We start from the raw sequence: 57671 nt of genomic DNA, 5'->3' as shown, positions 1-57671 counted from the left end.
AGAGCGACTTCGCCTTCGTGTGCCGCCTCCTCGAGGAGGAGGGCATATCGTACCATTTTGAGAACGGCGAGGGCACGTGCCTCCTCGTGCTCGCAGACAAGGACGCCGGGCGCGCGCGTCTCGACCCCTTCGCGCCGCTCGGGCCCGGGATCGCCGGTCGCTCCGTCGCTGCAATGAAGCTCGGCGCCCGCCTGCGGCCGCGCAAGGTGTCGCTCGTCGACTACAACTGGAAGCAACCCGCGCTCGACATGGCCGTCGTCGAGCCGGCGCGGCCGGTCGGCGCGGACCTCGTCGATCACGAGTATCCGGGCCGCTACACCGAGACGCCCGCCATGGGCAAGCCGCTCGCCGCAGCGAAGCTCGACAGGCTGGAGGTGGAGGCGAGCTACGCGGTCGGCGAAGGGACCTGTCGCGCGCTCTCCGCGGGCAGCATCTTCGCGCTGGAGCACCCGCAGCCGCGCTACGAGGGCGAGTATCTGGCCACGAAGCTCGAGGTGCGCGGCGAGCAGCTCGGGGTATTGCCTCCGAATGCTGCTGCGGGCCTGCCGAGCACGGGCGCGCCGTACGCCGTGACGATGGAGTGCGCGCGTCGCGGGAAGAATGGATCGGTGGGAGAGTCGCGGTATCGCCCGGCGCGGGTGACGCCGAAGCCGAGGATCCAGGGCTCGCAGACGGCGTTCATCACCGCGGAGCCCGGCGCGAGAGGCGCGGAGATCCACGTGGGAGGCCCTCCGGGCACAGAGATCGGCTGCGTGCGCGTGAAGTTCCACTGGGACCAAGACACCGCGCGCCACGGCAAGGAGCCGACGTCGTGCTGGGTGCGCGTGAACCAGGTGTTCGCGGGCGTCGGGGAGGGCGCCGTGTTCCATCCGCGCGTGGGTGTCGAGGTGATCGTCGACTACGAGGAGGGGGATCCGGATCGTCCGATCGTCGTGGGGCGCGTCTACAACGGGAAGAACCGGCCGCCGGGCGGGGCGCCGACGGTGAGCACGTTCAAGACGATGTCGAGCCCGGCGTCGGGCGCCTTCAACGAGCTCACGTTCGATGATACGGCGGGCAACGAGCAGATCAAGATGCACACGCCGTACAATTGGAACTCGGATGCGGGGAACGACCGATCGGAGAAGGTCGGAAACAACAGCGCGTCGAGCGTCGGGGTGGATCGGAACGAGAGCACGGGGGCCAACCGGAGCACGATGGTCGGCTCGAACAACTCGGAGATCGTGGGAGAGAACGATGCGATCACGATCGGGGCCGACCAGAACGTCACGATCGGGGCCCACCAGCGCACGAACGTCGGCGTCGATCAGGGTATCGAGGTCGGCGGCAGTCAGAACATCACGATCGGCGCGCATCAGACCATCGATGTGGGTGCCAGCCAGAAGACCACCGTGGGCGCGGAGCAGACCCTCGCTGTGCAGGGGAACCGTACGGTGACCGTGAGCGGTAACCGCGGCGAGACGGTGCAAGGGAACCGCACGGAGAGGGTGGCCGGCAACGGAGAGCAGACCATCGAGGGGAACAAGACGGTCGGCGTCCTCGGCGCGAGCGACGAGACCGTCAACGGAGCTCGCGTCGTCACCGTGCACGGCACGATGGCGCATACCGTGGACGGGGACGTGACCCTCACGGCCAACGCGGCGCTGACGCAGACCGTCGCCGCGAACTTCACGGTGGGCGTGAGCGGCGACGGGAAGATCGACGCGTCTGGCAAGCTCGATCTGCTCGCCGGCGCGGACGGGGTGCTGCAGGGCGCGAACATCTCGGTGAACGCCCAGGGGGAGATCGTGCTCTCGGCGGGCGGATCCTCGATCAAGATCAGCGGGGCAGGGGTCGAGATCAACGGAGCCACGATCAAGGCGGCGGGCGGCTCGGTGGATATCACCGGCGGCATCGTGAAGATCAACTGAGGCGGCGTCGATGGATCCGGTCACGCGTGCACACGAAGCCTTTCTCCGGGAAGCGAAGGCCCTGTTCGGAGCAGGAAAGAAGCGCGTCCTGCGCCTCGTGGGCGATCACGAGGATCGCTCCGACATGTTGAAATCGCTGCGAGTCTGGGAGATGGAGCGCGAGAACAGGCGCCCATTTTTCCTCTACGAGGAGCCGTTCATCGACAAGGCGGGCTACTTCGAGGGGTTATGCAAGAGGCTCGGTGACGACTACGAGCTCCTGCGCAAGCAGGCCGCGCAGGACGGCGTCGAGCTCTCACCCTTCACGCCGCAGGACCCGCAGCGGGTGGCGGGCATGCCGCCGCTGGAGCGTGCGGTGGTGCACGTGGAGCGGGCCGGGGCGCTCCTCGGTGAGCGCCTCGACGGCGTGCTGCTCGGGCTCCTTCCGCGCCAGGTCCGGGACGCGGCCGCCTGGCGTCAGAGCGTCGCGGCGCTCGCCAGAGCGCCTTGGTCGACGCGCGTGCTGCTCTCGTTCTTCGATCCGCCCGGGGGGCCGCTCGAGTCCGTCCTCGGCGCGGAGGGGGCACGGTTCTCGGTGAATCGCGACGAGCTCTTCGATTACTTGAGGCAGCTCGCCACGAACAAGAGCGCGGGGCCAGCCGGCCCTCCGCCACCTGTGCCCACGGAGGCGCAGCGGGAGGAGTACGAGCGGCGGACCGGGCAGAAGCTCATGTCACCGGATGAGGGCCGGGCGCTGAGAACCGTCTTGATGGACGCCGCGCAGCACATGAGCAGGGGCCGCCACGCGGAAGCGGCCGAGGCCTACCGCAGCGCTCGGCACATCTGTCAGGCGCACGGGATGCTCCTCGAGGAAGCGACGATCCTGGTCGCCCTGGCCGGGCTCGCGCTCGCGGTGAGGGCCCCGGATCAGGCGCTCGAATGCTACCGACGCGCAGTCGCGATCGGGCGGGAAAAGGAGAGCTTCCAGCTCGTTGCGCAGGCGTGGCTGGGCACGGGGGCGGTCTTCATGATGCAGAAGGAGTACGTGCGCGCGGCGCAGGCCTACGAGGCGGCGGGCGACGCGGCGAGGACGGCGGGCGTGCCGACGCTGCGGATCGAGGCGCTGCGGCTGGCGGGCACCTGCCATGTGCTGCGGGGGGCCCGGGACGATGCGGTGCCGGTCTGGCAGAAGGCGGTCGCGGAGGGCGCGGCGCTCGACCCGCAGATACGCAGGATGACGACGTTCCGCGAGGTCGCGGGAGAGCTCGCGGCGTGGCTCGAGCGCAACGGGCTGCTTCCCCAGGCAGAGCACGTGCGCTCGTTGATCGAAGAGACGGCCAAGGGGGGTTGACGCATGTCGCAAGCAGCCAAGTGGCTTGACCCGGTGCTCGGCATCGACATCCATCTGGTGCTCGTCCCGGCGCCTCCGGCGCCGGTGCCGGTGCCGATCCCGCTGCCGCACCCGTTTATCGGCATCGTGTTCGATCCGCTGGGCGCGCTCCTCGGCGCGGCGCTGGGCCTCGCGCTCGGTGGCGGCGGGCCGGTGCTGCTCTATCGCGTCCTGCCGGCCGGGAACACGGGGACCGAGGTGAAGGCGATCCCGCACTTCCCAATGCCGCCGGGGATCTCCTTCGCGCCGATCGACATCCCGGGCAACGAGGGCGTGATCGTCACGGGCAGCAAGACGGTGACCTTCGCGGGCTCGTCGGAGGGGCGCCTTCTGTCGATCGTGATGAGCTGCAGCTTCCCGATCAATCTACCGACGTCGATCTGCCTGGCGATCCCTCTGGGCGGGCCGGTGCTGATCGGGGGGCCGGACTCGTTCGATATCCTGGCCGCGCTGACGCAGGCGATCAGGACGAAGTGGTTCTCCAACTTCCTGATCACGAAGCTGAAGGCCGGACCGCGGCTGTCGAAGCTGATCTGCTTCCTGACAGGGCACCCGGTCGACGTCATGACGGGGGAGGTGCTGACGGACGCGGTGGACTTCGAACTGCCCGGGCCCATCCCCCTCAAGTTTGAGCGAAGCTACTACAGCAGGAGCCGGCGCGACGCTCCGCTCGGGCCGGGGTGGCACCACCCGCTGGATGCATCCGTGGATGAGCAGGGCGATGAGATCCTGGTGACCCTGCCGGACGGGCGAGAGCGTGCTCACCCGAGGCTCGCGGCCGGGGAGTCTCTCTGGGATCCCATCGACCGATATTCGCTCGAGCGGACTGAATGCGGGTACCGCCTCACCACGTGGGAGGGGCTGAGCTACCACTTCGAGCCGGTGAGGCGGGCGGTGCGGTCGCACCCGCTCGTCCGGATCTCGGACAGGTGCGAGAACCAGCTGGTCCTGCGGTACGAGGGCGGCCTGCTGGCGGCGGCCGTGGACAGCGCCGGGCGCGAGTTGCGGTTCTCGAGTACGCCCGAGGGGCGGCTCGCAGGGATCCGGTTCGACGCGATGGGGCTCGACCTCGTGCGGTTCGCATACGACGCGGAGGGGCGGCTCGCGGCGGCGATCGATCCGAAGGGGCATGCGCTCCGGTATGAATATCGGGGCGGGGTTCTCGTGAAGGAGACGAACAGGAACGAGCTCAGCTTCCACTTCGAGTACGACTGGTACCATCCGGACGGTTGGTGCGTCAGGACATGGGGCGACGGCGGGATTTACGACCACAAGATCACGTACGACAAACTCCGGAATGTGACGCTGGTCGATGACTCGCGCGGGGGACGCACGCATTACTTCGGGAATCCTGCGGGGCTCGTCGACCGGGAGATCGATCCCACGGGCAGGGAGAAGCGATACGAGTGGGACAGGTTTTACAGGAAGACCGCGGAGACAGACGGGCTGGGGAACAGGACGGAGTGGGAGTACGACGAGCGCGGGAACAAGGTGGTAGAGCGGGATGCGCTGGGGTACGAGGTGCGCTACCAGTACAACAAGCTCGACCTGTCGGTCGTGCTGATCGATCAGGCAGGGAACACCTGGAGACGTGAGTATGACGAGAGGGGCAAGCCGACGCGGGTCACCGATCCTCTGGGCGACTCGCACCGCTACTGGCATGATAGACGCGGGCTTTTGATCGCCGTGTCCGACCCGGGGGGTCGACGGTTCTCGTTCGGCCGCGACGCGGCAGGGAACATCGTGGAGGTGCTGGACTGGGAGGGCCACAGCTCGCGCTATGCGTACGATCCCTTGGGACGGCTCATCGAGCGGCGCAGCTCGTTCGGAGCGCAGACGACGCTGGAATGGGACGAACGAGGCCGCCTGCGCTGCATCGCGACCCCGGACGGATCGATCCAGCGGCTGGCCTACGATGCCGAGGGAAACGTCGTTCAGTTGACGGATGCACTCGGCCACAAGACAATGTACCGCTACGGCGGGCTCAATAAACGCGTCGAGCAGGTCGATCCGAACGGGCAGAAAATCCGGTATATATATGACACTGAAGAAAACCTGATTGGCGTGGTCAACCAGCTCGGCGAGCACTACCACATCGACGTCGACCTCGGCGGCCGAGTCGTGCGTGAGCGCGGCTTCGACGGCCGGACAACGGAGCTACGCTACGATCTGGCCGGACGTTGCGCCGAGGTCACCGACGGCAAGCGCAAGCGCACCCGGATCGAGCGTGACGCCTTGGGGCGTATCGTGCGGGAGGCTCGCGACGGCGAGACGGTCATCTACGAATACGATCCTAACGGGCGCATGGTTCGGGCGAAGAATAGCGCTTGTGATCTTCGCCTTCGGCGCGACGTGATGGGCCGGGTGGTCGAGGAGCGGGCGGGGGATCTCTGGGTGGAGAGCCGGTACGATTCGGCGGGCCAGCGCGTCGGGCGGCGGACCAGCCTGGGACACGAGACAGCGTACTCGTTCGATGGAAACGGCGCGCTCCTCGAGGTGACGCTGAGCTCGATCGATACGGCGCAGCTTGGCTCTGGAGGTGCAAGGCCCACGCTTTGGCGTGCCACGCTGGCGCGCGACAGCGACTGTCAGGAGCGCGAGCGCAGGCTGCCCGGCGGAGTTCTGGTGCAATGGGAACGCGACACGATGAGGCGTCCTCGGCGCACCCGCGCCTGGAGCGGCGATACACTGGTGCTCGACACAAGTTACCTCTGGCGAAACGGTGATAGACTGTCAGGGCTCGTCGACGCTCAGCGCGGCTCGACGAGCTTTCACCATGACGACCTAAATCACCTAGTGGCCGAGGTGGGCCCTGACGGCTCGGAGATCCATCGCTCGACGGACGCAGCGGGGAACGTCTACCGCAGCGGTGACCGCATCGATCGGGTATACGGCCCAGGCGGCGTCCTGCAGGCGACGGAGGATGGTAGCCGGTATGTGCACGATACCGACGGGCAGCTGCTGGAGAAGATCTTGCCGGACGGCAGGCACTGGCGGTACGCGTGGGATGGCGCTGGCCAGCTCCGAGAGGTCGTCCGTCCTGACGGGCGTCGCGTCTCGTTTGCTTACGATGCGCTCGGTCGGCGGATCCGGAAGACGGGCGATGGACGAACGATCACGTACGTGTGGGACCGTAACGATTTGGTCCACGAGGTGCCATCCGAGGATGCCGGGGAGACGGTGACCTGGGTCTTCGACCCGGGAACGTTCGCTCCGGTGGCGAAGGTGGAAGGGGATCGTCGCTATGGCGTGGTGACCGACCGCCTCGGCGTACCAGTGGCGCTCTTCGACGAAATGGGCGAGCTCGCCTGGAAGGCGCAGCTGGATTTATACGGCGCGCCCCGAATCGACGTCATGAAGACGCGCTGCCAATGGCGCTGGCCAGGGCAGTACGAGGACGAGGAGACAGGTCTACATTACAGCCGGTTCCGATACTACGACCCGGAGCTTGGCCGATATATCTCCCAAGACCCGATCCGCATCAAAGGGGGCCTCTCGCTGTACGGCTACGTCCCCGATCCGTTCACTCAGGTGGATCCGTTCGGTCTCGCCTGCAAGGTGCATCCTCCCCAGCCCGACTGGCTCTCGAAGGGAGTGCACGTCGAGGCAAGTAACGGGGTAGAGATCCTCTTGCGAGGAGTCAATGGCACTCTTGCTTTCGACGTGTTCGGCAAACCGGCGAAAAACGCGGCCAAAGCCGCCCTCCGGGAGGTCATGGACTTCGTGAGCAGCGCGAAAGGAGCTCAGGCGGTCGTCGACGAGGCGACCAAGGGACTCACGCACTTCAAGGACAACCCTGGGCTAGTGGCGAGGATCCAGGCCGTGCTGGACTGCTTCTGATGGACCCGACCACGGGCCGACATGGCGATGCCAGGCTCCTGCTCGCGAAGAGAGCCTCCGGGACGTTCGTGTTCATCCGCCGGTATGTCGACCCGAGCGGGGCTCCCTTCTACGAGATCGAGGAGGCGCGCGGCTATCTGTCGATGAATCCCGAAATCGTGCCGCAGGAAGGGATTCCGGAGCAATTCGCCTCGCTGGACGAAGCGTTCAGCTTCACCGCGAGCCGATGGGGGTTGCCTACCGAGGCGTTCGTCGACCCCCGCCAGGAGCACACCGTGGAGGTGGACTTCGAGGTGGTGCTGCGGAGTGGACGCCTCGACCCGCTATACCCACGCATGCCGCGCGACGAGGTGACGGAGCGGCTCGGACCGCCCGACGCGGTCACGGTGCTGGCGGAAGATCGTGTCTGCTGGCTCTACGGATCGGTCCAGCTTCATTTCGACCTCGAGGGCTTGCTGCTCCTCGAGATCGACGGGGGGGTGGCGGATTTCACCGGGCTCCGGTTCACTCGATGGTTCCTCGATCCCGCGAGCACACGTGGCGATCTGGAGCAGGAGCTGGTGCGGCGGAACATCCCGCACCGCACCGTTCATCTTTACGGCTCCGAGGTCATCGAGATCGGGTCGACGGAGCCGCCAAGGTTTCATGTCGATTTCGATGAGGAGAATGTCATCCACGCGCTCTACTGGAACATCGACGCCTGAGCCTCGCAATCCAGCCGCGTCGCAGCGCTCACGTTCTCCTCGCGCCGCGCAGCGCGCCGGCCGCTCTGTCTGCCATCCTCATGTCCGTGGCCGCTCTCTTCGTCCACAGCCGCACGATCGGCATCAGCGCCTCCCTCTGAATGCGCAGCTCGTCCAGCGCCGCCCGCGCCTTCCCCCGCTCGATCCCCACCACGATCCGCGCATACTCCTCCAGCATGATCTCCCCGCGGAACCCCTCCACCCTCGCCACATACGCCGCGTCATACGCCCCGCGCAGCACCTGCCGCCCCTTTGCCCTCTCCTCCTTGATAGCCTCGTTCCAGCGCGCCTCGTTGGCGCGCCAGATCCGCTCATCAAGCCCGTGCAGCTCGAGCACCTTCGCGCGCGCCACGCTCCCTTCAGCGATCTCCGCCGCGATCGTCGCGCATTGCTCGACCGTCAGCTCGACGTTCGCCGGCGCCGGCTCCTGCTGTGCCGCCGGAAGCTCGCCCTCGGCCGGCGGTCTGCCCGCCTCGGGTGGCGTCTCCTCGAGGACCGCCGTCGGCGCCCGCGCCGGCGACCCGATCGACCCCGGCTTCTCGACGACCGGCGTCACATGGACCGGAGACCGCTCACCCTCGGGCCAGGGCGCGATCCGCGGCAGCATCGCCGGCGGCGGGATGCCAAGGGGCGCGTACGCGCTCGGCCCCCGAGCCGCAGCCGCTGCTGCGTCAGGCGCCGGGATCGACTCTGGGTCCGGCTCCACGAGCGCCTGGATCTCACGCTGGAACGGCATCACGGGCGTCAGCCCCGTCGCGGTCTCGATATGCCAGTTTACGACGGTCCCGGTGCCCGGTTCGTCGCCGTCGCCCCGTTGCCGCGGCAGCGTCGTGGGCGCCTCCTCAGCGTCATGCGCCCCGTCGCTCGCCCCGCCTTGCAGGAACGGCAGCGCCGGCCTGGCTGCTGCGTCTGCCTGGAGCCAGACCGTCCCCGTGCCGTCCTCGTGGTCCTCGCCCGGTGACGCGCTCGGACGCTCACGAGGAGGCACCTCTGCCGTCGCGCCCTGCGCGCCCGCGATCTCCACCCCCTGCGCCGTCACCGCGACGACGCCCTGCTCGGCCGGGTGCGACAGCACCACCACGCCGCGCCACACCAGCATCGCGAGGCCTCGGTCGGCATCGATGGTCAGTGTGTCGCAACGCAGCCGCACGTCCTGCGGCGCAGCGTTCTCCCGCTGCACCGAGGCGCTCGGGGAGACCCGCGCGAGCCGCGTCTCGATCCGCGTATGACGCGGGTGCAGGTGCTCGAGCACGATCCATTCATCGCCCGTCAGCTCCGTTATCTGCTGATCCACCGGCGCATCGTTGAAGAACGCACCATCCACGTCCTCGGGCAACGGCCTCGAGTTCCACGCGTGGTGATCCCATGTCGGCGCGTGCCGCCTGAGCATCTCCGTCCGCGCGGGCCACGTCCGCGCGATTGGCCCGAGGCCCAGGGCGGCCCACCCTCGGTCCGCGCGCACCTCGATCGCCTTGTCCAGCGTCCCCACCGCGATGCGCGCCACGAGCGTCGCCGGCTGCGAGCCTCGCGGTGGCCGCGCGTGCCCGAGCACCAGCACGTCGGCGCGCCGCTTGAACGGGGCCAGATCGCTCGCCGCGCACAGGCTCCGCCCGGGATCGTCGTCTCGGTGGATGTCGCTCTCCCACGGTGCCTCCTGCTCCACGGCGAGCGGCGATGATCCTGGACGGAGCTCGAAGGTCGCCTTGCAGACCACCGTGAGCGCGTGTGCGCCAGGGCGCGGCTGCCACAGCAAGCTGGACACGCGAAGCGGACAACAGGAGGTGACATTCATGGAGAACCCACGGTATCAGGGGTCGACGGCGTAGGATGATGCGTCTCGACACGCCATGAGCCCCGCGCATGGGACTCGCCCACTGCGCAGGGCTGCGAGTGGGGGGTAGGAAATCCAAACGCAATCCGAAAGTCGAGCTCCTCGTAGCGGCCGTCCCACCGTACAGTCACGCTGCACGCGCTGGTCGACATAGAAAACCTTGCGCGATCCACATCCTCCTGAAAAAGTGACTCTGTATCAACAACTTATTGGATGCATCGAAGGGGCCGCGCTCACTCCATGGCCTGCGGGAGCTCGTCCAAAGGAACACCGCCGGGGATCACCGCCCGAAATGGCGCTTCGGCTCCTCCCCCGACTTCCGCAGCATCACGATCTTCCCCGTCGGCGTCCCCACGGTCTTCACGAAGGCGGCCCGCTGTCGCCCGAGGACCCAGCTCGCCTCGGCGAGCTCCTCCTCGGCGCGCTGCCCCTTCACCAGCAGCACCATCCCGTTGGGCCGCACGAAAGGCACGGTCAGGGGGATCAGCATGACCAGGCGCCCCACCGCGCGCGCCGTCACCGCGTCGAACGCGCCGCGGAGATCCCCCTTGCCGAGCTGCTCGGCGCGCTCGGCGCGCACCGACACGTTGGTGAGCCCGAGGCCCGCGGCCACCGCGACGAGGAACGAAGCCTTCTTCTGCGTCGCCTCCACCAGGGTCACCTCCAGATCGGGCCGAGCGATGGCGAGCGGAAGGCCGGGGAGGCCCCCGCCGGAGCCGATGTCGGCGATCCGCGCCCCCGCGCTCAGCTCCTCCAGGAGGGGCACGAGCGTGAGCGAATCGAGGATGTGCTTCTCCCAGACCTCGACCGGATCCGTGATCGCGGTGAGGTTCATCAGCTCGTTCATCGCGAGCAGGCGCGCGAGGTAATCGCCGAGCTTGGCGATCACCGCGGCGTCGAGGGTGACGCCGATCGCCGCGAGGCGATCCGCGAAGCCCTCCGGAGGCGTGAGCGGAGCGGGGGCCGGCAGCGGGAGAGGAGCGCGTTCGTCAGGGGTCATGGGGGTCCGCACACCCTAGCAAGCTCCCCGGACGGGATGGAGCAGGCGAGCTACGGCTCGCTCACCGTCACCCCGTGCCGGCGCAGCAGCTCCCGCAGGTGGTTGCGGTCCATCCGGCCGGCGCGCGCGGCGTGCGACAGGTTCCCCCCGTTCGCCCGGATCAGCGCCTTCACATAGGCCCGCTCCCAGCGCGCGACCGTGCGCTCCTTGGCCTGGCGGAACGAGAGCTCGAGGTCCTCCGGGCAAAGCGCCGGCTCCTCGTCGCCACCGCCGCCCTCCCGGGGCGCGGCGCCGCCCTCGCCGACCGCCGGATCGCCGGTCAGCACGGCGCGCTCCACCGCGCTGCGCAGCTCGCGCACGTTGCCCGGCCAGTCGTGGTGCGCCAGCCGCTCCACGAGCTCCGCCGGCGGATCCGCCCGGTCCGCGAACTGCCGGTAGTAGTGCGCGACGAGCAGCGGGATGTCCTCCCGCCGCTCGCGCAGCGGAGGCATCCGGAGCCGAACCACGTTGAGGCGATAGAAGAGATCCGAGCGGAAGGTGCCGCGGTTGACCTCCTGCCGGAGGTCGCGGTTCGTGGCCGCGATGATCCGCACGTCGAGCGGGACGGTGTCGAGGCTCCCGATGCGGCGGATCGAGCGCTCTTCCAGGGCGCGCAGCAGCTTCGGCTGGAGGTCGAGCCGCAGCTCGCCGATCTCGTCGAGCAGCACCGTGCCGCCGCGCGCCGCCTCGAAGGCGCCAGCGCGCGCCTGCTGCGCCCCCGTGAAGGCGCCCCGCATGTGCCCGAACAGCTCGGCCTCGATGAGCGTGGGCGGGATCGAGGCGCAATCGATGACGACGAAAGGCCCGCCCGCGCGCGGGCTCTGCTGGTGCAGCACCTCGGCGAGCAGCCCCTTGCCGGCCCCGGTCTCGCCCTCGAGGAGCACCGTCGCGTCCGAGGCGGCGATCCGCGGGATCATCGCGAAGAGCCGGCGCATCGCCGTGCTCTGCCCCAGCACCCGGCCGGAGAGCACCGCGTCCCCGAGCGGCTCGCGGACCTCCTCGGCCAGGTGGTCGAAGTGCAGCAGCGTCTCGCCCACGCCGAACGTGGCGCCCGGGGTCAGGTACGCCGTCTCCACGCGGAAGCCGCCCAGCGTGATGCCGTTCGTGCTGTCGAGGTCGCGCAGCAGGTAGCCCTTCGGGGTCGCGGCGATGATGCAGTGATGGCGCGACACCGACGGGTCGGTCAGGACCAGGTGGTTGCCCGCCGCGGTGCCGATCGCGAGCTCGGGCGCTTCGGCCACCGTCATGGCGCCCTGATCCGGGCCGCGCACCACCTGCACGCTGAACTTGCCGAACGCCACCTCGCGCGGCCGGACCTTCAGCACGGTGGTCGCATCGGCGCCTGATGTGGGGACCTGGGGGCTGTTCACTTGCACGACATTACCATGTGCGGAGCGCGGCGAGCGGCGTCCCGGACACCTCGGCGCGGGCTGCTGGTCCGGGCAGGCAGCTGCTGATGACCCCCGCAGGCAGCAATGTCAGCGCATTCTTGTAGCGCCGCTGGCCAGCACGAGCATCTGCCCCTCGTGCGCGGGCGAGCCGGCGGCTACCTCGAGGCCCGCGATCGCCTCGGGCGAGGCGAAGACGCCCGCGTCGGTCCCCTCGGGCGCCCAGCCGGCGACCTCGGCGAGCGCGCCGCCGAGGAGCTCGCCCGCGGGGCCGACGAGCATCTCCCCCGCGTGGACGCACAGGCGCACGTACACCCTGGGGTCGCGCCCGGGGCGGCCCGCGAGCCGCCGGAAGATCCCGAGCGCCGCGTCCACGACGCGGCGGCGCGCCACCGCGTCGGCGGCCGCGTCGGCGGGGCGCTCGGCCGTGAAGAGCAGGCTGTTGCCCGTCTCGGCCGCGGAGGACAGCCCGGCCTCCGAGAGCTCGGCGGCCACGAACGGCAAGATCGCCTCCAGGTCCGCGAGCAGGCGATCTTCCGGCAGGTCGAGCGCCTCGGGGGCGGCGCCGACCTCGGCGTGCACCGCCACCCCGGGGCGGGCGCGCGCGCCGGGCGGCGCCTCGACCGCGCCGCGCGAGGCCTCGAGGGACCAGCGGAAATCCTCGAGGAACGCGCGGGCCGTCGGGTGGCGCGCCGCCGGCTCCTTGGCGACCGCCCGGAGGAGGACATCGTCGAACGCCGGAGAGAGCCGCGCCTTCGCGCTCGGGCGCGGCGGGCTCGCGAAGAGGTGCAGCTGCCGCACGAGCGCGCCGAGGTCCCCGGCGAAGAGCGGCTCGCCGACGAGCATGCGGTAGGCGAGGATGCCGAGCGCGTAGACGTCGGCCCGCGCGTCCACGCGGCGGCCGAGGAGCTGCTCGGGGGCCACGCACGAGAGGCTCCCGAGGACCTCCCGCGAGGAGGTCAGCTCCGGCCCGGGCGCGTCGAGCAGCTTGGCCACGCCGAAATCGAGCAGCACGACCCGGCGCGGCCCTTCCTCCACCAGGAACACGTTCGAGGCCTTGAGGTCGCGGTGCACGACGGCCTGGGCGTGCGCGGCCTCCAGGGCGTCGCAGAGCGGCTCCAGGATCGCGAGCGCCTCCTCGGGCGACAGGCGGCCGCGGGCCCGGAGGTGCTGATCCAGGCTGATCCCGGCGAGCAGCTCCATCGCGTAGTAGGGCCGCCCGTCGTCGAGCTGCCCCTGCTCGAAGACCTCGACGATGCCGGGGTGCCGCAGCCGACGGACGGTCTCCACCTCGCGCTGGAAGCGGACCACCACGTCCGGCTGCGCGCTGAGCTCGGGGTGCAGCACCTTCACCGCGGCCAGCGTGCCGTGGACCGCGTGCCTCGCGCGGTAGATCACGCTGAAGCCGCCCGCGCCGAGCGGCGCCTCGAGCTCGTACTCGCCCGCGCGCGCGCCGGGCGGCAGGGACGCCACCGCGAACCCGCCGACGATCACGGCGGGCGGGGACGGAGCGGCCATCGTCGACAGCACCGTGCGCACCGTGACGTCGGTGCCGGGGGCGCCGGGAAGGGTGTCGGCGTCTGCGCTCGGGGTGTCGGGGTCTTCGCTCGCCATGAACGGACCGACCGACGGTACCATGGGGCGGCGCGCTGATCTCCCACCGCCCCCTCCAGAGAGCCACCCGTGCCCCGCTGCCCCCTGTGCCACCGCCGGCTCCCACCGGCGGGCGTCTGTCCCCGCGACGGCGCGTCGCGGCCGTCAGCGGGAGAGCGCGCGCCCGCGCCGGGGCCGCCGCGCGTCGCGGGCTTCCGGGTGGGCGGCCTGCTCGGCCAGGGCGGCTTCTCCGCCGTGTGGGCCGCGCGGCGCGAGGCGGACGGCCTCGAGGTGGCCCTCAAGGTCGGGCGCTCCTCCGGCGGGGCGGTGCAGGCGCGGTTCCAGCGCGAGGCGGGCGCGCTCCGGCGCGTCGGTCCGCCGCACGTCCCGCGGGTCCACGGCGAGGGGCGGCTCGACGACGGCCGCCCCTGGTTCGCCATGGACCAGGTCCCGGGCGCGACGCTCGCCGAGACGCTCGCGGCGCTGCCCGGGCCGCCGGAGCCGGCCTGGGCGGCCGCGCGCGCCGCCGCGCTGCTCGACGCGCTCGCGGCGGCGCACGCGCGCGGCGTCGTCCACCGCGATCTCAAGCCGGAGAACGTGATGCTCGCGCCGCGCCGAACGACCGCGCCGACCGCAGCGGGCGACGCGCCGCCTCGCGCGCCCGCCGCGGGCCTCGTGGATGGCGCGGCGCGCGCGGTGCTGCTCGACCTCGGCCTGGCGCGGCCCGCCGGCGCGTCGCGCCAGGACGACGAGGCCGAGATCACGCGCGGGGGCACGATCGTCGGCACGCCCGAGTACATGGCCCCCGAGCAGCTCCGCGCCGGGGACGCCGTCGACGCGCGCACGGACCTCTACGCCTTCGGCGCGATCCTGTTCGAGCTGCTCACGCTGCGGCCGCCGTTCGTGGGGGACACGGGCGCGGTCGAGCACGGGCACCTCGCGCTCCGACCGCCGCGGCCGGGCGAGCTCGCGCCGGTCCCCGGCGCCCTCGAGGAGCTCGTGCTCTCGTGCCTCGCCAAGGAGCCCGACCGCCGGCCCGCGAGCGCGGCCTGGCTCCGGCGCGCGCTCGCGGAGGCGTGCCCGCTCGCCGCCGCCCCGGTCCCGGCGATGGCCGCCGCCGCCGCGCCGACAGCGGCCGCCGAGCCGACCCCCCGGTCCTCGGCGACCCTCGCGTCGGGCCCGCCCTCCAGCGCCAGCGGCCGGCTCATCGCCGAGGGGCTCCAGCCGGCGGTCGTGCTCGTCGCGGAGACAGGCGCCGCCACGCCGCTCGTGATCGCCGCGCTGGCGAGCCGCAGCGGCGTCTGCGTCCGGCAGCGCGGGCGCCGCTACGTCGCCGTCTTCTCGGCCCGCGACGCCGAGCACCCGGTCCGGCTCGCGCTCTCCGCCGCGCGCGAGCTCGTCGAGCGGCACGGCGCCCGGGCCGCGCTCCACCTCGCGGGCGTGATCATCCGCCCGCGCGACCGCGGCGCGCCGGCCGTGTACGGCGCGGCGGTGGATCGCCCGGAGACCTGGATGCCCGCGTCCCCGTGGTCCGGCGTCACCCTCACCGAGGAGCTCGAGCGCGCCTTCGCCGAGGGCGAGCCCGCCACGCCCCCGACCTCGCCCCGGGTCGCGCGGGCGGCGGAGACCGGCCCGCCGCCGCCGATGGTCGGCCGGGGCGAGGCGATCGCGGCGCTCGAGGCGAGCGCCGCCGCGGCGTTCAGCGGCGCGTGCCCGGCGCTGGTCACCGTGCTCGGCGACGCCGGCCTCGGCAAGAGCCGCGTCGCGGCCGAGGCGGCCGCCGTGGCGCGGCGCCTGCGCCCGGACGCCGAGGCGCTCGTCGTGCGGGCGGCGCAGCCGCTGCCAGGCGAGGCGAGCCGGGACACGGGGGAGATCCTGCGCTTCGCCCTCGCCGCGCCCGCCGACGCGCCGGCCGACCCGCGGGCGTTCTGCGAGGCGCGGCTCGGCCCGGAGATCGGCGCGTCGACCTTCGCGTCCGTCGCCGCGGCGCTCGGGTGGGCGCTCCCCGGTGTCGCGCGCGCCGAGCGTGCCGCGCGCGCCGCGACGCCCCACCATGTGGCGCGGGCGATCGCCGAGGGGCTGCGCCGCCGCGCGCGCCGCGCGCCCGTGGCCGTGATCGTGGACGACGCGCAGTGGGCGGACGTCACCGTGCTGGACGCGCTCGAGGTGGCGACGCTCGACGGCGCCGGGGTGGCGCTCTGGGCTGCGGTCGTCGCGCACCCGCGCTTCGAGCGTTTTCGCCCCACGTGGGGCGCCCGGACACAGCAGGCCGACCGGGTGGCGCTCGCCCCTCTGGATGAGGCCGCCGCTGCGGAGCTCGCGGCGCAGCTGCTCCTCCCGGCGGCGTACCCGCCTGCCGACGTGCTCCGGGGGCTCGCGCGCTGGGCCGGCGGCAACCCGGGTTGCCTCGCCGCGATCATCCGGTCGCTCAAGCAGGCCGGGCTCGTGCGCCGCAGCCCCGGGGGCGGCGGCTACTGCGTCGAGGCGGGGGCGCTCGAGGGCCTGCCGGTCTCCCCGGCGTGGCAGTGGCTGGCGATGCGTCAGCTCGGGGCGCTGCCGCAGGAGATCGCCGCGCTTGCCCGGCTCTGCGCCGTGCTCGGCGAGTCGTTCACGCGGGCCGAGCTCGAGTGGGTGCAGGACGCCGTCGATCGGGCCGGCGGCGCCGGCACGCCGGTGGACGCGGGCTACGGGCTCGGCGTGCTCGTCGAGCAGGGCATCATCGGGCGTGGCGCGCCGGGCGACGGCGGGGCGCACGGCGGGGCGCCGGGCGACGGCGGGGCGCCGGGCGACGGCGGGGCGCACGGCGGCGGCGCGCGCGGGGCCGTCGCCGAGCGGTGGTGGTTCCAGAGCGGGCTCTTCCGCGACGCTGTGTACGAGACGCTCGATCCCGAGCACCGCGCGCAGATCCACCGGCACGCGCTCGCTTTCTGGCGGGCGCGGGTCGAGGGCGAGCGCCCTCCCGCGCCGTCCGGGGCGCCGCGGGCAGGGCCTGCCGCGCCGTCCGGCGACCTCGCGGCGGGGCCGGGGCCCGAGGAGCTCGAGCCGCTGGCCCGGCACGCGGGCGCGTGCGGGGCGGGGGAGGAGGCGGCCGACGCGCACCTCCGGCTCGGGGATCTCGCGTCCGCGCGGCACCGGCACGTCGAGGCGGAGCGCTGCTACACCGCCGCGCTCAAGCTCGCCGGCGAGGAGGATCGCCGCCGGCGCGCGCTCGCGCTGGCCGGGCGCGGGAGGATCCGCTACCGGCTCCACCTCATCGAGGAGGCCATGGCCGATCTCTCCGCCGCGCTCGAGCTCGCCGACGGCGAGCTCCGCGCGGACATCCTGCTCGAGGAGGCCACGGCGCTCGACTGGACGGGCGCCTACGAGGCGTCGTCGGCGCGCGTCGAGCTGGCGCGGCCGCTCGTGGAGCGCGCGGGCTCGCCGCGGCTCTCGGCGCGCCTGCGTGTGGCCGAGGGGCGCACGCGCCTGCGGCGGGCCGAGGTCGCGGAGGCGATCGCGCTCCTCTCGGAGGGGGCGTCGCTCTCGGAGTCGGCCGGGGACGAGGAGAGCCGGATCATCGCGCTGGTGCTGCTGTCGACCGAGCTCGCGCACGCGGGGCGCTTCGCCGAGGCGGAGCAGCGGGCCGAGGAGGCGATCGCCCTCTGCGAGCGCGCCGAGGACCTGCCGCACCTCTGCGTCGCGATCATGAACCGCGTCGTGCTCTGGACGCTGAAGAAGGATCTCGCGCGCGCCGCCGGGGATCTCCGGCGCGCGATCGCGCTCGCGCGGGAGATCGGCAACCCGTGGCTGGAGCGCGTCGCCACGTACAACGTGGCCGAGCTCCTGTACTGGAGCGACCAGCAGGACGAGGCGCTCTCGCTCGCGCGCCGCGCGCACACGCTGGAGCAGCGGTTCGTGGATCGCCCCGTGCCGGAGTGCTCGCTGCTGCTCGCGCGCATCCTCGCGGCGAGGGGGGAGCTCGGCGAGGCGCGGCGCCTGCTGGCGTGGATCGCCGGGTCGTGCCCTCCGGAGCCGTCCGCGAAGGCGGCGCACGGGTGCTTCCTGATGCTGCGCTGCCTCCTGTCGGACGACGCCGCCGACGCCGCGCCGCGCGCGCTGCTCGGCGGCCTGGACGAGGCGGAGCTCGAGGCCGGCCCGTTCCTCTTCGCCGACGAGCTCCTTGAGGTCCTCTACTGGCGTGGCCGTGCCGCCCTGCACCTCGGCGCGACCGAGGTCGCCGCCGCGAGCCTGGGCAGGGCCAGCGGCCTGCTGGTGGATCATCCGGCCTGGCGCGCGCGGTTCGACGCGCTGGCGCGCCGGCTCGACGCGCCGCCTGGCGGAGCGGCCTGATGCTGAGCTTGCCGTGGCGCGGCGCGGCCGTTCCCTCGCGCTCCAGCGCGAAGAACAGCGCCTGCTGAGCCTGCCGTGGGCTGCGCGATCCGGCGCGGCGCGTGATTTGCCTGGTCCTGGTGCGAGGCGCACGCAGATGCGCCTGAATTGGAGGACAGGTCATGCTTCGCGTACGGGTCAATGCTGCTGGGGTGATCGGTTTCTGCTTGCTTGCGGGCGGGTGCGGGGCGGCGCCGGCCGACGAGGGTGAGTCGATGCAGGTCGCCGAGCAGGGGATCATCGTGATGAACGGCCTGGATCCCGACTTCTTCTGGAGGTCCTCGACGCAGCAGGCGCTGCGCGCGCTGTCGCGGGCGCCGCTGGAGGGGGCGTTGACCGGCGCTGGGGGCTCGGTGCTCCTCTCGAGCGAGGAGGGCAGGGAGCTCGCCGCGCGCGTGGTCGCCTGCGCCCTGCCCGAGGGGGCGACGCTGGAGGCGGGCTCCCGGCGGTCCTTCGACGGATCGATCGGGCTCGCGCCGCGGTGGGCCTCCGCGCCGCTCTCGGACGCCGCGTCGCGGCGCTGGGTGACGGCGTGCCTGCTGCAATCGCTGAACGCGCTGGACGCGCACGTCGATGTCCGCCTGACCGGCGGTCACCCGGGCCTCGCGGACGCGCCCGGCAGCGACGCGCGGGATTACTCGGTCCGTGACGCGATCATGTTCGGCGATCTCTTCGACCCGGTCCGGCCGGCCGCGTTCGCCTGCGCCGACAACGCGCTGATCGACGAGTGCGGCGTGGCGCTGAGCGTGAAGACCCTCGAGCGCATCTGCGGGCAGTCGCCCACGTGCCGGCTCACGCTCCTCGGCCATTGCGACGCGGTCTGCTCCCGGGACAGCGCGGGCGCGCCGACCTGCCGCGCGCCCGGGAGCGGCGTTTACCCGGAGTCGATCGCGTCGAGCCTGGAGCCCCATGTCGCGCTCTCCACGGGCGGCCTCCCCTGCGACGCCCTGGGGTTCATCACAGGGTTGTTGTAGTCGCCGTTCTTCCGGTGAGGAGACGCTTCAGGATGGGCCGCACTCGCCCGCCGGGAGGTACCTTGATTTCCAGCTTCTCTGCGATGCGGTCACCGCGCAGGCAGGGAACGAACGGGCCTCCTCCAGCCGGTAGAACGCGAGGTCGTCCTACGGTCCGCGCTGGCTCGCGACCGCCGAGCAGGCGATCGCCGAGCAGGAGCGGTGGGAGCGAGAGCGGCTCGGCTGGGGGCCATCATTCCGGCTCGCCGTGCGCATTTTCCATGCCGGACGTCGTCGATCCGACGAGGGTGCCGTAGTAACCTGCCGGTGTGAGCCCCCGACGAGATAGCGCCGCGTCCGCCGTGTCCCCCTCCGTTGACGAGGAGGAGGACCCCGTGATGCGCGCGTTCCGCCTTGCGCCCATCGATGACGAGCCCGAGACCGAGGAGGAGCGCGCAGCCATGGCAGCTGGCGCCGACGGTCCCTGGATCCCGCACGAAGACGTCGTCGCGATGCTTGAAGCGCGACGACCTCGATGACGATGAAGTGGAGCGTCGACTGGACGCCGACCGCGATCGACTCGCTCCAGCGCATCCCATGGCGTGACGCCGACCGCGTCGCCACTGCCGTTTATCGCCTCGCCGAGACTGGTGAGGGCGCGCTCTACGTCATGCCCGACGACTTGATCGTGACGGCGCGCCTGCGCGTCGGACCGTACCGCGTGCGGATGACGCGTGACGTCCGGGAGCACGTGCTCCGGATCTGGTGGGTGTACCGGGCGTAGATCGCGAGCGAGCGCCGCCCACGCAGGGTGCTCCCGACCACGTTTGAGCTCGAATTGCAGCGTGGGTAGTCGGAAGGCCTCAGCCCTCATCGCGCGACGGCTGAGGGAGGCGGCTTGACCTGTTGGAACGAGACGATTTTCGATCGGATTGGCGCTCTAGCTAGAGCGGTGTTCAGCCGACATTGGTACTCCGTCTTCCGTGCTCGTCCTTCGTGCGCGTGCGCGTGCGTGTGCGCGATTCCCTGGAGTCAGCGCGCACGCGCACGGGGAAGACAGACGGAAGACGGAAGACGGAAGACGAGAGACGAAGGACGAGAGACGTCTTCATCAAACCCGCGCGAAACGATCTCCAGGCAAGAGCGAGCTCAGGCCGGCTCCGTCTCGATGTCCTGCGTGACGGTGACGCCCGCCGCCCGGTAGGGCGCGAGCGCCTCCTTCGACACGCCGCGCTCCGTGAAGAGCCACGTGAGCTCGCTCAGCGGGGCGACCACGTACGGTGACGCCGTGCCGAGCTTGTCCGCGGTGGCCAGCGCGACGACCTCGGCCGAGGCCTCGACCATCGCCCGCTTCACGTACGACTCGTCGAGATCCACCGTGGTGATACCGAACGTCGGGTCGAGGGTGCACACGCCGAGGTAGCAGAGATCCGCCCGGATCTGGCGCACGGCCGCGATGGTCACGGCGTCGGCGGCGGCCAGCGGATCCTTGCGCACGCGCCCGCCGAGCAGCACCACCTCGACGCGCGGGTGCTCGGAGAGCGCGATCGCGACAGGAGGGCTGTTGGTCGCGATCGTCGCCTCGAGATCGCGCGGGAGGTGGCGCGCGACAGCCACGTTGGTCGTGCCGCTGTCGATGAACACGACCTGACCCCGCTTGATCAAGGTGGCCGCCGCCCGCGCGAGCTCCTCCTTCGCGCGCGGCTGCTGCCGCTCGCGCGCGGGGAAGCTCGGGTTCACCCGGGCGAGCGGCAGGCCGCCGCCGTGCACGCGCTGGAGGAGCCCCTCGTTCGCCATCTCGCGCAGGTCGCGCCGGATCGTGTCCTCCGAGACGCCGAAGGAGCGGCTCAGCTCGGCCGCGACCACCTTCCCTTCGCGTTCCAGCACCGCGAGAATATGCCGGCGCCGCTCGGCGACCATCAGTCCGGAGTTGTCTGCGTTGTTTTGCACGTTCGTTCCTGTTTATGCACGAATTCGCTTGCGTGGGCCGAGTTCAGCTGCAAGATTCTTCCTTGATGTTCACGATTATGCACGAAAATTCGGGGGAGCTCTCTGCCCTCCGCGCCTTCCTCTCGTTCCGTCCCGTCTTCCGGACGGCCCTCCTCGAGCGGCGCGCCGGCGCCGGCGCCTCGTCCGGGCCGGCGCGGGGGGTGCCGTGATGCACGCTCCTGCGCTCGCCTGCGACCTCGCGCCCGACGCCACGCCCGACGCGGACGCCGCGCGCGCGCGGCGCGCCGTCTCGGTCATGTTCGTGGCGAACGGCGTCGCCTTCGCATCCTGGGCCGCGCGCGTCCCCGCGGTCCGCGAGCGGCTCGCGCTGCGCGACGGCGTGCTCGGCCTGGCCCTGCTCGGCCTCGCCTGCGGCGCGATGCTGGCCTTCCGCGCCGCCGGGCCGCTCATCGTCCGCTTCGGGAGCCGGCGCGTCACCCGCGTCTCGGCCGTGCTCCTGTGCGCCGCGCTGCCCCTGCCCGCGCTCGCGCCGTCCTTCGGCGCGCTCGTCGCGGCCCTCCTGCTGCTCGGCGTCTGCAACGGCCTCATGGACGTCGCGATGAACGCCCAGTCCGTCGAGGTCGAGCGGCGCTACCGCCGGCCCATCCTCGCCTCGTTCCACGGCATGTTCAGCCTCGGCGGCCTGATCGGGGCGGGCGTCGGGGCGCTCGCGGCCGACCGGGCGCTGTCGCCCGCGGCGCACCTCGTCGCGGTCGCCGCCGTCCTCGCCGCGGCCGTCACCGCCGCGGGCGGGGCGCTCTCCGCCGACGCGCGCCCGACCCCCGCGGCCGCGGGCGCCGCCGGGCCGAGCCGCTCGACCCAGCTCGTCCTGCTCGGCCTCGTCGCGTTCTGCTCGTCCGTGGGCGAGGGCGCCATGGCCAACTGGTCGGCCGTCTACCTCCGCGACGAGCTCCACACCACCGCGGCCGTGGCGGCGACAGGCTACGCCGTGTTCTCGCTCGCGATGCTCCTCGGGCGGTTCTCCGGCGACGGGCTGACCCAGCGCTTCGGCGCCCAGCGGCTCGTGCGCGGGGCCGGGCTCCTGGTGGCCGGCGGGCTGGGCGCGGCGCTGCTCGTGAACGTCCCGCTCGCCATGATGCTGGGCTTCGGGTGCGTGGGCGCCGGCCTGTCGGTCGTGGTGCCGCTGGTCTTCCGCGCTGGCGCGAGCGCCCCCGACGTGGCGCCCGGCAAGGCGCTCGCCACGCTCGCCACCATGTCCTACGGCGGCTTCCTCGTGGGGCCGCCGGCCATCGGCCTCCTCTCCGACGGCCTCACCCTGCGCGGCGGGCTCGTCCTCGTCGTGGCCCTGGTCCTCGTGATCGTCGCCCTGGCCCCGGTGGTCGCGCGCGGCCCGGCCGCTCGCCTGCCCGCCGCCCGTCCGCACGCGATCACGGCGCGCTGACCGCGGACACCGCCGCTCGCGCCCACCCGATCACCGCACCCTCCGTCCAGCAGAACGCAATTGATGTTCAACGAGATGTGGATCGAGCTACGTTGCTGCCGCGCCGCGCTGGCGTGTCTGCAGCCGGCCAGAGGCCCTCCTCCGCTCGTGGCAGGCATCCAGAAAGGAGCCTCCGTTGGTCTTGTCGAAGGTGCACCCGCTCTCGCGCGACGCCGGCGCCCCCCAGCCCGGGGCGCCGCTCGAGATCCCCATGGACACGGAGCGCTTCCTGGGGCTTGGCGTGCGCCTCTCGCTCTCTCTCGCGGACCTTCACGACGCCGGGATCGTCCACGCGCAGCTCTCTCCCCTGAGCATCCGCGCCGAGGAAGGCGACGAGGGCGTCTGCCTCATCGCCCCTCCGGACAGCGATCAGGAGCTGGAGCAGATCGCCGCCCAGGCGCTCTCGCAGCCTGATCTCCTCCCTTACATCTCTCCGGAGATGACCGGGCGCACGAACCGGCCAGTCGATCACCGCTCCGATCTCTACTCGCTCGGCGCGATCTTCCACGAGATGCTCACCGGCGCCCCGCCGTTCAGGGCCGACGATCTGCTCGAGTGGATCCACTGCCACGTCGCCAGGCGGCCGCGCCCGCTCACCGAGGCGGCGCCGGCGGTCCCCGCGATGGTGTCGGAGATCGTCTTGAAGCTCCTCGCCAAGACCCCGGAGGAGCGGTATCAGACCGCCCGCGGGCTGGCGTACGATCTCGGGCGGTGCCTCGACGCGGTGAGCCGCGATCGCCCGATCGACCCGTTCCAGCTCGGCGCCAGGGACATCGGCGAGCGGCTCCAGATCCCGCGGAAGATCTACGGCCGTGACGGCGAGGTCGCGGCGCTGCTCCAGCGCTTCGAGCAGACGGCATCGACCGGGACTCCGGCGCTCGCGCTGGTGACGGGGAGCTCCGGGATCGGGAAGTCCTCGCTGGTCAAGGAGCTCGAGCGCCCCGCCCTCCAGGCCCGCGGCGCGTTCGTCGCGGGGAAGTTCGAGCAGTACAAGCGGAGCATCCCCTACGCCACGCTCGCCCAGCAGCTCGGCGGGCTCGTCCGGCGGCTGCTGACGGAGAGCGAGGCGCGGCTCGACGCCTGGCGCAAGCTCATGCAGGAGGCGCTCGGCAGCCACGGTCAGCTCATCATCGACGTCATCCCGCAGGTCGAGCTCATCATCGGCAAGCAACCCCCCGTCGAGCCTTTGCCGGTCGGCGTGGGGCAGAACCGCTTCATCAGGACGTTTCAGCAGTTCATCAGCGTGCTGGCGAGGCGCGAGCACCCCCTCGTGCTGTTCCTGGACGACCTGCAGTGGGCGGACACCGGCAGCATCAGGCTGCTCCAGCAGTTGCTCACGCACCCGCACACGCGCTACCTCCTCGTCGTCGGCGCTTACCGCGACGGCGAGGTCGGCCGCTCCCACCCCCTCGCCGCGGCGCTCGACGAGATCGTGGCCGCGGGCGTGGAGATCCACCCGCTCCCGCTCGGGCCGCTCTCGCGCGAGGACACGCGGGCGCTGGTGGCCGACGCGCTCCGCTGCGACGCGCAGCGGTCCGCTCCGCTCGCCGACAGGGTGCACGACAAGACCGGCGGCAACCCGTTCTTCGCGACGCAGCTGCTCTCCTCGCTGCAGAACGACGGCCTCCTGCGCCTCGACCGCGAGGCGGGCGCGTGGCGATGGGACCTCCGCGAGATCGATCAGCGCGGGCTCGCCGACGACTCGGCCGACCTCTTGCTCGGGAAGCTCAAGCGGCTGCCCGGCGAGGTCCAGGCGGCGCTGAAGCTCGGCGCGTGCCTCGGCGCCGAGCTCGACATCGACGCCCTGGCGCTGGCCGCCGACACGCCCCCGGGCGAGGTCCGCGAGCGCCTCCGGGAGGCCGCGAGAGAGGGGTTCGTCGCGCTCGGGGCGAGCACCTGCCGGTTCCTGCACGACCGCGTGCGCGAGGTCGCCTACTCGCTCCTCCAGGAGAGCGAGCGCCCGGCGGTCCACCTCGAGATCGGGCGGCGCCTCGCCGCGGCCGGCAGGGCGCAGCGCGACGTGTTCGACGTCGTGGGCCACCTGAACCTCGGCGCGCCCCTGATCCGCTCCCGGGATGAGCGCGAGCGCGTCGCCCGCCTGAACCTCGAGGCAGGGCGGAAGGCGAAGGCCTCCGCCGCGCACAGGTCGGCCTCCGACTACCTGGCGGCCGGCATCGCGATGCTCGCCGACGACGCCTGGGCGACGCAGCACGAGCTGGCGTACGCGCTCCACTTCGAGCGCGCCGAGTGCGAGCAGCAGAACGGCGACCTCGACGAGGCGGAGCGGCTCTCGGACGTGCTGCTCGAGCACGCGACGACGCTGCTCCACAAGGCGCCCGTCCATCGCCTGAAGATCGAGATCCGCACGAGCCGGTTCAGCCCCGACACGATGCCGTGCATCCTCGAGACCCTGAACGTGCTGGGCATCGACGTGCCCGCCCGCCCCGAGGACGCGGCCGTCTCTGCCGCCTTCGAGCAGATCTGGCGCGCGCTCGGCGACAGGCCCGTCGAGGCGCTGCTCGAGCTGCCGCCGATGACCGACCCGGAGCGGCAGGCCACGATGAGCACGCTCGCCGTGACCTACGTCGCGTCCTGGTTCATGGACCCGAACGTCGCTCACCTGACGACCGCCTGGATGGTCCTGCTCAGCATCGCGCACGGCAACGCCGACGCCTCGGCGCTGGCGTACTGCGCGTCGGGCATGGCGCTCGCGCAGCGGTTCGGCGATTACCGGGGCGCCCACCGCTTCAGCAAGCTCGGCCATGAGCTCGCCGAGCGGCGCGGCTCGGCGTACTGGCGGGGCGTCGCGGGCAACATCTTCGGGGGCATGGTCTCGCCCTGGACGCAGAGCGCCCGCAAGAGCCTCGAGGTCCTGCGCGGCGCGCTCGACGCGAGCGCCGAGTCCGGGAACCTGATCTTCATGGCCTTCAACAGCCTGCAGGTCGTCGCGTGGTCGCTCCTCCGGGGAGAGCCCCTGGAGGACGTCTACCGCACGAACGAGGCGCGGATCGAGGCGGCGCGGATCTCGAGGTTCGTCATGGTCGAGCACTGCCTCGTGGCCATCCGGCGCTTCATCGAGGTCCTGCGGGGCCGCGCGGAGACGCCCTCGACCTGGGACGGCGCCGCCTTCGATCAGGCGGAGTTCGAGGCGAAGCTCGCCGACGGGCGCTCGCCGCTCGCGGCCCTCTGGTACCACGTGCTGCGGCTCGCCGCGCACTTCCTCCTCGGCGACCTCGACGGGGCGTCCCGGTCCGCCGCGGCGGCGAAGGAGCTCGAGTGGGCGGAGGATCTCCAGCCGACCGGCCCCGATCACCACTTCTACGCGGCCCTGACCGTCGCGGCGGCGTGCTCCGGCGGCGACGGCGAGCAGGCGCGCAGGGAGCAGCGCGAGGCGCTGGCGGGCCACGAGGAGAGGCTCCGGCGGTTCGCGGAGAACTGCCCGGAGAACTTCGCCCAGAAGCACGCGCTCGTGCTCGCCGAGATCGCGCGGATCGAGGGCCGCGATCTCGAGGCCATGCGGCTCTACGACCGCGCCATCTGCTCGGCCAGGGACAGCGGGTTCGCGCAGGACGAGGGCGTCTGCTCCGAGGTCGCCGCGCGGTTCTACCTCGATCGCGGCATGACCGCCGCGTTCGGCGCGCACCTCAAGGGGGCGCGGGACTGCTACGCGCGCTGGGGAGCGGCCCTGCTCGTGAGCCGGCTCGAGGAGCGCTACCCGGATCTGCTGGGGCAGAGCGTGCCCATCTCGATCCTGCCGGCCTCCGAGAGCCGCAGCCGGCTCATCGACGCCGTGGTCGTCGTGAGGGCGCTCCAGTCGATCTCGGGCGAGATCGTCCTCGACCGGCTCCTCACGAACCTCCTCCGGGTGGTCGTCGAGCACGCGGCGGCCCAGCGCTGCAGGTTCCTGCTCGTCCAGGAGGACCGGATCACGCTGGTCGCGCGCACCGAGGGAGAGCAAGGCACGGTCGAGATCGAGGAGCTCGAGGAGGGCGAGGCGCTGCCGGCCTCCGCGCTCCCGATGTCCCTTATCGCCTATGTCAGGCGCGCGCGAGAGCACGTGATCCTGGACGACGCGTCCGCCGACAGCACCTATTCCTCGGACGAGTACTTCGCGCGCCGGCAGGCGAGATCCGTGCTCTGCATGCCCATCATGAGGTCCACGTCGCTCGTCGGCGTCCTCTACCTGGAGAACGACCTCGCGAAGGGGGCCTTCACGGCGGACCGGCTCGCGATCCTCGATCTGCTGGCGAAGCAGGCGGCCATCTCGGTCGAGAACGCGATGCTCTATGACGGGCTCCAGCGCGAGAACGCCGAGCGCAAGCGGGCCGAGGAGGCGCTGCGCCAGCAGCTCGAGCTCGTCGGGCGGCAGCAGGAGGCGATACGGCTCCTGTCGACGCCGATCATCGAGGTGTGGGACGGCGTGCTGACGATGCCGGTGTTCGGGATCGTGGACAGCCAGCGTGCGGCGCAGATGATGGATGCGCTGCTGGAGGCCGTCGTGCGCCGCGGCTGCCGGTACGCGATCCTCGATCTCACCGGGGTCGAGGTGGTCGACTCGATGACGGCCAGCCATGTCATCCAGATCGTCCGCGCCGTTCAGCTGCTCGGCGCGCAGAGCTTCGTGGTCGGGCTGAGGTCCGATGTCGCCCACACGATCGTGTCGCTCGGCATCGATCTCCGCGGCATCCGGACCCTCGGCAACCTGCGGCAGGCGCTCGTGGCGTGCATGAGGGACGGCGCGCAGAAGGCGCAGCCGCGCCCGGTGTGATCGCCGCCGGAGCGCGGGCGCCGCGGCAGGCGGGTCAGCTCGACGTGACGGTCCCGGCCTTCGTGAGCTTCATGATGAAGTGCTCGCCCGACGTGGTGCGCGCGTACCGGGGGGGCCGGTCGGCGCTGCAGCAGGCCGGGATCGGCACGATCTCCGCGTCGTAGTTGGGCTGGTGGAAGAAGACGAGGGATTGCCGGCGCGTGCCCGTCGCGTCCGGCGGCGGCGCGGCGACCCGGTGGAGCGTCGAGCGCCAGGTGTCGTTGGTCCACTGCTCCATGAGATCCCCGAGGTTCACCACGAAGGCGCTGGGAGGCGCCGTGACGGCCTCCCACTCGTCGCCGCCGCGGTGCACCTCCAGCCCGCCGGGCGCGTCCTGCATGCTGACCAGCGTGAGGCTGCCGTAGTCCGTGTGCGCGCCCGCGCGGAGCTGGCCCGGGAGGGGTGCCCTCGTGAGCTCCGGGTAGTTGAGCGCGCGCAGGGCGCTGACGCTCTTGTCGATCTTGTCGTCGAAGAAGTGGAGCGGCAGACCGAGCGCCGCCGCGAAGATGCGCATCAGGCGGACCGAGACGCCGTCGAGCGCGCGGTAGAGCGCCGGCCACAGCTCACGGAGCGCCGCCACCTCGGCCGGCCACACGTTGGACTGGAACCACATCCGGCCCTGCGGCGACGTGAAATACGGGTCGTCCGACGTGTCGATGCGCCCGATGGTGAACGACTCCTTCAGATCGACAGGCGCCTCGTCGTCGCGAGAGTACGAGAGCCCCTCCGACCCGATGCCCCGGTAGCCGAGGAACGTCCCCGGCGCGGGCTCGTACCTGCGCTTCGTCTCGAGCTCCAGATCGAAGAACGCCCGAGCCGCCGCGTGACCGCTGTCGATGAGCTGCTGCGGAACCCCGTGCCCGACGACCACGAGGAAGCCGAGATCGCGGCAAGCCCGCTCAACGGCCTGCGCCACCTGGCGCCTGTCCCCCTCGCCGCCGTCAAAGGGACCGATGTCGATGACAGGGATTCTTGTGTTCATCGCGCCTCCGTGTCGTTCGAGTGGCGCGTACGGAAACTACATGGTGCGCCTCGGGGGCAGATCCAGGCACCTTGTACCGTGTAGTTGGTCCCAGGTCGTCGTGAGCTGGCACCCTGCTTCCTTACGCATCTGACACGTTATCAGCGCGGGCAAGCGAGCGCGACAGTTGCTGGCGGCCGCCGTCAAGCGCCGTAATCTCCAGCGGTTTGACCGGACCTGCGGTGGCGAGGGAAGGGCATTCAGGTGCCTTGTTGGAAGTCAAGCGCATTGCGGAGCTCGGCGCCGCCTGCAGCGTCACTGGACCGCGGGGAGGGGGCTCAGCGCTTGCGCCACACCGTCGCGAGCCAGGGCTGCTGTGCGCGGGGCAGGCCTGCCGGCCGGTAGTAATGGTCGACCTCCTCGAACCCCGCCGCGGTCAGGTGCTCTCGCCACCGCTCGAGCGACCAGTAGCAGCCGTAGCGATCGCCCGACCACCCCTCGCGGTCGTCGCCGCGCGGGTTGGACGTGAAGAGGACGCCGCGCGGGCGGAGCGCGGCGTGGAGCTCGCGGAGCACGCGCGGCAGCTCGCCGCTCGGCACGTGGAACAGCGACGCGTTGGCGAAGATCCCGTCGAAGCGCTCGGCCCCGAGATCGAGGCGCAGGAAGTCCTGGTGGAGCACCTCGCAGCCCGCGTGCCGCCGCGCCATCTCGACGAACCGCGCGGACCCGTCGAGCCCTACCGGCGTGTGCCCCGCGGCGCGGAACGCCGCGAGGTCGCGCCCCGGGCCGCAGCCGAGATCGAGGATCGTGAACGGGCCCGCCCCCTCCAGCGCCGCGAGCAGCGCGGCGCGGTTCTGGGAGACGTCGTGATCCCGGGTGCCCTCCCAGAACGACAGCGCGTGATCGTCGTAGTGAGCCAGGGTCCTGGCGGTGAGCCGAGCTGTGTCGTCGTCGCGCATGGCGGCAGTGTGGGCCGGATGCGCCCCGGCGGAAAGGAGCTCATGCACTTGGAGGAGCGCCCATGAAGCTCCTCAAGCCTTCTGTCTTGCTGGACGTCACCCTGCGTCGATGTTCCGGAGACCTCGAGGGCGAGGCCGCCCCGCCGCCTCACGGCGCAAGAGGGCGCGCCCGGGCAGGCATGGAGGGCAAGCGCACGGCGAGGTCCCTCACGACATCGGCGAGATCCGCCGCGCTGATCGGCTTCGCGAGGTATGCCTGGAAGCCGGCCGCGAGCGCCCGCTGGCGGTCCTCGCTCCGCGCGTAGGCCGTGACCGCGACCGCCGGAATGCCTCCGCCCGCGTCCGGCGGGAGCGCCCGCACCTTGCGCATCAGGGAGAAGCCGTCCTCGAAGGGCATCCCGAGGTCCGAGACGAGGATGTCGGGACAGAACTCCACGAGCGCGCGGAGCGCCTCCTCGGCCGAGCGCGCCACCCGCGGCTCGACGCCGAGCTCCCGGAGCATCGCGCCGGCGACCTCGCCGGCGTCGGCCTCGTCGTCGACAACGAGGACGCGGAGCCCGTCGAGCGGCCTCTCCAGCGCTCCTGGCGACGCGCGCGCGACGTCGGCACCGCCTTCGCCGTCGCGCAGGCCGTGGCGCTCCAGCTGCGCCGGGCCGGCGACCGGCAGCGCGACCTCGAACGTCGCGCCCTTTCCCTCGCCCTCGCTGCGGGCCGAGACGCTCCCGCCGTGCAGCTCGACCAGGTGGCGCACGATGGCGAGCCCGAGCCCGAGCCCGCCGTGGCGGCGCGTCGTGGAGCTGTCGGCCTGGCTGAAACGATCGAAGACGAACGGCAGGAATTCGGGGCGGATGCCTTGCCCGGTGTCGCTGACCTCGACGCGGAGATCCGCGCCCCGCTGCGCGATCGAGACGCCGACGACCCCGCCTGCCGGCGTGAACTTGATGGCGTTGGAGACGAGGTTCCAGCACACCTGCTGGAGGCGCGTGGCGTCGCCGACGACCCGGGCGCCGCCCGCGGCGACGGCGAGCTCGAGCGCCACCCCCTTGGCGTCGGCCGCGGGGCGCAGCGACTCGACCGCGGCCCCGATGACCGCGTCGAGGTCGACGAGCTGGCGCTCGAGCCGCACCTTCCCTGTGATGATCCGGGACACGTCGAGGATATCCTCGATGAGCCGCGCCTGACACCGGGCGTTGCGCTCGATGGCCGCGAGCCCGCGCGCGCGCTGCTCGGCCGCCTCGGCCGCGGCGCTCCTCGCCTGGAGGAGGTGCGACCAGCCGAGGATCGCGTTGAGCGGAGTCCGCAGCTCGTGGGAGACCGTCGCCAGGAACTCGTCCTTCAGCCGATTGGCCTCCTCGGCCTGGGCGCGCGCGCGGCGCTCGCTCGCGAAGAGCGCCGCGCGCTCCTCGTCCGCCCGCTTGCGCCCCGTGATGTCGCTGAAGTGGACGGCGATCCCGTCATGGAGCTTCACGATCATGATCCGGAACCAGCGGCGGCGATCCGCCTCCCCCCAGGGCAGCTCGACGTCGACGGGCTCGCCCGTCTCGACCACGCGCGCGCACCGCTCGAAGACCTCGTGCTTGGTGCTGTCGCCCGGCAGCGTCTGGAGAAGACCCTTCCCCAGCAGGCCCTCCGACGCGCGCTCGAGCATCCTGGCCGCGGCCGGGTTCACGTAATCCCACCGGAAGTCCACGATCCTCCCCGGCGCGTCGCGGACGGCCCAGAGCGTCACGAACCCGTCGAGCGAGTGGTCCTGCGCGATCCGGAGCCGCTCCGCGCTGCGCACGGCGAGCCGCCTGGCCCGGTGCAGATGCTCGGCCATGAGCGAGCACATCAAGGAGGAGGCGATGAATGTGCCGAGCTGGACCGTGCTGTGGAGGGGGGGAGGCGCGAACGAGCGATGGGGCGTGAAGTAGAAATACCAGACAAAGGCCGAGCAAGCCGCGGTCACGACGAGGCCGCCGTCGAGGCCCCCGAACCAGGCGCCCGCCACCACCGCTGGAAAATAGAGGATGAAGGGCGCCTCGTCCCCCAGCAGCCAGTGAAAGGAGAGCTTCAGCGCGATCGCGCAGCCCGCGATGAGCAGGGCGCCGCCGTAACGCACTGGAGCGGAGCGCTTGCTGGTGGTCACGCTCGCGAGGCGCAGGCGGGAGGCCACGGACATGCGTGGTGCTTAGTCCTGCCATGGCCCTGGGTCGAGCCGCGCCGCGGCCGCCGGCGGCGGCCAGCCGGGACGGAGGGTGGGCTCGACTGCCATCTTCCAGCGAAAGGCCCTCTCCCTGGCGAGAGGGGGCCGTCAACGCGGGAGTCCGCGCCGCCGCGCGCCGCCCCTACGCCTCGGCGCGGTGGAGCTCCTGCACGAGCGCGGCGAGGCCAGGCGGCGAGGAAGTGAAATGGATGCGCACCACGTCCTCGGCGCGCGGGTCGAGCTCGATTACCTTCGCGTGCAGCTCGCCGCCGAGCTGCTCGGCGAGCGCGACGGACGGGTGGAGCTGGAGGTTGGTGAAGGGCGCGGGGCGCGGGTGCAGGCGCAGCACGGCGCCGAACGGCGAGAGCCCGAGGATGAAGGCGGACTGCGGCTCGCCCTCCACCCGCTTGCCGGCGAGGCGCGCGCAGACGACCGGCAGCGGCGACGAGAGCGGGAGGATCTCGACGCGCCGCTCGGGCAGGTAGAGCCGCTCGGGGTTGTCGAGGCCCAGCACCTCGTGGACCAGCACGCGGGTCGAGAACCCCTTGACGGCGAGCGCGTGGCTCTGGCCGAGCAGGAGGCCGATGCCGGCGGAGCGGCGCGTCGTGTCCGCGATGAGGATCTGGCGGCCCACGGTGCACGACTCGATGCGGGACGTCAGGTTGACCTGGGCGCCGACCACGCCGTATTTCGTGCGCGCCTCGGAGCCGATGTTGCCGACGACGACCGGGCCGGTGTTGAGCGCGATGCCCATCTGCAGCGTCGGCAGGCCCTCCGCGCTGTTCCTGTCGTTCACCGCGTCCATCGCGATCTGCATCTCGAGCGCGCAGGCGACCGCGCGGCGCGCGTCGTCGCCCGTGGCGAACGGGGCGCCGAAGAGCGCGAGGATCGCGTCGCCGATGAACTCGATGATCGTGCCGCCGCGCGCGATGATGATGCGCGCCATCTCGCCGAGGTAGCCGTTCAGGAGGCGCATGACGACCTCGGGCGGCATGTTCTCGGTCATCGTGGTGAAGCTCCGGAGGTCCGTCATCATGATGGTCACCTCGCGCTCCTCGCCGCCGAGGAGCTGGGCCTCGGGCGAGGAGAGCAGGCGGCTCACGACCTCGTCGCTCAGGTAGCGGCCGAACGTCTTGCGGATGAACTCGCTCTTGATCGACAGCTCGGCGGCGAGCTGCGAGAGCTGCTCGCGCGAGCGCTTGAGCGTGAGCTGCGTGTCCAGGCGCCCGAGCAGGATGTCGAAGTCGATCGGCTTCGTCACGTGGTCGTTGGCGCCGAGCTTGAGCGACTCCACCACGTCCTCGCTCGCGCCCCGCGTGGTCACCATGATCACGGGCAGCTCCGCCTGCGACCGGCTCTGCCGTATCGCGGAGAGCACGCCGAGGCCGCTGATGCCGGGCATGTTCACGTCGAGCAGCACGGCGTCGAAGCGCTCGCGCGCGGCCAGGCCGAGCGCGCGCGGGCCGTCCTCGGCCGCCACGGCGCGGAATCCGTTGTTCTGCAGCACCCGGCAGAGCACGTCGCGGTTGCCGCGGCTGTCGTCGACCACGAGGATCGAGCCGCGCGCGCCGCCCTCGACCTCCGCGTGGAGCGCGGGCTCCTCGTACGGGGAGGGGACCTTGACGTTCACGCTCGAGGGCGCGTCCTCCTCGCCGCTCTCCATCGCCTGGACGATGCCGAGCAGCTTGCGCGAGGCGAGCTCGATGTTGCGGATGTCCTCGATGTGCTGCGGCGCGACCTTGCCCTGCAGCGACGCCACGAGCAGGCGCGTGTAGCCGAGGATCTGGTTGATGGGCGTGTACGGGTCGTGGCCCCCGCCGTGCGGCTCGTGCAGCCGCTGCGGCTCGCGCGCCGACGGCAAGCGGGGCTGCGGCGCGGAGGCCGGCCCGCCGGGCGCGATGCGCCTGCCGGGCGACGACGCCGGCGCGTGACCGCGGCCCCCATCGTCGAGGCGCGGGGCCTCCGGCACGCGCGAGCTCGGCGGCTCGGGCGTCTGGGCGGGCAGCGTGGCGGGCGACTCCGCGTCCCAGGTGGCGAACGGGTCCTGCGAGGCGAAGCCGCTGCGCGCGGCGACCGCCGCCGCGGCCGCCGCGGGCGGGCGCTCTCGCCAGCCGCGCGCTTCCGGCGGGGGAGCGCCGCCGGGCGCGTTCGGGGCGCTCGGCCGCTCTCGCCGGATGACGCGGGCGTCGTTCGGGAAGTGGCTGCCGCGGGCCGGGGCCGGCACGTGCTGCGGAGGCGGGAGGGTGCTGCCCCCGCGGTTCGACGGCGGCGCCGGCGGCAGGCAGCTGCTGTTGTTGCGCTGCGGGTGCGGCGCGGGCGGCACGTAGCTGCCGCTGTTGTTGCTGCGCGACGGGCTCGGATCCTGCGGGGTCCCTCGCGACGGCACGGGGCTGGTCGGTGCCTTCTTGTGCGCGTCCTTGTCGGAGGGGGATCGGGTCATAGCTCCGGCGATTCTACGCCTCCGCGCGTCGGGGCGATGACGGATGACACCGCTGCTTCATTTTTTATCGCACCCTGACGCCAGATCCACGCACGTGGATTTCCTGCGCCAGCGTTCCCGCGCGCCCGGAGAGCGTCCAGAGAGCGTCCAGGTCGCCCTGGTGGACTCTTTCAGTGAGCCGGCATCCCGGATGAGAGACGATATCTCTCTAATCTCTCGCCCACCAACCCGCTTGTCGCATCGCGTCGGCCACCCGCCATGAGCGCCGGCCGTCACGCTGTCTGGACGGCGAGTATCGGGGCAAATGAAAGACTTTTTTTGAAGTCAAGCGCGTCTCGCCGCCCGCGGGTCCCCTCCGAGAGCGCCTCGCGGCGACGGGATGGAGGCCTGTCAGCGGCCAGACGCCGCCGCTGGCTGGTCGACCTCCTCCGGCGCGCCGGTCGAGCGCGGCAGTGGCAGTCGAGCGCCGGTCCGGCGAGCTCATCCCACGTGACGCGTCGACGCGGCGGGTGTAGCGGCAGCGGATCGCGGGCCCTGGTCGGGCGATAGACATGCTTGTCCCCGGCTTCCCCACCTGATCATCGGGGGACGCACATGCGTGACGCGAAGGAGAGGCAGCTCGCCAAATTTCTCCGATCGCGCCCGCCCCGTGTGGAGTAGCATCGCTCAACTCGTCGACGAAGGGGCAACATGCATAAGGCACGCAAGAACCTCACCCATTTCACGATGGACGGCTTCCACGGCTTCAGGAGCCGTTTTGATGACGTGAAGCTGGCTCAGGAGCTCCTGGAGGAGGTGCCTGGCGTGCTCCGGCTCAAGCCGGTGATGCCTCCGTTCATCCTCCCCTACTACAACGGCGTGGTGGCCGAGGACTGCGGCATCAGCGCGTTCGTGCTGCTGCTCGGCGGGCACCTCACCATCCACACCTTCAGCTTCCGCGAGTGCTTCTTCGCCGATCTCGTGTACCCGGGGGCTTTCGATCCCCAGAAGGTCCAGATGATGCTCCAGACGACGCTCCCGTGCCGCAGCGTGTTCACGCAGACGGTCGATCGGGGCGAGGGCGGAGATCTCCAGGAGCGCCGGGGGCACGAGGTGGTGAGCCCGGAGGCGGACTTCGGGCCTCACCTCTTCCTGCAGTTCAGCCCGTACCGCGGGCCCACCTCGCTCGACGCGCTGTTCGACATCTTCGATCACCTGCCCGCGAAGATCGGGATGACCCCGATCATGCGCCCGTTCGTGGTGAAGACGGCGACGAAGGAGGGCGCGCCGGTGATCAGCGCCATGGTGATGATCGCGGAGTCGCACATCACGCTGCACATCTTCCCCGACAGCGACGAGGCGTTCTTCGATCTCTTCAGCTGCAAGTTCTTCGACGTGGAGCCGGTCGTGCGCGTGCTCGCCGAGCAGTTCGGCGGCAACGTGACCGAGCAGGTGCTCGTCCCGCGCGGCCAGCGCTACCTGCAGCTCCGGACCGAGCGCCCGCACGTGATGAGCCACGTGAACCAGTGGCTCGCGGCCTCGCACCCCGGCGTCTACGCGCGGATGCCCGGCGACGGCGGCCCGCTCGGGCCGAAGAACTCGAAGGGCTGACGTCAGCCTGCCCGCGCGCCGCCAAAGCCGCGACAGGCGCTGTCCCGCGCCGCGGCCTCGCCGGCGGCGCCGCGGCCCCCTCACAGAGTGCGGTAGTTCGACCGGGTGTACTCGTCCTGCCACCGGGCGCGGCGCGGCGACTCCAATGCTCATGCTGTCTGGCCTCGCGCGCCGCGACCGCGGGGCGCAATGTGGCCTCGGCAGTCCACCGGTGCGCGCCTGTGTGCTTGTTCGGCGCGCTCCCTGTGCGCTCATTTGCCGACACCAGCGCCTCCTCGACGTCCGTCCGTGGCGATGACCCCGGTTGAAATGGCTTGAAATCGACGCGGTCCTGCGCGGTCGTGGCGATGGAGACTCGCGCGGAACAACGCGTGTTTCTCTTGCGGAGACAATGGAGGCGGCGTAGTGATCTATTGACGCGAGTGTTCGGCTGGAGCTGACAGACACACCGGCTCGGGCCTCTTCAAGAAGGAGTAGCAGAGGTATGCCCCTGCACACCGGCCAGATGGTGACCCCGGCGCTGAGGCTCGTCCGCATTCTCCGGCGGGGCGGGATGGGGAGCATCTGGGTCGCGGATCGCCTCTCGCTCAAGGCGCAGGTGGCCGTGAAGTTCATGTCGCCCGAGCTCGCGGAGGACCCGGGGTACGTGGAGCGGTTCCGGCGCGAGGCGGTCGCGGCGGCGCAGATCACGAGCCCGCACGTCGCGCAGGTCCTCGATCATGGGCTGACGTCGGAGGGCATGCCGTACATCGCGATGGAGCTGCTCCGCGGCGAGGACCTCAGGGCGCGCATCCGCCGCCTCGGCCCGCTGCCGCTCCCCGAGGTGGCCCGCATCGTGACGCAGACGGCCAAGGCGCTCGGGCAGGCGCACCGGCTCGGCATCGTCCACCGCGATATCAAGCCGGACAACCTGTTCCTGACCGAGGTGGACGGGGAGACCTTCGTCAAGGTGCTCGACTTCGGCATCGCCAAGCGAGCCCGGGACCTCCGCGTCACCACGACGGGGAACGTCGTCGGGACGCCGCTCTACATGAGCCCGGAGCAGCTCATCAGCGCGAAGGACCTCGATTTCCGGGCGGATCTCTGGTCGCTCGGCGTCGTCGCCTACCACGCGATCACCGGGCAGGTCCCGTTCTTCGCCGAGTCGATCGTGGCGCTCACGCTCGTCGTGCACGCCGGCCGGTTCAAGCCGCCGAGCGCGCTCCGGCCCGACGCGCCGCCCGCCCTCGACGACTGGATGCGCCGGGCCCTCCAGCTGGACCCGAGCGCGCGCTTCGGGTCCGCCAGGGAGATGGCCGACGCGCTGGATCGGGCGCTGTCGCCGCGCCGGCGGAGCGGGGGCGCGCCGGCCCTGGACACCACCCAGGCGCCGGGCCTGGCCGCCGCCCAGGTCACGGGCGCGGAGAGCCTGGTCGAGGAGCGGGGCGCGAGCTCGCAGGACGGCGTGATCACCCGGCGCCACCCCGCGCCCGCGCCCGCGTCGATGGCGCTGGCCGACACGGATCCCTGCGAGGGCGACGCCACGGCCGAGCGCACGACGACGGTGATGATGACGATGTCGAGCCGCAAGAAGCGGCCTTCGGCGCGGCTCGCCACGGTCGCTCTCCTCGGCGCCGCGCTCGCCGGCGCGGGCATCTTCCTCGGCGTCCGGTACACAGCGACGACGGCCGACGGCGCCGCGCTCGCGGCCGTCGCCGCCCGCGGCGCCGCGCTGCCGGGCACGACCGAGGCGACGCTCCTCGCCAGCGTCGTGGAGGCGCCGCGGCCGCTGCTCGCGCCGGAGCCGCCGGAGCCTGTCCGGGCCGCGGCGGCGCCGCCCGAGGAGCCCGCGAAGACGAGCGAGACGGCGCGGCCGGTGTCGAAGAAGAAGCCGGCCGCGCGCCCGTCGCGGTCCCCCGCGCGCGGCAAGCCGACGCCGTCGGCCGGGCGGCTCACCCGGCGCATCAAGCCGTTCCCCCGCAACGACATCGCCATGCACAGGTAGCTCGCGCGCCCAGGCGGAGCAGGGCCCGGCGTCGTCTACCCGCGCGGCGCGCGTCAATGCTGGATCAAGAATGATCCACGATTGGAAAGACCATTTCCTCAGCGCTGCGCCGTCGCGCGCAGCGCCTCGGCGGTCGGCTGATCCGCGGGGAAGAACGACTCGACGGCGAGCTCGGACAGGGTGACGTCGACCGGCGTGCCGAAGACCATCGTCGTGCTGAGGAAGCTCAGGGTGCGGTCCTGGAGCCGGAGCCTGAGCGGCACGGCGATGGCGGCGGGGCTCGGCCCGCGTGCGGGCTCCGGGCGCCGCGAGCCTTCCGGCACCGGGTAGCTTCCGAGCTCCTCGAGGAGCTTCACGAGGACTGGATCGGCGCTCACCTCGATCTGGCGGCGGAGGCGCGCGAGCAGGTGCGCGCGCCACTCGGGGGCGTTCTCGATGCGCGGCGCCAGGCCCTGGGGGTGCAGGCTCAGGCGCAGCACGTTGACCGGCGGGCGGAGGAGGGCGGGGTCGGCGCCGGCCAGGAGGGGGCCGACGGCGCTGTTCGCGGCGACGAGGGTCCAGTGCCGGTCGACGGCGAGCGCCGGATACGGCTCGTGCCCGGCGAGCACGAGGTCCACCGCCTTGCGCGCCGCCGCGAGCGCGGGATCGTCGAGGCTGCGCTCGGGGTAGAGCGGCGCATACCCCGCCGCCACGAGGAGCTGGTTGCGGTCGCGCAAAGGCACGTCGAGGCGCTCCGCCAGGTGGAGCACCATGTCGCGGCTCGGCTGCGCGCGGCCCGTCTCCAGGAAGCTCAGGTGGCGCGTCGAGATGTCTGCCTCGCAGGCGAGATCGAGCTGGCTCAGGCGGCGGCGCTGGCGCCACTCGCGCAGGAGGCCGCCGATCGGTGGGTGTGAGCTCATCATCGCGAGCCGACCGTAGCACGCCAGGAAAGACGCCCCATTACCTGGGAGGTAATCGCCTCCATGCGCGGGGCCACCCATGGTGGGCATGCGTCAGGGGCGCTGCGGAGAGCCGGCGCGGTGCGCGCGTCGGCTCTCTCGATCTGGTCCCGTCCACCCAGGGGCGATGAGCCCGGGATTGCAACGAAAGGAGCCCATCATGTCGTTCATGACCTCTCCCCATTTCCTTCGCCGTGCCCTCCTCGCCGACGCGATCGTCAGCGGCGCGACTGGCCTGCTGATGCTCGCGGGCGCGGCGCACCTCGCGGGCTTCGTCGGCCTGCCGGAGGCGCTGCTCCGGTGGTCCGGGGCGAGCCTGCTCCCGTTCGCGGCGATCGTGGCGTGGCTCGGCGCGCGCGAGCGGCCGGCGCGGGCCGCCGTCGTCGGCGTCGTCGTCGCGAACGCGCTCTGGGTGATCGACAGCGTGCTCCTCCTGGCGCTCGGCTGGGTCGAGCCGACGGCGCTCGGCTACGCCTTCGTCCTGGCGCAGGCGCTCGTCGTCGCGCTCTTCGCCGAGGCGCAGGCGCTCGGGCTGCGCCGGGCGCGGGCGGCCGCCTGATCGACGCGGCGCCGTCGTCATGGGGCCCGCCGCGCCTTCTTGCGGCGGGCCTCGAAGAGCTCGGCGAGGAAGTCGACGAAGACGCGCGCGCGCGGCAGGAGGTGGCGGCTCCTCGGGTAGAGCGCGTGAACCGGGTACGTCACGCTCGGCTCGCGCAGCTGCACGGCCTCGAGCTCGCCGCGGGCGAGCGCCTCCTCGACGTGGAAGTCGAACGAGTAGACGAGCCCGAGCCCGGCGGTCGCGCCGGTCAGCAGGAGATCCGCGTCGTTCGTGTGGAAGCGCGCCTCGACGGCGGCGGCTGGCAGCAGCTGGCCGTCGACGAAGCGGTACGGCGTCGGGCGCCCGTCCTGGAGGAAGCCGAGGCACGCGTGGCGCGCGAGATCCTCGAGGCTCCTGGGCCGGCCGTGCCGGCGGAAGTACGCCGGTGAGCCGCAGATCATGGTGCGGATCTCGCCGACGCGCCGCGCGACGAGCGTCGAGTCGCGGAGCGGACCGAGCCGCACCGCGACGTCGACGCCCTCCGCGACAGGGTCGATGAACTGGTCGCGCAGCGTCAGCTCGAGGCGGATCTTCGGGTAGCGGCGGAGGAAGTCCGCGATCCTCGGCCCGAGCAGGGTCCGGCCCAGCACGACGGCGGCGTCGACGCGGAGCGCGCCCGCCGGGGCCGTGCGCGTGCCCTTGAGCGTCTCCGTCGCGGCCCGGTACTCCTCGACGATGCGCGCGCCCCGGTCGAGGAACGCGGCGCCGTCCTCGGTCAGCCGGAGCGAGCGCGTCGTGCGCGCGAGCAGCTGCACGCCGAGCTCGTCCTCGAGGCGCGCGATGCGGCGGCTGACCGCCGACGCCGTGACGCCGAGGCGCTTGGCCCCGGCGGCGAAGCTGCCCGCCTGCACCGTCGTCACGAAGAACTCGATGCTCGTCAGCGTGTCCATCGCGATTCATTCTACTCTGGAACGAGAGAAGTGTCGCAGGCGCCTCTAACGCACGGTCTGGAATGAATTAACCTCCTCTCAGGTGCTCGCCGGAGCCGCGAGCGCACCGAAGGAAGGCCGCGAGGCGCGGAGCGCGCCGGCAAGACGGCCAGTTCCCCCGCGACGCCCCCGGCGCCGCGGCGGGGGAGAGCAAAGGAGCGTGCGATGGAAAAGCGAATGAAAGCGTGGGTCCTGCAGGGCGGGTTCGGGACCTCTCACCTGCGCCCGGTCGAGCTGCCCGTCCCGGAGCCGAAGCGCGGACAGGTCCTCGTCCGGGTCCGCGCGGCGTCCGTCAATTACCGGGACCTGATGGTCATCGATGGCAAGTTCGATCCCTCCCTCGCGATGCCGCTGGTGCCGCTCTCTGACGGGGCGGGGGAGGTGGTCGCCGCCGGCGAGGAGGCGCGCCGGCTGCGCGTCGGCGATCGGGTGGCCACGTTGTTCCAGCAGAAGTGGCTCGGCGGGCGCCCGACGCCCCGGACGACGATCGAGTCAGCCCTGGGTCATCCGAGGCCGGGGGTGCTGGCCGAGTACATCGTGCTCGACGAGGACGGCCTGGTCGTCCTCCCGCCGTCGCTCACCTACGACGAGGGCTCGACGCTGCCGATCGCCGCGGTGACCGCGTGGCAGGCGCTCCAGGTCGACGCCCCGGTGCGGCCGGGCGATACGGTCCTCGTCCTCGGGACCGGCGGGGTCGCCGTGTTCGCCGTGCAGCTGGCGCGGGCGTCCGGCGCGCGCGTGATCGTCGCGTCGAGCAGCGACGAGAAGCTCGCCCGGGCCCGCGAGCTCGGCGCGACCGACCTCATCAACTACCGGTCGACCCCGGACTGGGACGCGCGCGCGCTCGAGCTGACGGGCGGCGTGGGCGTCGATCTCGTCGTGGACATCGCGGGCGGCGATCTGCGGCGCTCGGTCCGCGCGCTGCGCAACGGCGGTCAGGTGAGCCTCGTCGGCCTGCTCGCCGGCGCCTCGGCGGCGCTCGACGTGGTGCCGATGCTGGTGAAGCGCGCCCGCGTCCAGGGCATCAGCGTGGGCAGCCGCGACATGTTCGAGGACATGCTGCGCGCGGTGGCGCACCACCGCATCAGGCCGGTGATCCACCGCGTCTACCCGTTCGAGGCCGCGCCGGAGGCGATCGAGGCGCAGCGGCGGGGCGAGCACGTGGGCAAGCTCGTGATCTCGATCCCCTGAGCTCCCCGCCTGATGCGAGGGCCTGGCGGCCTATTTGCCCTGCTCTGCCGCCAGGGCGGCCTGGACGGCAGGGCGGGCGCCGACGCGCTCCTTGTACCGGGCGAGGGCAGGCCAGGGGCCGAGATCGATCCCCGCGAACTTGGTCCAGGTGAGCACGGTGAAGAGGTAGGCGTCCGCCACCGTGAACTGCTCGCCCATCAGGTACGGCGCGCCCTCGAGGCGCGGCGCCACGTGATCGAAGCGGCGGCCCACGTACTCCCTGGCGGCGGTCTTCTGCTCCTCCGGGGTCCTCGGCTTGAACAGGGGGGTGAACTGCTTGTGCAGCTCGGTGCTGATGAAGTTCAGCCACTCCTGCAGCCGGTAGCGGCCGAGCGTGCCGGCCGGGGGCGCGAGCCCGGATTCAGGCTTCTTGTCGGCGATGTACTGGACGATCGCCGGACCCTCGGTGAGCACCTCGCCGCCCTCGATCTCGAGCGCGGGGACATAGCCCTTGGGGTTGATCTGGGTGAAATCGGCGCCCGACTTCGTCTTCTTCGTGCCGAGGTGGACCTGCTCGAGGTCGAACTCGAGGCCCGCCTCCCGCAGCACGATGTGAGGGGAGAGCGAACAGGCACCGGGGCTGAAATAGAGCTTCATCGTGATCTCCAGGGCTTTCGGGGACACACCTTCTCCGAGCGCCGGGCGTCCGTCAAGCGTCGCTCAGCGGGTCGGCGTAGACCCCTGGCGTGGAGCCGGGGATGAGCGTCGCGCCGACCGTGCGCGCATAGAACTCGACCGGCCCGACGCCGCCGATGATGCCATATGCATACCCCAGCTCCGCGAGGCCGTGCAGCGAGGCGAGGAGCAGCGCCTTGCCGACCCCCTTGCCGCGCTCGCTGTCGGCGACGCCGGTCGGACCGAAGAAGCCGCGGCGGGTACACTCGTGGGCGGAGAAGCCGATCACCTCGCCTCCGCGGATCGCCAGGTGGACGCTGACAGGCTTGTTCGCGTATCCCACGCTGATCTCGTCGGCCCACGCCGTCGTGAAGTGCCGCTCGACGAACCGCCGGACAGGCGTGATCTCGTACGGCGCCGCGCGCCGCACCACGACGGAGGCCCGCCGCATCTGCTCGATCACGGGGGCGAGCGGCGGGAGGTTGAGCAGGTTGACGAGCATGTCGGCCATGGGTCCTCCTGACCAGCGGGGAGCGGAGCGCTACTTCAGCGTTTCGGGATCGACGCCGAGCTCCCGGAGCCTCTCCGCCAGCCGCCTTGCCCGCTGCTCGGCGGACTCGGCCCGCTGCTCGGCGGACTCGGCCCGCTGCTCGGCGGACTCGGCCCGCTGGGCGAGCTCCTTGCCGGCCGGAACGAGCTCTCCCTCGGGGGTGAAGAAGCGGAGCTGCCCCCCCTCGACGCCCAGGAAGAGCTCGAGCTGCGCGCTCCAGAGGCGGCCGGAGGCGTCGGGGGTGAGCGGCTCATACTGCCCGTCGACCAGGTGAAAGCCCGAGAGCTCGAGCGTCTCTGGATGGAACCAGAAGTAGTCCGGCGTCCGGAAGACGTCCTGATAGACCTGCTTCTTGATGCCGCGATCTTTGTCCTCGGTGCTCTCCGAGAGCACCTCCACGATCACGTTCGGGTACCGGCCGTCCTCCTCCCAGACGGCCCAGCTCTTGCGCGGCCTCCGCTCGGTGCCGAGGACGACGAAGAAATCGGGACCCCGGAAATGCTCGGACTTGAGCTGACGAGGGCTGAAGTAGATCGTCAGATTGCCCGCCGCGAAGAAGTCAGTCCGGTCCTTCCAGAAGAGCTCCAGGCTCTCGAGCAGCAGGAGCAGCTGGACGAGGTGCTGGTAGCTCTCCATGGGGGGCTCGTTGCTGTACAGATCGCCCGGCGGCGCGACGACGCTCGGGTCGACGATCTCCGCCGGCATCGCGAAGGCGAGGGACGTCATGCCTCCAGCCTGCCTGAGGATGTAGAGCTCAGCAAGGTCCGTGGCGCACCTGGACAGCTCCGACAAGGCTTACGGATCCCGGCAGCGTTCATTTCGAGATCCAGCGAGCCGGCCAGGCGCCCGGCGTGCGTCCGGCCTCGCTAACGCGGCGTTTGTCGACACCGCACACCGCACGCCGCACGCCGCACGCCGCCTCTCGCCGCCCCGCAGCGCCGTTCAGCGCGGCGGCGGCGCGCCCGGCTCGCCGGGACCCGACCACGCCCGTGCAGTCAAGAGCAGCCTCGCTTCGGGCGCGCTCCAGTCGCGCGCGCCCGTGAACCGGAGCGCCATGCTGCCGTCCGGGCGCACGAGGAACGTGTCGGGCAGCGCCGACACCCCGAGCCGCCGCGCGAGCGCGGGCGAGCCGGCCCGCACGACCTCGGGCGGCACCTCGCCGTCGAAGAAGGCGCGCACGACGTCCCAGCTCTCGTCGACGCTGACGGCCACGAGCTTCAGCTTTCCGTCGCGCTGGAGCTCCCGGCCGAGATCGAGCAGGGCGGGGAGCTCGGCGCGGCACGGCCCGCACCAGGTCGCCCAGACGTGGAGCAGCACGACCTGGCCGCGCAGCGCGCTCAGGCGCAGCTCGCTCCCGTCTTGCCGCGCGAGGACCTCGTCCGGCGCGGGCTCGGCGCCGGAGAGCTGCTCGTGCGCGAAGGGAAGCCCGGGCCGCTCCGCCTGGCGGCGGTGCTCCACGGCCCAGTAGAGGCCGACGGCGAGCGCCTGGAGGAGCATCAGGACGCCGGCGGCGCCGCCGAACGCGCGGAGGCGAGCGTTCACGCGCACGGCCTACTCCGCGGCCGGCGGCAGCGCCGCAGCTGCGCGCGGCGGGGCCCCGGCGGAGATGCTGAACGGCAGGCCGCGCAGCCAGAGCGCGACGATCCCGCCGACCGCGGCGAACGCGACGCCGGCGTGGGCGGCGTGGGTGCGGCCGGCCATGTCAGCTGCCCTTCAGCGGTCTCACGATCTTCAGGTCGGGGCTGCACTTCAGGCACTGCGGCTCGGGCGCGGCCTTCTCCGCGCTCGGCGCTTCCCTGGAGCACGCCGCGCCGCCGAGGGCGAGAGCGCAGAGGGCGAGCAAGATGAGCGCTCGGCGAGCAGCAGCAGGCGCTCCATGGCGGAGGGCCGGGACAGGACAGGCACGCTGCGGGAGACGGGGATTCCGGCGACCCGCGCGGCGCAGCACCCCGAGGCGCAGTGCAGGGGACAATCGCAGCCGTCCTCGTCGTCCGGGCACGACTCCTCGCAGCCGTCCAGGACCACGAACGCGTACGCCGCCGCCGACTGGCTCGCGACGAAGGCGAGCACCAGCGCCGAGAGCAGACGGACGACCTGCCGGGCCCATCTGGACGGGGAGCGCTGCCTTCGACGCCGGAGCACGTGCGGGCGGAGCGTACCACGAGCCCTCGAGAGCGCGAGCGCCGCCCGCGCGGCCTCCGCGACCTTCCGTCCAGTAAGCCGAGCGCATGCGGGCTGGGCTCCTGTTCCTCGTCGGCCCCTGGCGGACGAAGGGCAGGGGCTGAACCATCGCGCTCCGCCGCTCTCCCGGAGCTCTCCGGCGCACGTGGCTCTTGACGCTTCGAGCTCGACAGCGAGGGAATCCTGGCGCCGTCCACGACGCGTGGCTCCAGGAGAAAGAGCGACTTGCTCGGTCTTCCGGACAAGGCTGCTGAACGCCTCACCACCGGACATACGGTCTTCGGCTCCTCTCGAATGCGCCGCAGTCGACGCGCTCGCCCGGGCAGCGGGCGTGCTCGACAGCCACAGCCAGGCTGCTGCGTCCACGACCCGACGAGCTGCTGTCCGACGCAAGGGCAAGGTGGCCGACGCCGGCGTGCCCTGAACGAGGCGGGCGTCGGGTGGATCGGCGACCTCGAGGGGCGCGCATCTGCGCACCCCATCATACACCGTCTCTTGTCTTGCCCCGGATCGATGCCGCCCGCGCCCAGCTTCGCGGCCGTGCGATCAAACGTTGATCGCGTGATCAGATCGCCCTCTCTCGGGAATTACCACTAATGACCCTTGGATCTCGAACGGCTCCGTTCACCTGGACGGGATCGACGGTCGATCAGCGCGAGCTGCAGACGCCAGCGCGAGCTTCAAGCGGCCCGGCCCATCCGGATGGCCGGGCCGACGCAGAGCAGGAGCCCGGCTCGAGAAAGTCCGACAATGATGGGGAGGGCGCCAAGAGCTCTGGCAGCCCTGGATATCTGCAGGCATCGGCGAAATTGAGTACCTGGTCATCGGTTGATCCAGCGAGTGCCTGGTCATCGGTTGATCCAGCGAGTGCCTGGTCATCGGTTGATCCAGCGAGTGCCTGCGCGTATCGATCCAGGCATAGGAGCCCGAATTCCCGCACGAATGGGCGCGCGTGGGGACCTGGCAGAGACCTGGTCATCAATTGATCCATCGAGTGCAAGCGTGTATTAATTCAGGCCAACCTTAACCAGTTTAGCCGCTGTCGCGACAAGGCCCGGTCGGGAGCCGGCCGGGAACCGGATCATGTCGGATGCCGCGCTGCCCACCGTCGCCGCCGCAACTGCCATTGTCGTGACTCCGGAATAGTCAGGTCGTCTCGCAAAAACTCGCAAAACAAACGATCGTCTTGACTCACAACCTGATATCGAACAAGAATCATCCTCTTCGCAGTGCCTGACCCACACGGAACGAGCCGACCCGCTCCGCGCACCGCGTGATCGAGATTCACTCCAGGATGATGGCCGTCGCGGTCATCCCTCGGAGGCCTTCCGCGCGCGGCGAGCGCCCCGATCATCGCAAGGGCAGCGTCGAGCTGTAAACAGATCGGTTTTTTACTTACTCATTGTAATGAGGGGAGTCCTATGAGATTCGCATCCAGGCGTGTCTTGCTTGCCGCCGCGACGGGTCTTCTCGCCGTCTCATGCGTCGCCGGTGAGATTTCCGACAGCGAGGATGGAGACGCGCTCGACGGCGCCATCACCATCGACCCGAGCGCGGTCTATACGATCGTCGGCCGACAGAGCAACAAGTGCGTGGAGATCCGGGGCGGGAGCACGGCGGGCTCGGCGGCCGCGCAGATCGCCAGCTGCGTCACCGGCGCGACGAGACAGCAGTTCCGGGCGGAGTCCGCCGGAGGCGGATACTTCCGGCTGAAGAACGTGAACAGCGGCCTCTGTCTCGGGGTCAACGGGTCGTCGACAGCGAACGGCGCCACCATCGTCCAGTCCACCTGCGGCACTGGCACGAACCAGCAATTCCAGTTCGCCGATGTCGCCTCCGACGTTCAGCGGATCAACATCCGCAGCAGCGGCAAGGTGCTCGACGTCACGGGCCGGTCGACGGCGGACGGCGCCGGCCTCCAGCAGTACAGCTGGGCGAACGGCGATAATCAGAAGTTCTCGCTCAGGGCCGTGGGGGGTACGTCGAGCTCGAGCTCGACGTCCACGTCGACCTCCACCTCGAGCTCGACGTCGAGCTCGACCACCGGCGCTGGCGGCGCTGGCGGCGCCGGCGGCGCGGGTGGCGCTGGCGGGACGGGCGGCACCGGCGGCACCGGCGGGACGGGCGGCACCGGCGGCACCGGCGGCACCGGCGGCGGCCCCGTCGGCTCTGGCGACGTGGGGGTCAAGCCGGCGGCAGGGTGCGGGCTCGGCTATAGCCAGCTCCCGAACGGCAAGGGCGGCTACAACGTCGAGCCCGTCTGCCTCCCGAGCGACTTCAACATGACGACGTCACTGGATGCTTTCAAGACGACGGTCTACCCGCTGTTGACGGCCAACTGCTCGGGCTGCCACAGCTCGACGGGCAAGGCCCAGGCGCCCATGCACTCCGACGTCGATCCGGCGCTGGCCCACGAGTACGCGCTCACGCGCGTGAACTTCAAGAAGCCGGCGGACTCCAAGCTCGTCGTCCGGATGGGCATCGACAGGCACAACTGCTTCGGGCGCGACTGCAAGGACGCGAACACGCAGATGCTCAATGCCGTCACGGCCTGGGCGAACGCCGTCGCGCCGACCCTGCCGGCGACCCCGCGCCCCGTCGCTGCGAGCGAGAAGGTCACCGAGGAGCAGGTCAGGTCGTGGATCGCGACCAACAAGGCCACGGTCGCCGCGGCCGACGCGGAGTTCATCAAGTACGCCTCGCTGCACGAGATCCACAACAAGGGCGTCACCGCGGAGGAGATGAACGTGGCCCGCGTGGGGCTGTCCAAGGCCCTGAACTCGACCGCGCGCTGGGCTCCCACGATCGTCAACCCGGTGGACATCAACGGCAAGGGCATCGTCTACCGCTTCGATACCCGCGATTACTGGGGCTACAACAAGGGCGTCACGAAGCTCCACTTCGGCGGGTCGGACGACGACGTCTTCTTCGGGAGGACCAGCGTCAACTACCTCGGCGAGCCGGTCGGCTCCGACGTCACCTTCAGGGAGCGATACAGGTACACGGCGGAGGTCCAGCGGGATCCGAGCTTCGCGAGGCTCGTCTGGGGCCGCGTCCTCGCCGGCAACGTGGAGGGCGCCACGGACGGCGGGGTGCTGCCGCCGTACGTCGACGGCTTCAAGACGGACTACATCGAGGCGAGCCAGCTCGTTTACACGCTGACCCGACCCGACGTGTACAACGCGATCATGGCGATCCCCTGGTATGCGCAGGATCTCGAGACCGAGCTCGGCGTCATCAAGGACCAGGGGATGAAGTCGTACGAGTACATGCTCACGAAGCAGGCGATCACCGTCGACTCCCGCATGTACTTCCGGGCCAGGACGAGGCGCGGCGGGTACTACTGGAAGACGTGGGACGTCTTCACCGGGCAGCTCGACGGCGGCGTGACGACGATCGAGCAGGCGTACGAGACTGGCCAGATCCGGTTCCCCTTCTGGGCGCACCCGATCCCGAAGTTCATCAGCGGGACCGGCGGCGGCACCTCGGCGAGCAACTTCAGCTTCATCGCGACCCTGGCTCAGCCGCAGGGCACGGAGCCGGCAGGGTGCGAGGGGCAGCCGAGCTACGGCGGCAGCGGGTTCTTGAACTGCCGCTATTACACCGGGACCGACGGGCTCCAGCAGTCGGCAGAGGAGGTCATCTGGGATCTGCCGAACGGCCTGCAGGGGTACTCGCTGTGGGGCGGCTTCAACCAGCGCCGCGTCGACGCCTTCGTCAACATCGTGCGTGATCCGCGCATCGCCCGGACCGCGACGGACGCGCAGATCAACAGCCTCGTGGGCTTCGCCAGCCCGGACCGCCGCCTGAACACCGGCAGCTCGTGCATCGGCTGCCACGCGGACGGCATGAACCGTGGCAACAACGATCTGCGCGACTGGCTGGACGCCGGCGGCGAGCGCCTCCCGAAGGGCGTGCACGGGGTCGACGGGTGGATCAGCGACACCACCGTCGTGAATCAGGTCAAGGAGCTGTACCCGCCCTCGACCGTGATGCGGTCGCGCATGGAGGACGACCGCCGCGTCTTCCTGGCGGCGATGGCGAAGATGAAGCAGGGCATGATCCTCGGCTCGGACAAGAACGTGTACGTGGAGCCGACGATCTGGACCATCGAGTGGGCGCAGAGCTTCTACAAGTACGCGCCGACCCGCTCGAACTGACGCGAACCCAGGCCCCGCCTGGTACAAGGGCCCCGAGCTAGCAGAAGCGAGACGCCGCGGGCGCCAGGAGACACCATCTCCTGGCGCTCGTGGCGTCCTGGCGTCGCGCGTCCCGGCGCCCGGGACAATCCCGCTCGATGGTGCGATGGTGACCGATGGCTGATCGACCTGCCGCGCCGGAAGACCCGGAGCGGGCTCGCGGCAGGTGGCCCCCGACGGCGCGGCCCGCTGCCGCGCGTGACATCCGAGCCGGCGTGGTGCTATGCGTCGAGGGCGATGTCAGCCAGCATTTGCCTGCCAGCGTACAACGAAGTCCGCACCATCGAGGCGACCCTCACCGAGCTGTCGCGGCTCGGCCCCGAGGTGGACGAGATCCTCGTCTGCCTGAACGGGTGCACGGACGGCACCGAGGCCGTCGTCGAGGCGTTCCGGGATCGGGAGCCGCGGCTCACCGTCATCGAGAGCGAGCTTGGCAAGAACAACGCCTGGAACGCCCTGGTGACCCGGGCGCGCAACAGCCGACTCGTGTTCACGGACGCGGACGTGCGCCCGGCCGCCGGCTCGATATCGGCCCTGCTGCGCGCCCTGGAGCGCGCTCCTCACGCCGCCGTCGCCGCGGCGTTCGAGCAGCCGCGCGGGGCGCCACCTCCGCCGCTCGGCACCGTCATCCGCCTGCTGACGACGAGCCTCGGCCAGGACTACATCTCCGGTCGTCTCTACGCCATCGACCGCGACCGCCTGGGCGCGGTGATGGCGAAGCGAGGGCTGCTGCGCGAGGGGACGCTCCCTCAGCTGCCCGTCGACCTCGTGACCGAGGACTCATGGCTCACGGCGCTCGTCGCCGGCGACGCGCTGGTCGTGGTCCCCGAGGCGCCCATTCACTTCGAGGTGGACAGCATGGCCGATGTGGTCCGCGCGCTCGCGCGCAACGCCGCCGCGAGAGAGCAGATCCGCTCGAGCTATCCGGAGCTCTATCGGCGCGACGACGCCCGCGTGCTCTCGGTGCGGACGGCGCCGCGGATCCTCATGAATCGGCTCAGCTCGGCTCCAGGGCCGGGGGCGGTCGTGCGCGGGCTGGGAGGGATGGCCTTGAGGGCAGCGCTCCACCGCGTGCTCGGACGGCAGATCGGGGCGCGGCGCGACCGGATCCTGGCCGACGTCTATGCTGGTCGTGGCGGTCGCGTCATGGCCACGTCTGGCCGCCTCCCGTCGAAGGGCGGCTGAGCGCGGCGGCCCGGACGCGGACCCGGCGACGCGCACGGCGGGCGAGGTGCCTGACGGACCTCGCCCGCGCGGTCCACACGTCAGACGCGCGGGCGGAACCAGTCGATCGTGCGGTCGAGGCCCGACTCGAGATCCACGACCGGGCGCCAGCCGAGGAGCTCGAGGGCCCTGGAGATGTCGGGCTTGCGCCGCTGGGGGTCGTCGATCACCGCGTCGCCCACCGTGAGCTGCGCGCGGCCGCCTGTCTTGCGAATGATGAGCTCGGCGAGATCCTTCATCGTCGTCTCGGCCGGGTTCCCGAGGTTGACGGGACCGGTCAGGTCCTTGGCGTTCATCACGCGCACCAGCCCCTCGATGAGATCGCTGACGAAGCAGAAGGAGCGCGTGCGGTGGCCGCCGCCGTACAGCTCGAGCGCCTCGCCGCGCAGCGCCTTGACCACGAAGTTCGAGATGACCCGGCCGTCGTCCCGCGCCATGTTCGGCCCGTAGGTGTTGAAGATGCGCACAATGACGGTGTCGACATTACGGGTCTGGCGGTATTCCCAGAAGTAGGTCTCCGCCACCCGCTTGCTCTCGTCATAGCAGGCGCGCGGCCCGATGGGGTTGACGTTGCCCCAGTAGTCCTCGTGCTGCGGGTGGACCAGCGCGTCCCCGTAGATCTCGGAGGTGGAGGCCTGCAGGACCCGGGCCCCCAGCTTCTCCGCCAGCTTGAGGACGTTGATCGCGCCGAACACGTTCGTGTTGAGCGTGTGCACCGGGTTGGCCCGGTACTTCGGCGGGGATGCCGCGCAGGCCATGTTGTAGATCTGGTCGACCTCGAAGTGGAACGGCTCGCTGACGTCGCAGCGGTGCCACTGGAAACGCGGGTTCTTGACCAGCGGCGCCAGGTTCTCCTCGAGCCCCGTGACCATGCTGTCGACACAGATCACGGTGTGGCCCTCGGCCAGCAGCCGAGCGCAGAGGTTCGACCCGAGAAAACCAGCTCCACCCGTGACCAGGATTCGCTTGCTCGCGCTCATCGGAAAATTGCCTCCTTAACGGCTGTTCAGTAAGAGCTCGGACCCGCTTTGATCTGGGTCATACCTTATCATAAGAAATTCTATTTACAAAGGCAGATGACAATTGGAGGCGAGTTCTCTATACTGGACACAGTGCACCGCTCCCCTCGCTACCTGGGCTCACTCGTCCGCGCCAAGCTCGCCCGCGAGGCCCGTCCCGTCTGGGTGGACGTTTGTGTGACAAACCGATGTCACCTGAGTTGCGAGTACTGCTACGGCGACTATCACCACCGCCGCGACGGTATTGGACAGTTCCACTATGAGCAGCTGTGCTCCATTGTGGACGAGGCGGCTTCGCTCGGGACCGCGGTCATGACGCTGACGGGCGGCGAGCCGATGCTGCACAAGTCCATCGGCCGGATCATCGACCGGGCGGTGGGCCTGGGGATCTCGGTGGGAATGGTGACGAGCGGGTTTCGCGTCAAGGAGCGCGTGGATGAGCTCGTGCGCCTGAGCTCGATCGTCTTGAGCGTCGACGGTCCGGAGGCGATCAACGATCTCAACCGTGGCGAGGGGACCTTCGCCGTCTCCATGGGCGCGCTGGAGGTGTGCCAGGCGCGCGGCATCCCGCGCATCGTCAAGGCGGTGCTGAACCGCCGGAACAAGGACCAGGTCCCCTGGCTCCTCGACCTGGCGGCTCGCTTCGACGCGCGGATCGAGGTCGTCATGAGCTATTCCCCGCAGTCCGACCGACAGTTGCGGATACACGGCGACAACTCCCTCGACTCGGGCGAGCGCCAGGTGCTGGCGGACGCCCTGCTCGCCCTCAAGCGCAAGGGAGCGCCCCTGGTGTTTCGCGAGCGTGTCTGGGAGAACATGGCGCTCTGGTGGCAGCAGCACGGCGGGGACCGCGTCACCTACGAGGAGAAGAAACAGCGCTTCCCGTACCTCCCGTGCAGCGCGGGTCGGTACTATGGCTTCATCGACGGAGATGGGCGCATGTATCCGTGCAACCAGCGACTCGCGGACTTCCCGGCCAAGAACGTGCTGGAGGTCGGGCTCCGGGCCGCGTGGGAGCACCTGCACGATCACGGCTGTTTCGCCTGCGCGGCGCCGTGGCTCAACCAGCAGCACCTCGTGAGCAGCGAGAGGCTCCTCGTGCGCAGCCTGGGCCGAGATCTGATGGCGCGGGTCGCGCGTGCCTGAGCGAGCCCTCGCGATTGTCGTGCTCGGCGGCTCGCGCGGGATCGGGCGGGCTGTCGTGGCGCGCGCCCTGGCGGACGGGCATCGGGTGTTCGCCGGCGCGCGGGACGAGAAGGCGCTCCTCGCGTTGCAGCAGGCTTTCGCGTCGGAGCACGCGGGCCGCCGGCTCGGCACGGGGGCGGTGGACGTCGGCGACGACGCGTCCCAGCGCGCCTTTTTCGGCGCGGCGCGCGCGTTCCTCGGCGGGATCGACGTCGTCGTCAACAACGCTGCCCGCGAGGGCTACGGGCGCCTCGACGAGATGGCCCTCGAGGACATCGAGTCGATCGTCCGCACCAACCTGGTCGGCGTCATCCTCGGTTGCCGGCACGCGGTGCAGGCGATGGGGCCCGGTGGAGGCCACATCATCAACGTCGGATCCGAGGTGTCGTTCCGCGCCGTGCCGCTGAAGAGCGTCTACTGCGCGACGAAGTTCGCGGTTCGCGGCCTCAGCGAGGCGCTCGAGCTCGAGCTCGCGCCCCGGGGGATCCAGGTCTCTCAGGTGCACCCCGGCTGGGTGGACACGGGCCTGCACGAGGACGAGCGGCGGCGCCGCGGCTCGGTGTCTCGACCGCAGGACGGCGGAGTCCCGGTGGACCGGGTCGCCGCCAGCGTGGCCGCGCTCTGGCGCGAGCCGCGGGCACACACGAGCGCCTCGCTGCGGCTTCGCCTCCGCAGCGTGGTGGGAGAGCTGTTTCCGGCGTGGGCGCGGTGGCGAACACGCCGGGCGTTCGGGGAGCAGATGAGAGAGGGTTGAGACGAGATGGCTGCCGGTGGCGCGGGGGAGGACCGTCGCGACGCCGGACCGGACACTACCAGGAGGTTTTCTTGACCTGTGCACCGACGTCCTTCGCTCGTGACGAGACCGCGCCGCCTCCTCCGCTGGATTCGAGCGCTCCCATCGCCGTCGAGGGTCTCGACGCCATCGGGGAGGTGCTGAAGCGGGCGCGCGGACGGGAGCAGGGCGTCGCGATCGCGTCGCGGGACCTCGAGTGGCTCGCGGCGCGGCTCGGCCTCACCGAGCGGACCGCGGAGGGGGTCCCGATCGTCCGGTTCGGCTCGGGCCAGCGGGGCGGGCTCGACGCCATGGCCACCCAGGCCATCGAGAAGCTCGTGGCGCTGTCGGTGCTGCTCGGGGGGGCGCCGCTGTGGCTGACGATCGCGCTGCTGATCTCCCTCGAGTCCCCGGGCGGCCCGTTCCACGTCGCCCCGCGAGCAGGGATGGGCGGGGAGCCGTTCTCGTTCTTCAAATACAGGACGATGCGGGCGCGGCGCCGGGACGGCGAGGACCGGAGCGACGCCGAGCGGCTGGCGGTCATCCGCGGCGACATCCCCGGCTTCCGGCGCGAGGACGGGTCCGTCATCCCCAAGCACCCCAGGGATCCGCGCATCACGCGGCTGGGCGGCTTGCTCCGCTGGCTGTGCCTCGACGAGGTCCCCCAGCTCATCCACGTGCTCACCGGCGACATGGCCCTGGTCGGACCCAGGCCCTATCCGGTCGCGGAGCACAACGCGCTCAAGGAGTGGCACCGCCTCCGCAGCGACGGCCGGCCCGGGATCACCGGCCTGTGGCAGGTCGCGGCGCGCAACCAGGTCACCTTCGACCAGAGCGTCATCCTCGACATCTACTACCTGGCCAACGCCAGCTTCTGGCTCGACCTCAAGATCATCGCGATCACGCCGCTGCGCATGCTCTTCGGCGTGGGGAGCTACTGACCCCGTGCGCTGCGCGACCGACGCAATGGACGCGATCGACGCGATCGACGCACGCCCGCTCCGCGGCCGCTCACTGGACCCCGAGGTGGTCCCTGACGCGCCAGAGGACGATCACCTCGCCGGCCACCAGGCCGAGCGTGACGACGAGCTTCACCATCGCGGCGCCGGCGGCGCCGTGCGCCGGCACCGCCCACACGTTCCCGGCCGCGATGAGGAGCACGCTCGTCACCCAGAGGGCCGCGTGCGAGCGCTGCTGGCCCGTCGCGAAGAGCAGCGGCCCGATGGCGCACTCCGGCACCATCCACACGAGCGCCGTCGTGAGGAGCTGCAGCGGCAGCACGGCGCTCGCGTACTGTGGGCCGAACAGGAGCCGCACGATCGGCCCGCCGAGCCACCACACGCCGGCGCTCATGAGCGCGCCCGCGGTCATCAAGCCGAGGAAGGTGAGCGCGGCGAGCCGCCTGCGGGTGCTCGCGGAGCGGCTCGCGACGAAGGCGGGGAAGACCGCCGCGCGCACGACGCCCGGCAGCATCATGGCGCCGCCGATCACGCGCTGGACCGCGCTCATGTCGCCGACCGCCTGGGGGGTGCTCATCCAGCCCAGCATCAGGAGGTCGATCTGGAAGTAGAGGGGGCTGGCGATCATCGCCACCGCGAGCGGCCCGGCCTCGCTGAGGAAGCTCCGCGGGAGCGTCGCGCCCTCGCTGGACCACTGCCGGCGCTCGAGGAGCTGAGCGGCGAGGGCCACGGCCAGCGCGAGGGCGATCAGGTGGCCTGCGACGAGGCCCCACGCGAGGCCGAGCGCGCCCAGACCGGAGAGCAGCGCCGCCGTCCCGAGGCCGAAGGAAGCGACCGCCATGGTGACCGCCACCAGCACCTCGCGCTCCATCCGCTGGTGGCCGCGGAACACCTGGTTCAGCATCTCGACGAACGAGGCCATGAGCCACGCGGCGGTCAGCAGCCAGACGAGCGTGCGGCGCGGCGAGGCCGCGCCCGCGAGGAGGCCGACCAGGAGCCCGACCGCGCCGGCGGCCAGCGTCACGGCGAGCTTGAGGCGCACGAGCGGGCCGATGGCAGCGCCCGGATCCCGGGCCACTTCCCGCGCGATGAACATGTGCAGGCCGAGGTCCGCGAGCTCGCCGAGCAGGAAGCCCACCGCGAACGCGTAGCTGTAATCGCCGAAGCCCGCTGGCCCGAGCAGCCGCGCGGCGACGACGGCGAGGACCATGCGGACGCCGCGCGAGACGAGATCGCTCACGGTCTTCAGCGCGATGTTGCCGGAGACGCTCCTCCGCGCCGGAGCCGGGCTGTCCTCGCGGATGGCCGTCGACGTCATGCGTGGAGGAGAGCCTTCGCCGAGGGGCGTCGTGTGAGCATGGCGCTCCTCTATTGCAACGATCGCTGCGCAGTTCAACTCTATGTCAGCGAATCTCGACGAGCGGCAGGGCGCGCGGCCGCGCCGCGCGCAGCGCCACGTTACCGCCGTCGAGATCGAAACGTTTCGAAACCGTGTCGGCGCCTTCGCAGGGCGCGGCGGGTTGCCGCGAGTGTTCGAACCCAGGAGAGGCACAAGTGAAGACCAGCACGGATGCTAATGGTTCGTTGGTGCAGCTCAAGCGGAAGGGGGCGCCGCAGGCCCCCGAGGAGATCGAGCCGCCGGAGGTCCTGCTCGAGCGGGCCCTCGCCCTGGCCCTGCCGGCCACGCGCCCGCCCGCGGCGCCGCATTCGCACGGCAAGAGCCGCGAGATCACGCGCCGCGGCGTGCTGTGGCTCGGGCAGACGTGCAATCTCCGCTGCCATTTCTGCTACTTCCTCGATCGGATCGAGGACAAGGAGCACCCCGAGCACCCGTTCATGTCGCTGGAGAAGGCGAAGGAGATCTGCCGGACCCTGGTCGACTTCTACGGGAACAACGCGATCGACATCCAGGGCGGCGAGCCGACCATCTGGCGCGACATCCACGCGCTGATCCGGTACTGCGTCGAGATCGGCCTGGCGCCGACGCTCATCACCAACGCGCTGGTGCTCGACAAGCGCGACAAGGTGCAGCAGTTCAAGGACTCCGGCGTCGCGGACTTCCTGGTCAGCGTCCAGGGGCTCGGGAAGGCGCACGACATCACCGTGGGCGCGGAGCGCGCGCACGTGCGCCAGATGCAGGCCCTGAATCACCTCATCGCGCTCTCGGTGCCGTTCCGGGTCAACTGCGTGATGTCCAAGCGCGCGGTGCCGCAGCTCCCGGCGATCGCGAAGCTCTCGGTGGAGGTGGGCGCGCGCAACGTCAACTTCCTCGCCTTCAACCCCTTCGCGGATCAGCGCAAGGCGGGGGCCCGCACCGCCGAGAACGTGCCTCGCTACGCCGAGCTGCGGGAGCCGCTCGACGAGGCCCTCGACATCCTCGCGCGCGCCGGCATCGAGGCGAACGTCCGCTACCTGCCCCACTGCGTCGTCTCCGAGCGCCACTGGCCCTCGGTGTACGATTACCAGCAGCTCCCGTACGACCCGCACGAGTGGGATTTCGCGAGCTGGACCTGGACCAACAAGGGGCCGCAGCGGATGCGACCCGGTCCCGTGTCGCCGCCCGTCCCGCTCGGCGCGCGGCCGCGCCTCGGTCGGCTCCGGCAGCCGCTCCTCCGCCTCGCCGACGCGCTCGACCTCCGCGGCCGGATGCTCCGCGCCGACACGGACCCGCGGCTCGGCCCCGCGATGAGGAAGCTGGAAGGGCTCTCCTACCGGTTCCTCCGCCGCCGCGGGGATCGAGACGCCGCCTACCGCAATGACGCCCTGAACCGCGTCGAGCACAACGGCTACGAGAAGGGCGCCGCGTGCCGGAGCTGCGCGCTCCGCGACATCTGCGACGGGTTCCACGGGGACTACGTCGCCATGTTCGGCACCGACGAGGCGCGGCCCGTCCTCGATCGCGCCCCGGTCACCGATCCGCGCGCGTTCATCAGCACGCAGGCCAAGGTGACGCCGTCACGAGGTGCACCATGACCGTGGACGCCCCGTCCGCGTCGCCCGCGCCGCCCCGGATCGACGTGCTCGGTGTCCCCGTCGCGCGGCTCACCTTCGAAGAGCTGCTGGCTCAGCTGGACGACGCCTTGCGGAAGGCCGGCGGCAGGCCGGAGTACTACACCTATGTGAACGCCTACGGCGCCATCCTGGCGGCGCGCGAGGCGCCGTACCGCGCCGCGGTCGCCGGCGCCGACGTCGTGTACGCCGACGGCATCGGGGTGGTCTGGGCAACTCGCCTGCTGGGCGGCCCGTGCCCGGAGCGGATCAACGTGGGCCCGGTCGAGCTCGCGAGGATCGTGGACCTGTGCGCCGAGCGCGGGGCCTCGGTCTTCCTGCTCGGCGGCGCGCCCGGGATCGCCGACGAGGTCGCCCGGCGCCTCGTCGCCGAGCGTCCGGGCCTGCAGATCGCCGGTGTTCACCACGGGTACTTCGCCCCCGAGGAGGAGGCGGCGGTGGTCCAGAGGATCAACGACTCGGGCGCCGCGTTGCTCATCCTCGGCCTCGGCCCGCCCAAGCAGGAGATCTGGGTGAACCGGCACCTCGCCGCGCTCCATGTGCACGCCGCGTGGTGCATGGGCGGGCTGCTGGATCAGGTGGCCGGGGCCGTCGCTTATCCGCCCGAGTGGGTCCGCCGGAACCACGTCCAGTGGCTGTACCGCCTGATGACCGAGCCGAGGCGGCTCTGGCGGCGGTACCTGCTCGGCATCCCGGAGTTCATCGGCCGCGTCGCGCTGCAACGCCTTGGTCTGGAGAGACAAGCATGAGTGATCAGCGACCCTTCATCCCCATGGTCCTGCCGCAGGTGGACGAGCCCGACGCGATCGCGGCGCAGCTCGCCGACATCTTGCGCTCGGGGCGCCTGACCAACGGCGGCCCGTACTCGGAGGG

The 57671-nt window shown here is 71.4% G+C and carries 43 protein-coding genes (2 of these 43 only partly in view); 23 read left to right on the top strand and 20 right to left on the bottom strand.

The features are described 5' to 3' along the window. The 4 genes from WME85_RS25035 to WME85_RS25020 form a co-directional block, all read left to right on the top strand. On the top strand, positions 1-1910 hold the 3' portion of the coding sequence (locus WME85_RS25035; RefSeq protein WP_437841690.1) for a type VI secretion system Vgr family protein. The gene continues 481 nt to the left of window position 1, outside the view; the window shows 1910 of its 2391 coding nt (coding positions 482-2391); its start codon lies off the left edge, out of view; its stop codon occupies positions 1908-1910. Between the two features lie 124 nt (positions 1911-2034). Further along, a complete protein-coding gene (locus WME85_RS25030; protein WP_437841687.1) occupies positions 2035-3240 on the top strand; it encodes a hypothetical protein in 1206 nt (401 codons plus the stop codon). Between the two features lie 3 nt (positions 3241-3243). Continuing rightward, positions 3244-7119: a DUF6531 domain-containing protein gene (locus tag WME85_RS25025; protein WP_437841686.1), complete on the top strand. Its 3876-nt coding sequence runs from the start codon at positions 3244-3246 to the stop codon at positions 7117-7119. A 68-nt stretch (positions 7120-7187) separates the two neighbouring features. After that, entirely contained in the window at positions 7188-7823 is a 636-nt protein-coding gene (locus WME85_RS25020; protein ID WP_437841684.1) for a hypothetical protein, read from the top strand. 28 nt (positions 7824-7851) lie between these two features. Here the strand turns inward: WME85_RS25020 and WME85_RS25015 are convergent, their stop codons facing one another. From WME85_RS25015 to WME85_RS25000, 4 genes are all read right to left on the bottom strand, one after another. Then, entirely contained in the window at positions 7852-9624 is a 1773-nt protein-coding gene (locus WME85_RS25015; protein ID WP_437841682.1) for a DUF2169 domain-containing protein, read from the bottom strand. A gap of 349 nt (positions 9625-9973) precedes the next feature. Beyond that, entirely contained in the window at positions 9974-10693 is a 720-nt protein-coding gene (gene rsmG / locus WME85_RS25010) for a 16S rRNA (guanine(527)-N(7))-methyltransferase RsmG (protein WP_437841680.1), read from the bottom strand. Between the two features lie 50 nt (positions 10694-10743). Next, complete coding sequence (locus WME85_RS25005) at positions 10744-12102, bottom strand: sigma 54-interacting transcriptional regulator (protein ID WP_437841678.1); 1359 nt, start codon at positions 12100-12102, stop codon at positions 10744-10746. Between the two features lie 108 nt (positions 12103-12210). Next, the gene (locus WME85_RS25000) at positions 12211-13734 is read right to left on the bottom strand and encodes a serine/threonine-protein kinase (protein ID WP_437841676.1); all 1524 of its coding nucleotides are present in this window, start codon (positions 13732-13734) and stop codon (positions 12211-12213) included. A gap of 69 nt (positions 13735-13803) precedes the next feature. Between WME85_RS25000 and WME85_RS24995 the strand changes: the two genes are divergently transcribed. The 4 genes from WME85_RS24995 (at position 13804) to WME85_RS24980 (ending at position 19818) form a co-directional block, all read left to right on the top strand. Then, entirely contained in the window at positions 13804-18042 is a 4239-nt protein-coding gene (locus tag WME85_RS24995) for a protein kinase domain-containing protein (RefSeq protein WP_437841673.1), read from the top strand. Positions 18043-18203: 161 nt separating this feature from the next. Continuing rightward, positions 18204-19055 carry a hypothetical protein gene (locus WME85_RS24990; RefSeq protein ID WP_437841671.1) on the top strand — a complete coding sequence of 284 codons (852 nt, stop codon included), beginning with the start codon at positions 18204-18206 and terminating at the stop codon, positions 19053-19055. A 374-nt stretch (positions 19056-19429) separates the two neighbouring features. Further along, positions 19430-19573 carry a hypothetical protein gene (locus tag WME85_RS24985; protein ID WP_437841669.1) on the top strand — a complete coding sequence of 48 codons (144 nt, stop codon included), beginning with the start codon at positions 19430-19432 and terminating at the stop codon, positions 19571-19573. Further along, the gene (locus WME85_RS24980) at positions 19570-19818 is read left to right on the top strand and encodes a type II toxin-antitoxin system RelE family toxin (RefSeq protein ID WP_437841667.1); all 249 of its coding nucleotides are present in this window, start codon (positions 19570-19572) and stop codon (positions 19816-19818) included. Before WME85_RS24985 ends, WME85_RS24980 begins: the two co-directional genes overlap by 4 nt. Before the next feature lie 365 nt (positions 19819-20183). On the opposite strand, the gene WME85_RS24975 is transcribed toward WME85_RS24980, so the two are convergent. After that, positions 20184-20984: a DeoR/GlpR family DNA-binding transcription regulator gene (locus WME85_RS24975; protein ID WP_437841665.1), complete on the bottom strand. Its 801-nt coding sequence runs from the start codon at positions 20982-20984 to the stop codon at positions 20184-20186. A gap of 62 nt (positions 20985-21046) precedes the next feature. On the opposite strand from WME85_RS24975, the gene WME85_RS24970 reads away from it, so the two are divergent. The 3 genes from WME85_RS24970 (at position 21047) to WME85_RS24960 (ending at position 27232) form a co-directional block, all read left to right on the top strand. Continuing rightward, positions 21047-21193, top strand: coding sequence for a hypothetical protein (locus WME85_RS24970; RefSeq protein ID WP_437841663.1), 147 nt, complete (start codon positions 21047-21049; stop codon positions 21191-21193). Further along, the gene (locus tag WME85_RS24965) at positions 21193-22425 is read left to right on the top strand and encodes an MFS transporter (protein WP_437842355.1); all 1233 of its coding nucleotides are present in this window, start codon (positions 21193-21195) and stop codon (positions 22423-22425) included. Before WME85_RS24970 ends, WME85_RS24965 begins: the two co-directional genes overlap by 1 nt. A gap of 175 nt (positions 22426-22600) precedes the next feature. Continuing rightward, on the top strand, positions 22601-27232 hold the full coding sequence (locus tag WME85_RS24960) for an AAA family ATPase (protein WP_437841660.1): 4632 nt from the start codon (positions 22601-22603) through the stop codon (positions 27230-27232). Between the two features lie 34 nt (positions 27233-27266). On the opposite strand, the gene WME85_RS24955 is transcribed toward WME85_RS24960, so the two are convergent. The 4 genes from WME85_RS24955 to WME85_RS24940 form a co-directional block, all read right to left on the bottom strand. Beyond that, positions 27267-28253 carry an isopenicillin N synthase family dioxygenase gene (locus WME85_RS24955; RefSeq protein WP_437841658.1) on the bottom strand — a complete coding sequence of 329 codons (987 nt, stop codon included), beginning with the start codon at positions 28251-28253 and terminating at the stop codon, positions 27267-27269. A 317-nt stretch (positions 28254-28570) separates the two neighbouring features. Further along, positions 28571-29191, bottom strand: a complete 621-nt coding sequence (locus tag WME85_RS24950; protein WP_437311939.1) for a class I SAM-dependent methyltransferase — start codon at positions 29189-29191, stop codon at positions 28571-28573. Between the two features lie 148 nt (positions 29192-29339). Next, the gene (locus WME85_RS24945) at positions 29340-31352 is read right to left on the bottom strand and encodes an ATP-binding protein (protein WP_437841656.1); all 2013 of its coding nucleotides are present in this window, start codon (positions 31350-31352) and stop codon (positions 29340-29342) included. Positions 31353-31518: 166 nt separating this feature from the next. Continuing rightward, positions 31519-33816: a response regulator gene (locus WME85_RS24940; RefSeq protein WP_437841654.1), complete on the bottom strand. Its 2298-nt coding sequence runs from the start codon at positions 33814-33816 to the stop codon at positions 31519-31521. A 690-nt stretch (positions 33817-34506) separates the two neighbouring features. Between WME85_RS24940 and WME85_RS24935 the strand changes: the two genes are divergently transcribed. Further along, positions 34507-35406 (top strand): S-adenosylmethionine decarboxylase, encoded by a 900-nt coding sequence (locus WME85_RS24935; protein WP_437311930.1) that lies wholly within the window; start codon positions 34507-34509, stop codon positions 35404-35406. Positions 35407-35890: 484 nt separating this feature from the next. After that, a complete protein-coding gene (locus tag WME85_RS24930; RefSeq protein ID WP_437841651.1) occupies positions 35891-37390 on the top strand; it encodes a serine/threonine-protein kinase in 1500 nt (499 codons plus the stop codon). A 98-nt stretch (positions 37391-37488) separates the two neighbouring features. Here WME85_RS24930 and WME85_RS24925 read toward each other — a convergent pair whose 3' ends face one another. Next, positions 37489-38292, bottom strand: a complete 804-nt coding sequence (locus tag WME85_RS24925) for a helix-turn-helix domain-containing protein (RefSeq protein ID WP_437841649.1) — start codon at positions 38290-38292, stop codon at positions 37489-37491. Between the two features lie 196 nt (positions 38293-38488). Here WME85_RS24925 and WME85_RS24920 point away from each other — a divergent pair, with 196 nt between their 5' ends. Then, positions 38489-38887, top strand: coding sequence for a hypothetical protein (locus tag WME85_RS24920; RefSeq protein WP_437841647.1), 399 nt, complete (start codon positions 38489-38491; stop codon positions 38885-38887). A 17-nt stretch (positions 38888-38904) separates the two neighbouring features. On the opposite strand, the gene WME85_RS24915 is transcribed toward WME85_RS24920, so the two are convergent. Next, entirely contained in the window at positions 38905-39816 is a 912-nt protein-coding gene (locus WME85_RS24915; RefSeq protein ID WP_437841644.1) for a LysR family transcriptional regulator, read from the bottom strand. Between the two features lie 204 nt (positions 39817-40020). On the opposite strand from WME85_RS24915, the gene WME85_RS24910 reads away from it, so the two are divergent. Continuing rightward, positions 40021-41046: a zinc-dependent alcohol dehydrogenase family protein gene (locus WME85_RS24910; protein WP_437841642.1), complete on the top strand. Its 1026-nt coding sequence runs from the start codon at positions 40021-40023 to the stop codon at positions 41044-41046. Between the two features lie 30 nt (positions 41047-41076). Here WME85_RS24910 and gstA read toward each other — a convergent pair whose 3' ends face one another. The 6 genes from gstA to WME85_RS24880 form a co-directional block, all read right to left on the bottom strand. Further along, positions 41077-41682: a glutathione transferase GstA gene (gene gstA, locus WME85_RS24905; RefSeq protein ID WP_437311925.1), complete on the bottom strand. Its 606-nt coding sequence runs from the start codon at positions 41680-41682 to the stop codon at positions 41077-41079. Between the two features lie 52 nt (positions 41683-41734). Continuing rightward, complete coding sequence (locus WME85_RS24900; protein WP_437841640.1) at positions 41735-42211, bottom strand: GNAT family N-acetyltransferase; 477 nt, start codon at positions 42209-42211, stop codon at positions 41735-41737. Between the two features lie 30 nt (positions 42212-42241). After that, on the bottom strand, positions 42242-42976 hold the full coding sequence (locus WME85_RS24895; protein WP_437841638.1) for a Uma2 family endonuclease: 735 nt from the start codon (positions 42974-42976) through the stop codon (positions 42242-42244). A 216-nt stretch (positions 42977-43192) separates the two neighbouring features. Then, positions 43193-43792, bottom strand: coding sequence for a TlpA family protein disulfide reductase (locus WME85_RS24890; protein ID WP_437841637.1), 600 nt, complete (start codon positions 43790-43792; stop codon positions 43193-43195). Between the two features lie 9 nt (positions 43793-43801). Beyond that, the gene (locus WME85_RS24885; RefSeq protein ID WP_437841634.1) at positions 43802-43951 is read right to left on the bottom strand and encodes a hypothetical protein; all 150 of its coding nucleotides are present in this window, start codon (positions 43949-43951) and stop codon (positions 43802-43804) included. Position 43952: 1 nt separating this feature from the next. Then, positions 43953-44093: a hypothetical protein gene (locus tag WME85_RS24880; protein ID WP_437841632.1), complete on the bottom strand. Its 141-nt coding sequence runs from the start codon at positions 44091-44093 to the stop codon at positions 43953-43955. A 1759-nt stretch (positions 44094-45852) separates the two neighbouring features. On the opposite strand from WME85_RS24880, the gene WME85_RS24875 reads away from it, so the two are divergent. Together WME85_RS24875 and WME85_RS24870 are read left to right on the top strand one after the other, a co-directional pair. Beyond that, a complete protein-coding gene (locus WME85_RS24875) occupies positions 45853-48591 on the top strand; it encodes an RICIN domain-containing protein (RefSeq protein ID WP_437841629.1) in 2739 nt (912 codons plus the stop codon). Between the two features lie 276 nt (positions 48592-48867). Further along, entirely contained in the window at positions 48868-49815 is a 948-nt protein-coding gene (locus WME85_RS24870) for a glycosyltransferase family 2 protein (protein WP_437841627.1), read from the top strand. An 80-nt stretch (positions 49816-49895) separates the two neighbouring features. On the opposite strand, the gene WME85_RS24865 is transcribed toward WME85_RS24870, so the two are convergent. Beyond that, the gene (locus WME85_RS24865; RefSeq protein WP_437841624.1) at positions 49896-50834 is read right to left on the bottom strand and encodes a UDP-glucuronic acid decarboxylase family protein; all 939 of its coding nucleotides are present in this window, start codon (positions 50832-50834) and stop codon (positions 49896-49898) included. A gap of 216 nt (positions 50835-51050) precedes the next feature. On the opposite strand from WME85_RS24865, the gene WME85_RS24860 reads away from it, so the two are divergent. The 3 genes from WME85_RS24860 to WME85_RS24850 all read left to right on the top strand — a co-directional run bounded on the left by WME85_RS24860 (position 51051) and on the right by WME85_RS24850 (position 53771). Then, positions 51051-52019, top strand: coding sequence for a radical SAM/SPASM domain-containing protein (locus WME85_RS24860; protein ID WP_437841621.1), 969 nt, complete (start codon positions 51051-51053; stop codon positions 52017-52019). Then, positions 52012-52812, top strand: coding sequence for an SDR family NAD(P)-dependent oxidoreductase (locus tag WME85_RS24855; RefSeq protein WP_437841618.1), 801 nt, complete (start codon positions 52012-52014; stop codon positions 52810-52812). The genes WME85_RS24860 and WME85_RS24855 overlap by 8 nt, the downstream gene beginning before the upstream one ends. A gap of 71 nt (positions 52813-52883) precedes the next feature. Then, positions 52884-53771: a sugar transferase gene (locus WME85_RS24850; RefSeq protein WP_437841616.1), complete on the top strand. Its 888-nt coding sequence runs from the start codon at positions 52884-52886 to the stop codon at positions 53769-53771. Positions 53772-53841: 70 nt separating this feature from the next. On the opposite strand, the gene WME85_RS24845 is transcribed toward WME85_RS24850, so the two are convergent. Beyond that, entirely contained in the window at positions 53842-55107 is a 1266-nt protein-coding gene (locus WME85_RS24845; protein WP_437841613.1) for a flippase, read from the bottom strand. An 85-nt stretch (positions 55108-55192) separates the two neighbouring features. Then, on the bottom strand, positions 55193-55357 hold the full coding sequence (locus tag WME85_RS24840) for a hypothetical protein (RefSeq protein ID WP_437841610.1): 165 nt from the start codon (positions 55355-55357) through the stop codon (positions 55193-55195). A gap of 19 nt (positions 55358-55376) precedes the next feature. Here WME85_RS24840 and WME85_RS24835 point away from each other — a divergent pair, with 19 nt between their 5' ends. The 3 genes in view from WME85_RS24835 to WME85_RS24825 are tightly spaced (each overlapping or abutting the next) and all read left to right on the top strand, a layout consistent with a single transcriptional unit that may run on beyond the window. Then, positions 55377-56762 carry a radical SAM protein gene (locus WME85_RS24835; protein WP_437841607.1) on the top strand — a complete coding sequence of 462 codons (1386 nt, stop codon included), beginning with the start codon at positions 55377-55379 and terminating at the stop codon, positions 56760-56762. Beyond that, entirely contained in the window at positions 56759-57547 is a 789-nt protein-coding gene (locus WME85_RS24830) for a WecB/TagA/CpsF family glycosyltransferase (RefSeq protein ID WP_437841604.1), read from the top strand. Before WME85_RS24835 ends, WME85_RS24830 begins: the two co-directional genes overlap by 4 nt. Further along, positions 57544-57671: the start of a DegT/DnrJ/EryC1/StrS family aminotransferase gene (locus tag WME85_RS24825; RefSeq protein WP_437841602.1), read on the top strand. The gene runs 1042 nt beyond the window's last position; the window shows 128 of its 1170 coding nt (coding positions 1-128); the start codon lies at positions 57544-57546; its stop codon lies beyond the right edge, outside the window. The genes WME85_RS24830 and WME85_RS24825 overlap by 4 nt, the downstream gene beginning before the upstream one ends.

It is taken from the genome of Sorangium sp. So ce1153 (assembly GCF_051521595.1).
Lineage (GTDB): Bacteria > Myxococcota_A > Polyangia > Polyangiales > Polyangiaceae > Sorangium.
Note: the sequence above shows the minus strand (reverse complement) of the source record. Positions and strands in the feature narration are given on the sequence as shown.

Coding starts and splice junctions, on each gene's coding strand:
- WME85_RS25030 (WP_437841687.1), top strand. CDS start 2,035: ATGTTGAAATCGCTGCGAGTCTGGGAGATGGAGCGCGAGAACAGGCGC.
- WME85_RS25025 (WP_437841686.1), top strand. CDS start 3,244: ATGTCGCAAGCAGCCAAGTGGCTTGACCCGGTGCTCGGCATCGACATC.
- rsmG (WP_437841680.1), bottom strand. CDS start 10,693: ATGACCCCTGACGAACGCGCTCCTCTCCCGCTGCCGGCCCCCGCTCCG.
- WME85_RS25000 (WP_437841676.1), bottom strand. CDS start 13,734: ATGGCGAGCGAAGACCCCGACACCCCGAGCGCAGACGCCGACACCCTT.
- WME85_RS24990 (WP_437841671.1), top strand. CDS start 18,204: ATGCTTCGCGTACGGGTCAATGCTGCTGGGGTGATCGGTTTCTGCTTG.
- WME85_RS24980 (WP_437841667.1), top strand. CDS start 19,570: ATGACGATGAAGTGGAGCGTCGACTGGACGCCGACCGCGATCGACTCG.
- WME85_RS24965 (WP_437842355.1), top strand. CDS start 21,193: ATGCACGCTCCTGCGCTCGCCTGCGACCTCGCGCCCGACGCCACGCCC.
- WME85_RS24955 (WP_437841658.1), bottom strand. CDS start 28,253: ATGAACACAAGAATCCCTGTCATCGACATCGGTCCCTTTGACGGCGGC.
- WME85_RS24950 (WP_437311939.1), bottom strand. CDS start 29,191: ATGCGCGACGACGACACAGCTCGGCTCACCGCCAGGACCCTGGCTCAC.
- WME85_RS24945 (WP_437841656.1), bottom strand. CDS start 31,352: ATGTCCGTGGCCTCCCGCCTGCGCCTCGCGAGCGTGACCACCAGCAAG.
- WME85_RS24940 (WP_437841654.1), bottom strand. CDS start 33,816: ATGACCCGATCCCCCTCCGACAAGGACGCGCACAAGAAGGCACCGACC.
- WME85_RS24935 (WP_437311930.1), top strand. CDS start 34,507: ATGCATAAGGCACGCAAGAACCTCACCCATTTCACGATGGACGGCTTC.
- WME85_RS24930 (WP_437841651.1), top strand. CDS start 35,891: ATGCCCCTGCACACCGGCCAGATGGTGACCCCGGCGCTGAGGCTCGTC.
- WME85_RS24925 (WP_437841649.1), bottom strand. CDS start 38,292: ATGATGAGCTCACACCCACCGATCGGCGGCCTCCTGCGCGAGTGGCGC.
- WME85_RS24920 (WP_437841647.1), top strand. CDS start 38,489: ATGTCGTTCATGACCTCTCCCCATTTCCTTCGCCGTGCCCTCCTCGCC.
- WME85_RS24915 (WP_437841644.1), bottom strand. CDS start 39,816: ATGGACACGCTGACGAGCATCGAGTTCTTCGTGACGACGGTGCAGGCG.
- WME85_RS24910 (WP_437841642.1), top strand. CDS start 40,021: ATGGAAAAGCGAATGAAAGCGTGGGTCCTGCAGGGCGGGTTCGGGACC.
- gstA (WP_437311925.1), bottom strand. CDS start 41,682: ATGAAGCTCTATTTCAGCCCCGGTGCCTGTTCGCTCTCCCCTCACATC.
- WME85_RS24900 (WP_437841640.1), bottom strand. CDS start 42,211: ATGGCCGACATGCTCGTCAACCTGCTCAACCTCCCGCCGCTCGCCCCC.
- WME85_RS24895 (WP_437841638.1), bottom strand. CDS start 42,976: ATGACGTCCCTCGCCTTCGCGATGCCGGCGGAGATCGTCGACCCGAGC.
- WME85_RS24885 (WP_437841634.1), bottom strand. CDS start 43,951: ATGGCCGGCCGCACCCACGCCGCCCACGCCGGCGTCGCGTTCGCCGCG.
- WME85_RS24875 (WP_437841629.1), top strand. CDS start 45,853: ATGAGATTCGCATCCAGGCGTGTCTTGCTTGCCGCCGCGACGGGTCTT.
- WME85_RS24870 (WP_437841627.1), top strand. CDS start 48,868: ATGTCAGCCAGCATTTGCCTGCCAGCGTACAACGAAGTCCGCACCATC.
- WME85_RS24865 (WP_437841624.1), bottom strand. CDS start 50,834: ATGAGCGCGAGCAAGCGAATCCTGGTCACGGGTGGAGCTGGTTTTCTC.
- WME85_RS24845 (WP_437841613.1), bottom strand. CDS start 55,107: ATGACGTCGACGGCCATCCGCGAGGACAGCCCGGCTCCGGCGCGGAGG.
- WME85_RS24830 (WP_437841604.1), top strand. CDS start 56,759: ATGACCGTGGACGCCCCGTCCGCGTCGCCCGCGCCGCCCCGGATCGAC.